Raw genomic sequence first — 42,044 nt, 5'->3', positions numbered from 1 at the left:
GGTAACTCCAGTCTCCTCGGTCCGCTCCGAATGGACAACCTCCTGAAAGCCCACAGCTAGAGCGGTTCCGCCTTTCGTGGAAACGCGCAACCGCTCTATCTATTTGTTTTGACGCATTTTCGCTTGGCGTCAGATGTTTCCATCTGACTGCGAAATGCTCCAGCGCACTGCCGCGTCGGCGACGATCAATCCGAAGCCCTGCATCAGTCGCTTGATCTCCGGTCGAACATCGCTGCTGGTGAAGATCGCGACGTCGCGGTTCACCCCCTCGATGGCGGCGGACGGTCGCTCGCCCAGAACGCGCCTGGCCTGCAGGGCAATCGCCTCCGCCGGGTTCAGCCAATCGACCGGCCAGGGCGCAAGCTTGCGGAAGCGGTTGGCAAGGAAGGGATAATGCGTGCAGGCGAGCACGACGATATCGGTACGCCGGCCTTCTTCCTCCACGAAACAGGGCGCGATCTCCGTCCACAGCGCCTCATCCGTCACTTCGCCGCCGCTGATATAGGTCTCGGCCAGCGCCGCCAGATATTTCGAGCCGACCAGCCGGGCGTGGCAATGGGTGGCGAAGCTTTCAATCAGCGCCCGCGTATAATCGCGCCTGACAGTGGCCGGCGTCGCAAGAACCGAGATCAGCTTCGAGGACGTGCGCTCGGCGGCCGGCTTGATCGCCGGAACCGTGCCGACGAAATCGGTTGCCGGAAACCGGGCCCGCAGCGCGCTTCCGGCAAGCGTGAAGGCGGTGTTGCAGGCAATGATGACGCAGGCCGGACGGATATCTTCGAGCAGGCGCTCGAACAGCGCCAGAAGATGGGCAAGCAGCGCCTCTTCGGGCCAGTCTCCATAGGGGAAAGCGGCATTGTCGGCGACATAGACGAAGCGCCGGTCCGGCATCAGCATGCGCGCCTCGCGCAGCACGGTCAGCCCGCCAATGCCGGAATCGAAGACCAGGACCGGACCTTCGGCGGCCTCAGCCATCGCTGCCCTCGCCGCCGCGCGGGTTCTTGCGGCTGTATCTGTCGAGCGAGGAGATCACCCCGCGCAGCAGGTGGATCTCCTGCATGCTCATGGCGCGGCGGGTAAAGACCGAACGCAGGTTGTCGACCATGCGCGGCTTCTTGTCGGCCGGACGGAAATAGCCGCGCGCATCGAGCGCTTCTTCCAGATGGCCGAAAAAGCCGAAGAGATCCTCTTTGGTCGCGGGCGTCTGCTCAACCGCCTGGAACGGCGTCTCGCTCTCGTCCGCCATGCCGGATTTCATCCACTCATAGGACATGAGCAGCACGGCCTGGGCGATGTTGAGCGAGGCAAAGGCCGGATTGACCGGAAAGGTCACGATCTCGTCTGCCATGCCGACCTCCTCATTGTTGAGGCCCCAGCGCTCTCGCCCGAACAGGATGCCGGTGCGCTCACCGCCGCGATGGCGCTGGCGAAGCGTGCTGGCGGCAACGCTCGGCCCCCTCACCGGCTTGAACCCGTCGCGGCTGCGCGCCGTCGTGGCGTAGACGAAGTTGAGGTCGGATATCGCATCGGCGAGGGTCCCGTGCACCGTCGCGCCGTCAATCACGTGGTCGGCCTTGGAGGCGGCGGCGCGGGCCGTGTCGCTCGGCCAGCCGTCGCGCGGGTCAACGAGACGCAGTTCGGCAAGGCCGAAATTCGCCATGGCGCGCGCCACCATGCCGATATTCTCGCCCAGTTGCGGATTTACCAGAATGATCACCGGCCCTTCGGCGATGAGCGGAAGCTCGCTGTTCGTGCCTGCCATGGCATCCTTCTTCATATCGATCGATCGCAGCGGCTTATCGCTCGCCGGACCGATGAATGCAAGACAGAGGCAATCAATCCGGCAAGGTCATGCGGCCATTCGCATCAAGCGGCGAGAAGGGGTTATAGGCGACTTCCCAGAGATGGCCCTCCGGATCGGCAAAATAGCCGCTGTATCCGCCCCAGAAAACCGCCTCGCCCGGCTTCACCACCGTGCCGCCGCACTGGGCGGCAAAGGCGATGGTCTCGTCCACCTGCGCCGCCGATCCCACATTATAGGCAAGCGCAACCCCCGAAAAGGCCGGCTTTTCGTCGGGCAAACCCGAAAGCCCCGCATCCTCCGCCAGCGCCCTGCGGCCGAAAAGCCCGAGGACGATGCCATCGAGGCCGAAAAAGGTCACGCCCTCCTGCGAGGCTGACGACCGCTTCCAGCCGAGCCGCTCGTAAAAGGCGGTCGTGCCCGCCAGATCGTCCACGCCGAGCGTGATCATGCTGATCCTGCGCTGAAAGGTCATCCCGTACTCCCGCTTCGCATTTCGTTCATGCTATGTTCCCACATTTTGACGCGAGAGGCCAGCGGATTTGCGACCGGCCGCGCGGTCAAGGCATTTCAGGTCATGTCCCCGGAACTCCAAAAAAGTGGCAAGAACCAAGCAAATCCTACGGTAATATATTACCGCATTTTTAAAGCATTGAATTATATGATTAATTCATCCATACTGACCAATATTAGAGCTTGACCTTGCGCAAGCTGCTCTCTATACAACCGCCAACATATGCGCCTGGCGTATATGGTCCGGCTTGGAACCCCAAGCAAAGCAACAAAAAACGTCCGTCCCTCGGGCCGGAATGAACTTGAGAGTATCAGAAAATGGTTACCTTCTCCCAGAAGCCTGAAGAGGTGGTGAAGAAGTGGATCGTGATCGATGCCGAAGGCCTCGTCCTCGGCCGTCTCGCTTCGCTCGTTGCCATGCGCCTTCGCGGCAAGCACAAAGCCACCTTCACCCCGCATGTCGATGATGGCGACAACGTTATCGTCATCAATGCCGAAAAGGTCGCGATGACCGGCAAGAAGTACAATGACAAGATGTACTACTGGCACACCGGTTACCCCGGCGGCATCAAGGAGCGCAATGCGCGCCAGATCATCGAGGGCCGCTTCCCCGAGCGCGTCATCGAGAAGGCTGTCGAGCGCATGATTCCGCGCGGTCCGCTTGGCCGTCGCCAGATGAAGAACCTGCGCGTTTACGCCGGCACCAACCACCCGCATGAAGCCCAGCAGCCCGAAGTTCTCGACGTTGCCAAGCTCAACAAGAAGAATGTAAGGAGCGCTTAATGGCTGACCTGTCCGATCTGAAGACGCTTGGCGATGTCGCCACGGCCTCCGAAGCCCCCGCAGCCCCTGTTCACGAACGCAAGGTTGACGATCTCGGCCGCGCCTATGCCACCGGCAAGCGCAAAGACGCCGTCGCCCGCGTGTGGGTGAAGGCCGGTTCCGGCAAGATCACCGTCAATGGCAAGGATTTCACCGAATATTTCGGTCGTCCGGTTCTGCAGATGATCCTGCAGCAGCCGATCGTGCTGACGTCGCGTGCCGGCCAGTTCGACATCGTCGCGACCGTCACCGGCGGTGGCCTTTCCGGCCAGGCAGGCGCCGTGCGTCACGGCATCTCCAAGGCTCTGACCTATTTCGAGCCAGAACTGCGCGGCATCCTGAAGAAGAACGGCTTCCTCACCCGCGACAGCCGCGTCGTCGAGCGCAAGAAGTACGGCCGCGCGAAGGCCCGCCGTTCGTTCCAGTTCTCCAAGCGCTGATTTCAAAAGCCGCTTGCACTTATCGAAAAGGGCCGCAATCGCGGCCCTTTTTGCTGTCCGGCCTCTCGGTCGGCTACGGCCTGTTCTTGTCTTCGAGCACTTGAAGCGTCACTTCCGCCGCCCGCCGCCCGGGCGCAACCGCCGTGCGCATCATCGAAAAGACCGCGTCGAACCCGTCCAGCATGGTCTTGCGCTGCGGCGTGTCCCGCGTCAGAAGCTCCATCCACCGTGCCAGCGCGCCGGCCCGCATCGTGTCATCGAAATATTCCGGCACCAGCGGCCGGTCGGCTATGAGATTCGGCAGCGAGGCCGACCAGATGGTGATCTTCTTCAGCATGAACCGGCCGATGAAATCCGCCTTGTAGGCCGAAATGACCGGAATGCCGGAAAGCGCCAGTTCCAGCACCACCGTGCCGGAAGCGGCAACGGCCGCATGCGCGGCGCCGAAGGCTTCCCATTTGGCCGCGTCGCCGACCACGACCTCGGGCTTCACCGGCCAGTCGGCAATGGCGGCGCGCACCATCTCCTGCCGGCGGGTGACCGTCGGCAGCACGAAGCGCGGCATCGCATTGCGCTCGGCATAGATCCTCGCGACATCACGGAAAACCGGCGCCAGAGCGTTGATCTCGCCCGCGCGCGAGCCCGGCAAAAGCAGGATGGTCGGCGCCTCCCCCTCCTCCGGCAAGGCTGTGTTGCCACGGGCTGCCAGCACGCCCGGCTCCTCGCTGAGGCGGTGACCGACAAATGTGGTCGGCGGCCCGCCAAGGCGCTGCATCTCCTCCGGCTCGAAGGGCAGCACCGCCAGCACGTGGTCGACATAGGCGAGCATGTCGCGCGCCCGGTATTCCTTCCAGGCCCAGACGCTGGGACAGACATAATTGACGACCGGCAGGTCCGGCAGCGCCTTTTTCACCCGTTTCGCCACGCGGTGGGTGAAATCCGGACTATCAATAATGACGAGCACGTCCGGCCGCGCGGCAATCAGCGCGTCCGCCGTCTGACGGATGCGCCGGATCAGGAGCGGCAGCCTTGCAAGCACCTGGGTAAAGCCCATGATCGACAGGTCGGAATAGTCAAACAGCGAAGAGAGCCCCTGGGCCGTGAGCGCATCACCGCCGACGCCGATGAGTTCCACCGGGCCGGAATGCATCGTCCTCAGCGCGGCAATCAGGTCGCCGCCAAGCAGATCACCGGAAACCTCGCCCGCGATCACGCCGATTTTCAAGCTCTTTGACACGAGTGTCCCTTCCCCTGATGAAATGCCGATATTCAGAGAATGCGGCCCGAGACCTCGCCCGGTTCAAGGCCGAGCAGGAAAAGCCCTGCCCTGTCGGCCTCGGCAATGGCCTCGGCACGGTCCAGCACAAGCGCCCGTCCCGCCTCCACCGTGATGCCGCCCAGCCCGGCGGCAGCGGCAGCCCGCACCGTCTCCGGCCCGATCGACGGCAGGTCGGCGCGCAGATCCTGCTGCGGTTTGCACAGTTTGACAAGAACGCCGCGACGCTTCTGTGAAATCCGGCCAGCCGCGCGCATGGCGCGCACGCGTTCAAGCATCTGGTCGGTGCCTTCCGCGCCCTCAAGCGCCACCACGCGCCCGCCGAGACTGACGGCGCCCTGGCCGATATCCATGGAGCCGATGACGCGCGCCGCGTCGGCGGCGGCCGCAATATCGGCCCGGTCCTCGCGATCCGGCGCCACAGCGCCGAGCGTGCCCGCGGTCGCCAGAAGATCGCCGGCAATATCCTGCGCGGCGATGATTTCAAAACCGTGCCGCTCGAACAGGTCGATCACCATGCGCAACACCTTGTCATCGCCGCCGCTGCGCAGTTTTTTCAGGATTGCGGGCAGAGACCAGATCAGCCGCGCCGTCGGGCGCAGGCTCGTCAGTTCGGGGCGGGAACGCACCCCGCCGGACAGCACGATCCTGCGGATCCCGCGCTTGCGCAGTGCAGCGACAACCGGCTGAAACCCGCCAAGATCGGCATCCATATGGTCGAAATCCGACCAGTCATTGCCGCCCTCGCCACGCAACTGAACGATGAAGGTCGGCGTTCCGGCGTCCCGCGCGGCTTCGGCGACATAGAGGGGCAGACGGCCGTTTCCGGCGATGATTGCGACCGGCTCCGCATCGCGGGCCGATGTGCCGCTCACGCCTGGCTGCCCCGGCGGCGCGAACCCGGTGTGGTCAGCGCCCGCTCGCTGTCACGGTCGAGAATGAAATCGATGATCTCGCGGGCAGCGCCCTCAAGCGCGTCCGGCCCGCTGCGCAGCGCCCGCGCATTATCCAGAACCGTCCCCGCCGAAAAGATCGCCTGGTAGGCCCGCCGCACGGCATGAACCTCGCCCTTGCTCATACCGGCGCGCTGCATGCCGACAACATTCAGCCCGCCCATGAAGGCCGGATTGTCGACGACCATCGCATAGGGGATGACGTCGTTGACGACCCCCGCCAGCCCGCCGATGAAAGCCTGGCGGCCGATCTGCACGAACTGGTGGATCGCCGCGCCGCCGCTCAGGATCGCCCGGTCGTGAACCACCGCATGGCCGCCGATCATGACATTGTTTGAAAGGATCACGTGGTTGCCGATGCGGCAGTCATGGCCGACATGGGAATTGGCCAGAAACAGATTGTCGTGGCCGACAATTGTCTCGCCGCCGCCATGGGAGGAACCGGTATTGACGGTGACGCCCTCGCGGAAAATGCAATTGGCGCCGATCTCGAGGCGCGTATCGCTGCCATCGTGGCGAATGCTTTGCGGCGCGCCGCCGATGACCGCCATGGGAAAGACCGCGCAGCCATCGCCGAGCCGCGTGATGCCCTCGACCACGGCATGATGGTGAAGCTTCACATTGTCGCCGAGCACGACATTCGCCCCGACATAGCAAAACGCGCCGATCTCGGCATGTTCACCAATCACGGCTCCGTCCTCGACAATGGCAGTCCTGTCGATTTTCGCGGAGCTGGAAATCCTGGTCATTCTTCGTCCTTGCGCACCATCATGGCGCCGATATCGGCTTCGGCGACGAGCTGGCCGTCGACAAGCGCTTCGCAGTGGAACTTCCACACGCGCCGGCGCTGTTTCTGTTTGACGACCTTGAACCGCACCTGATCGCCCGGCACCACGGGCTTGCGGAAGCGGGCATTGTCGATCGTCATGAAATATACGAGGTTGTCGACCTCATCGGCCTTGCGCGCGCAGATCGCGCCGGCCGTCTGGGCCATGCCCTCGACAAGCAGAACGCCCGGCATGATCGGCATTTCCGGGAAGTGGCCCTGAAAATGCGGCTCGTTGGCCGTCACATTCTTGATGCCGACCGCACCGTCGTCGCCGTCGATCTCGATAATCCGGTCTACCAGAAGAAAAGGGTAACGGTGCGGCAGGAACTTCATGATCTCCAGAAGATCCATCTTCCCCATCGATGTCTTCGTCTCGTCACTCACCTTGCTTGTCTCCCGATTTGGCGGCGCGTCGGGCGATCTCCGCCACGTCCCGCAGATAGTCCCGGATCGGCCGGGCCGGATTCCCCCCGATGCGGGCGCCGGCCGGCACGGAGGTCAGCACCCCGCTCTTGGCGGCGATCTGCGCGCCGCTGCCGATCTCGATATGGCCGTTGAGCCCGGCCTGACCGCCGATCATCACGCCATCGCCGATCCTGGTGCTGCCGGCAATGCCGACCTGGCTGACAATACCGCAATGCCGGCCGATCTGCACGTTATGGGCGATCTGCACCAGATTATCGATCTTGGTCCCCTCGCCGATCACGGTATCGTCCATCGCGCCGCGGTCGATCGTGGTATTGGCGCCGATCTCGACATCGTCCTGAATGATGACCCGGCCGATCTGCGGCAGTTTCACCATGCCGGTCGGCCCGGGCGCATAACCGAAGCCGTCCTGACCGATGCGCGCGCCGGTGTGAATGATCACATTATTGCCGATCAGCGCATTGGAGACGGAAACATGCGCTCCCAGGGTGACATTGCGGCCAATCTTGACATCCGCTCCCACGACCGTGCCGCACAGGATACGACTTCCCGCGCCGATCACGGCGCGCGCGCCGACCACGGCGAACGGCGCGATCTCCACGCTTTTCTCGATCACCGCCGTATCGTCAATAACGGCCTGCGCGGAGATGCCGCTTTGGCGCTGCATCACCGGCTGCGGCCGCATGGCAGCCGGATAGAGCTGTGCCGCCGCGCGGGCAAAGGCAAGTTGCGGCATATCGGAAACGAGCGACGGCAAGGACGCCGGAATATGCTTCTTCATCTCCGGGGAGCAGATCACCGCCGCCGCCCTGCAGCTCTTCAACTGGTCAATGCTGTTCCGGGACAGGATGTAGCAGATATCATAGGGACCGGCGCGATAGATCGGCGCAACGGATTCCACCATCCGCTCGCCGGCATCCGCGTTCGACAAAACAGATCCGATGCGCGACGCCAACTCGTCGAGACGAATCGACTGCCGCGCACCGAAAAACTGGTTCTGATCCATTCAATCTCTCCAGAACGGAAACGATATGAGCTCTGGACAGCAATATCAGAAGGTGTTGGCAATTCCGAACCGGAACCGCTGAGTTTCGTCGAAATCTTCCTTGGCGAAGGGAATGGCGTAGTCGAAGCGCAGGTCGCCGAAGGGCGAATTCCAGATGAGGCCGACGCCGCCGGATGCACGGATCGAGAAATCCGTTCCCTCGATGGCCGTATTGGCAAGCTCAACGGCATTGCCCCAGGCCGAACCGGCATCCACATAGGCCGCCCCGCGCAGATTGATATCCTCGGGGATACCCGGCAGCGGGAAGTTCGCCTCGGCCGAAATCGTGGTGTAGTACTGCGAGCCGAGCGCATCGCCCTGCTGCACCGTACGCGGACCAAGGCCGTTCTGCTTGAAGCCGCGGATTTCCTGACCGCCGATCGTGAACTGGTCGAACACGTTCAGATTGCTGTCGAACGGTGTCACGAGACCGCCGCGCGCCGTCAGCGAACCGATAATGTCGGCCTGATCGGAAATCATCTGATACCAGCGAACCTTACCCGTCAGCGCATAATAGTGAGAGTCGCCGCCAAGACCGGCCACGGTATTGGTGAGATTGGCGAGAATGCCCTCGCGCGGCTGCTGGTAATTGTCGACGCTCGAGAAGTTGAAGGCCTGCTCGACCGAGGACACCGTCCACGGGCTGCCGTCGATCAGGTTCTGGAAGATCGGAGACAGGTTGTTCGGGTTCTGCCAGTCGCCCGTGCCTTCATATTCGAACTGCTGATAGACATATTTGATCGTCGAGCTCAGCTCGTCGGTCAGCGGCGCCGTCAGGCGGATATCGCCGGCCGTCTCCGCATAGGTATAGTAGTCCTGCGAAGCCGAATAGGCGCGATAGAGATCGAAACCTGCCGCCACGCGATAGCCGAGGAAGAAAGGCTCGGTGAAGGAGAAGTTGTAGATCTGCGAATCGTTGTCGCCGAGACCGGCCGACGCGCGGATGAACTGGCCGCGGCCAAGGAAGTTGCGTTCCTGCACCGAAAGCTCGACAACCAGCGAATCGCCTTCAGCGTCGTAGCCGGCGCCGATCGAGAACGCGCCGGTCGGCTCGTCGGTCACATCGACGACGATGACGACGCGGTCCGGCGCGCTGCCGGGCTGCGTCGAGATATCGACATTGCTGAAATAGCCCAGCGCCTCGAGGCGACGCTTGGCGCGGGCGATCATTTCGCGATTATAGGCATCGCCCTCGGCGAGGTCGAACTCGCGGCGGATCACATAATCGCGAGTGCGTGTGTTGCCGACGATCTCGATGCGCTCGATATAGGCGCGCACGCCCTGGTCGATCTCGTAGTTCACCGAGAAGGTGTCGTTGCTGAAGTTGCGATCGCCGCGCGGATTGACCTGCGCGAAGGGATAGCCCTGCGAGGAAACCGATGCCGCGATCGATTCCGAGGTCTTCTGAATGTCGTCGGCATCGTAGATCTTGCCGGATCTGGTCTTGATGTCGCCCTTCAGCGTGTCGATATCGACGCCTTCCACGGTCGAGGCCACGCCGATGTCGCCGAAGCGATAGCGATCGCCCTCGGACATGGTGAAGGTGATCGAATAGGAATTGTCTTCCTCGTCATAATCGACATCGGTCGAAATCAGACGGAAATCCGGGAAGCCGTGATTGTTGTAGAACTCGCGCAGCAGGGTCTCGTCGTGACGCACCTTGTCCGGATTGTAGATATCCTTGCGGGTCAGGAAGGACAGCGGCGTCGAGCGCTTGGTCGAGATCACCGAGGCAAGGCGCGCGTCGCCGAAGGTGTTGTTGCCCTCGAAGTTGATCTTCCGCGTCTTTGTGCGGCCGCCCTCGTCGATGACGAAGGCCACGTTGATTCGGTTGTCCTGCACGGTCGCGGTCTCGATGGAGACCTCGACGTCGGCGCGCCCGATCTGCGCATAGGCGTCCTTGATGCGCTGGATGTCGACCTGGGCCTGCGCCTCGTTGTAGGGGCCGAGCGAATGCAGCTGGACAACGCCTTCGAGCTTCTTGTCGTTGACCTTGCGGTTGCCGTTGAAGACCACCTGGTTGATCAGCTGGTTCTCGGTGACATTGACCACAAGCGTCGAACCGGAAACCGAAATCTTGACATCGGAGAAATAGCCGGTGCTGTAGAGATTGCGGATGGACTGGTTGATATCGGCATCGGTGAAGCTGCGCCCCGGCTGGATGGTCAGCTTCGACCTGATCGCATCAGAACCGGCCTGGCCCGTTCCGTTGACCACGACATTGCTGACAACAGCGGCATATGCGCTTGCGGGCACAGCAACGGCGGCGACGACCCCCCCGGACACGGCGACTGCCAGCGAAAGCGCCGCACCTGAAACTGTGTTCAAAAATCTTGAACCGGCCATGCTACTATCTACCCTTTATGATCGCTCAATATCAGCGTTTTATAGGCTTCGTGGTCTTTTGTTCTAAAGACTTCACACCCCCACGCAATAGAAAGCCGTGCGACTTATGCAACTTCCGCCCCAAGCGTGGCCAAATCGCCACGATCTTTTCGACTTATGGTAAACGGAAGGCTACACCAATCGACAACCTGTCTCCTACGCGTTTCCTATCATCTCCCGCGCCAAAGGCAAGGCCACAATCTCACAACCGGCGACCTTCGACAAGATCATAGGCCCCTCCTGTTAATCAAACAGTGTCAAAGGGTTAAAATGTAAACCTCAGCCCATCCGGCCCAGCGTGTCGTTCCATGTGGCGAAAACCATCAGCGCCAGAACCAGAAACAGCCCGACCCGGAAAGCGAATTCCTGGACGCGGGCCGACAGAGGCCGGCCGCGAACCGCCTCGATCGCATAGAACAGCAGATGACCGCCGTCCAGCATCGGCACGGGAAGCAGATTGAAGAGGCCGACCGAGACGGACAGAATCGCCGCGAAATTGGCGAAAGCGACGATGCCGAGCGAGGCCATCTGCCCCGCCATCGTCGCCACGCGCACCGGGCCGCCGATCTGGTCCGCCTTCATCCGTCCGGCAAAGACGTTGGTAATATAGTCATAGGTGCTGACGACGATGTGCCAGCTCTGCAGCGCGCCCTGCCCGATCGCCTCCAGCGGCTGGTAGCGCTCCACCCTGAAATTGCCCGAGTCGCGCGTTCCGACCACGCCGATCCGGCCGAGCTCCATCGCATTGCCGAACTGGTCCTCTTCCTCGATTCGCTCCGGCACCACCGTCATTTCGATCGGCGCGCCGTCGCGTTCGACGGTCAGGTCGATCGGCACGCCCGGCCTGACGCTCACATAGCGCACCACCGCATCGAAGGTCCCGACCTTCTGGCCGTCCAGCGCCACCATGATATCGCCGGGCTTCACGCCCGCCGCCGCAGCCGGGCCGTCCGGCACCACTTCGCCGACCACGGGGTCGGAGACCCCGCGCCCGTAGACGGAGAAGATGACGGCGAAAATGGCGATCGCCAGAAGGAAATTCGCGATCGGACCGGCGGCGACGGTCAGCGTCCGCTTCCACAGCGCCGCGCCGTTGAACGTCCTTGCCCGCTCCTCCGGCGGCAGCGCCTCAACGCCGGCGAAATCCGGGCGGCTTGCGGCATCCTCGTCGCCGTAAAAGCGCACATAGCCGCCAAGCGGTATGGCGCAGACTTTCCAGCGCGTTCCATGCCTGTCCGTCCGCCCGACAATCTCCGGGCCGAAGCCGAGCGAAAAGGCCAGAATGCGGATGCCGCACCAGCGCGCCACGAGGTAGTGGCCGAGCTCGTGGAAAAAGACGAGAAAGGAGATCGCGACCAGAAAGGCAACGATCATTCCGGGCGCGTTTGTAAATCCGATACCCAAATCAGGCTCCGTGTAGAGGCGGCAAGGCCGCGAGGCCGCTCCACCGATAAAGCACGGCGCCGACACTGTCGCCTGCGCCGAAGACCATCGCAAAACAGGCCATGATGAACATCGCGCTCGCGGCGGCAACAAGCCCGTCAACGCGGTCCAGCACCCCGCCGTGACCGGGAATGAGATGGCTGGAATCCTTGGCTCCGCACCGGCGCTTGAGGGCCGATTCGAACAGGTCGCCGGCCTGGCCGACGGCGGAGAGAACGAGCGCCAGCAGGGCCAGAAGCAGGGATGGCGTGCCGCCATAGGCCAGGCACAGCCCAAGGGCGGCCGCGACGCCGAAGAACGCTCCGCCGATGGCGCCCGACCATGTCTTGCCCGGCGAGATCGACGGCGCAAGTTTGGGACCGCCAAGCGCCCGGCCGACAAAATAGGCCATGATGTCGGTCGCCCAGACAACGGCGAACACGAAGAGGATCGTGTAAAGCCCGGCCGCGCCACCGTTCCTGATCGCCGCAAGCGAAACCATGGCAAGGCCGCAATAGATGAGCGCGCCGGCAAACCAGAACGGTACCGGCCTGTTGCGGCCATAGGCATAGGCGGTGGCTGCGGCAATGGCGGCAAGCGACAGCGCCGGCAAGAAGAGTTCGAGAAAGGTCAGGATGGCGGTTGCGATCATCGCCGCCCAGCCGGCGAGCAGGACCGTCATCGTTCCTTCGCCGCGGCCGGCGGGCCGCGCCCGGCTCATCGCCAGCCATTCATGAAAGGCAAGAAGCCCGATCGCGACGGAAAGAAGCAGAAAGGCAGGACCGCCGAACCAGGTCGCCATAAGAACGACGACGGCAAGAACCGCGCCCGACATCACGCGCAGCTTGAGTTCGCGCTCCATCAGGACCCCGTCAGCGCTGCGGCCGGCTGAACGACGCCGCCGAACCGGCGCGAGCGCCGGGCATATTCGGCAAGCGCCTCGTCAAAGCTCTCCTGCGAGAACTCCGGCCACAGGCAGGGCAGGAACACGAGCTCGGAATAGGCCGACTGCCACATCAGGAAGTTCGAGAGCCGCTGCTCGCCGCTGGTGCGGATGATCAGGTCCGGGTCGGGAATGCCGGCCGTATCGAGCCGGCCGGTGATCATGGCTTCATCGATCTCGTCCGGCGATATCCGCCCCGCCACGGCCTCCCGCGCGAGAGCGGCAGCCGCCCGGGCGATCTCGGCGCGCGAGCCGTAATTGACGGCGACGACGACATGCAGCCCGGTGTTGTTCCGGGTCAGTTCCTCGGCCGTCTGAAGCGCGCCGAGAACCTTGGGGCCAAGCCCCGCGCGCTCGCCGATCATCTGGAAGCGCATGTTCTGGCGGTGATAGGTCTGCAGCTCGCGATGAATGAAGATCGCGATCAGTTCCATGATATCGCGGACCTCATCCTCGGGCCGCTTCCAGTTTTCCGAGGAGAAGGCAAAAAGCGTGAGATGCTTGATCCTTGCGTCCCGCGCCGCGTCGACGGCGCGACGCACCGCCTCGACGCCCTTGCGGTGCCCGAAAATACGCTTCAACCCCCGCCCGCTGGCCCATCGGCCGTTGCCATCCATGATAATCGCAACATGATCAGGTTTTGCAGGATCTGCGTAAGGGGTCATATCGTGGCTCAAATTCTTGAAAAAATGCAGGTTAAAAATCAGACCTGCATGATTTCTTTTTCTTTCTCTGCAAGCAAGTGGTCAATGCGAGAAATTGCGCCGTCGGTCAGCTTCTGCACGTCATCGGACAGAGAACGGCTGTCGTCCTGGCTGATATCCCCGTCTTTCTCGGCCTTCTTCAGGGCATCCATGCCGTCGCGGCGGACATGACGGATCGCAACCTTGGCCTTTTCGGCATATTCATGAGCAACTTTGACCAAAGAACGGCGGCGCTCCTCGTTCAGCTCCGGCAGCGGAATGCGCAGGTTCTGGCCGTCCATGATCGGATTGAGGCCCAGATGGCTCTCGCGGATCGCCCGGTCGACGGCGCTCACCATGCCCTTGTCCCAGACATTGACCGCCAGCATGCGCGACTCGGGCACGGTGATGTTGGCAACCTGGTTGATCGGCATCTTCGATCCATAGGCCTCGACCAGAACCGGATCGAGGATATTGGCCGACGCCCGCCCGGTGCGCAGCGAGGTAATGTCGCCGACAAAGGCGTTGATGGCGCCTTCCATGCGGCGCTCGAGGTCTTTCAGATCGGTTGCATCGCTCATCGTCATTCTCCCGTCTTGCGCCCGGCCTTCCCTTTAAGGCCTCAGGCGCCGTCATCACTCGTCGGTTACAATCGTCTTGCGACCGCCGCCGGCCATGATCTGGCCGAAACCGCCGCGCTCGTGGATTGAAAACACGATAATCGGAATATTGTTCTCCCGCGCCACCGCCACGGCGGCGACATCCATGACCTGAAGGCCGCGCTCCAGCACCTGCCGATGGGTCAGCGCCTCGAACCGGGTCGCCTGCGGATCCTTCTTCGGGTCGGCGGAATAGATGCCGTCGACCTGCGTTCCCTTGAAAATCGCCTCCGCGCCGATCTCGGCGGCGCGCAGCGCGGCGGCCGAATCCGTGGTGAAGAAAGGATTGCCCGTACCGCCCGCAAAGATCACCACCTTGCCCGCATCCATATGGGAACGCGTCGCCCGCTGCGAGAACGACTGGCAGATCTCCGGCATGGCGATCGCGGACAGGACGACCGTATCGACATCCATCTTGCGCAGCGAGGTGGCGAGCGCCAGCGCGTTGATCACCGTGCCGAGCATGCCCATGTGGTCGCCCGTCACGCGCTCGCCCCCCTTGGAGGCCACGGCGACGCCGCGGAAAATATTGCCGCCGCCGACCACGATGCCGACCTCGACGCCCATGGCGCGAACCTCGGCGATGTCGGATGCAATCCGGTCGGCAACGGCAACGTCGATGCCGAAACCCTGATTGCCCATCAGGGCCTCGCCGGAAACCTTCAGCAGAACGCGCTTGAATATCGGATTCGTCAAAGTCACAAACTCCTAAAAAGCAATGCCATCCGGATACACGAAGGGCGCCGCGTTGTCACGCGGCGCCCCTTCAAATTCCAAGCCTTTCGGGCAATCAGCCCTTGGCCGTCGCGGCGACTTCGGCAGCGAAGTCGCTCTCTTCCTTCTCCACGCCCTCGCCGAGCGCCAGACGGGCAATGGCAGCGACCTTGATCGGCGCGCCCGCTTCCTTCTCGGCTTCCTTGACGGCCTCTTCAACCGTCAGGTCGGGATTGATGACGAAGGACTGCGAGAGAAGCGCGACTTCCTCGAAGAACTTGCGCATGCGGCCTTCGACCATCTTCTCGGCGATGTTGGCCGGCTTGCCGGACTCCTTCGCCTGCTCCAGGAACACCGCGCGTTCGCGGGCGGCAATATCCTTGTCGACCTCGTCCGCGCGCACGGCGAGCGGATTGGTCGCGGCGACGTGCATGGCAACCTGGCGGCCGATCGCGGTCAGAACCGCCTTGTCGCCTTCCGATTCCAGCGCGACCAGAACGCCAAGCTTGCCGAGACCGTCGGCGACGGAATTGTGGACATAGGAAGCGACAACGCCCGAGCCGACCGAAAGCTTGGCGGCGCGGCGCAGCGTCATGTTCTCGCCGATCGTGCCGATGGCATCCTTGATGCTGTCGGCAACGCTCTTGCCGGTTGCCGGATAGGTCGCGGCGCTGATCGCGTCGACGGAACCATCGGTCGACAGCGCCACTTCCGCGATGCCGGAAACCATCGACTGGAATGCTTCGTTGCGGGCAACGAAGTCGGTCTCGGAGTTGATCTCGACAACGACGGCCTCCGTGCCCTTCTCGGCAATGCCGATCAGGCCTTCGGCAGCCGTGCGGCCGGACTTCTTGTCGGCCTTGGAGATGCCCTTGGCGCGCAGCCAGTCGATCGCCGCTTCCATGTCGCCGTCATTCTCGGCGAGCGCCTTCTTACAGTCCATCATGCCTGCGCCGCTCTTCTCGCGCAGTTCCTTCACCATTGCAGCCGTAATCGTGCTCATAACTTGCCTCTTGTCCATTCGCTCGGCGGCGCTTGTCGCATCAAAGCGCGGCCTGTTGGGCAACGAAGTGTACCCATACTGTGACAGGGTGATGAAACCCTTGCTGCCGACGGCCGATGTCCGACGGCTCAAAGTCCGATAGGCAAACGCACCGGCAATTCCGATGCGCCTGTCTGGATCCGGAGAGGGCCGCAGGCGCCTTGCGCGGCCGGCCTCCGACCGGATCGGAATGTCAGCGGGCCGCGACCAAGCCGCGGCCCAAAGCCGAATGGCCTATTCGGCCGGCTTCTCGGCGGAAGCATCCTCGGCCGGCGCCTCGTCTTCCAGCGCGGTTTCTGCCGGCGCTTCGGAAGCGGCGCCAAGGTCGATGCCCTGGGCGCCCTGCTGGCGTGCGATGCCGTCGATGGCCGCGCGCGAGATCAGGTCGCAGTAAAGGGCGATGGCGCGCGAGGCGTCGTCATTGCCGGGGATCGGGTAATCGACTTCATCCGGATCGCAGTTGGAATCGACGATGGCGACAACCGGAATGCCAAGGCGCTTCGCCTCTTCGATGGCGATCTTTTCCTTGTTGGTGTCGATGATGAAGATCAGGTCCGGAACGCCGCCCATGTCGCGGATACCGCCGAGAGCGCGGTCGAGCTTTTCACGCTCGCGGTCGAGGTTCAGGCGTTCCTTCTTGGTGAAGCCCTGGGCCTCGTTGGCGAGAATCTCGTCGAGCTTGCGCAGACGCTGGATCGAGTTCGAGATCGTGCGCCAGTTGGTCAGCATGCCGCCGAGCCAGCGGGCGTTCACGTAGTACTGCGCCGAACGCTGGGCGCTGTCGGCGATGATCTCGGACGCCTGACGCTTGGTGCCGACCATCAGCACGCGGCCGTTGCGGGCAACGGTGTCGGAAACGATCTGCAGCGCGCGCGACAGCATCGGAACCGTCTGGGCGAGGTCGATAATGTGGATGTTGTTGCGGTCGCCAAAGATGTAGGGCTTCATCTTCGGGTTCCAGCGGTGGGTCTGGTGACCAAAATGTACGCCTGCTTCCAGCAGCTGGCGCATGGTAAAGTCGGGCAATGCCATGCCTTTTCTCCTTTTCCGGTTGAACCTCCGCAGACCTGAGACCAGACGTCAATGACGCCTGACACCGGCGGAACGCACCGGATTTCTCCCGGAACATCCCATGGCCTGCGTGTGGAATGAGGGCGCGATACCCCGTTTTGCGGCAAATTGCAAGAGGCGCGGCGCGGCGAAAGCCGGGCAGCCTGCCCGTTCGGCCGGATGCGGGGCCTCAGGGTTTGGATGAGAGCGCTTCCGGCGGCGCCTCGCAGCCTGCCGGTTCAAGCGATTCGAGACGCGTGAGTTCTCCCGCCATCTTGAAGTCGCCGAAATCCATGACGATGTCGCGGCTCACGCCCTCTGCCGAAAGCAGCATGGAGACGGTGTAGTCGGGCGTTTCGTCGCCCGAGACCGCGCCCATGGGAAAATAGGCCGTGGTGATCGGCCAGCCGGCCCTGCCGCCTTCCGTCTCCTCGCGGCCGCCGATCAGGGTGATGGCGCGCATCGTCTCCTCGCCGGAGCCGTCGAAGGAAACCGCTTCATAGGCGCGCCGTCCGTTCTGGGCGGCAAGAATCACATTGGCCATGTATTCGGTCGGAAACTCGGCATCCTGAAGCTCGACCGCCCTCGCCTCGTCGCCGCCAAAGGTGACGGAGATCGCGCGCTTTTCGGTGCGCTGGGCCTCGCCGACGGTCTCCGATTGCAGGGCGTTGTCGGAAAACAGCGTGCTGGAAAAGGCGAAGGCGCCTTTCTCTTCAAAGGATGACGACACCTGGTCGGTGACGACGCCCCCGTATTCGCGGGCAATGTCGGTGACCATGCGCATCTCGGTCACGTAGCCGGCGCAATCGCTGCCGGTGAAGGAATAGACGAAGCGGCCATGAAGCCCCTCGACCCCGGACTGGGCCGAAGCCCATTCAAGCGAAAGATCGTAAACGGCGCGATGCGGCAGCAGCGACACGGCGCCGAGTGCCGGTCCCGCCGCCTGAGCGCCGGCCGCGAATATGGTCCAGAAAATCCCCGTCGCCATGACTGTCCGCATGAACATTCCCCTTGGTTTTGGGGACCAATCGTATAGAAAAGTCCCGGTTCTGCCAATGTTGTTCAGTCCCTTTCCCGAAAAGCCCGGAGCCAGATATGCCCAACGTCGTTTCAGACCGCCTGAAGGCCCTTTCCATCACCCTGCCGCAAGCCTCCGCCCCCGCCGCCAACTATCTTCCCTTCACCCGGTCGGAGAACCTGCTCTTCATATCCGGACAGTTGCCGACGGAAAACGGCAAGATGCTCGCGACCGGACGTCTTGGCGCGGATGTCTCGCTTGAAGAGGGCCGGAAGGCCGCGCGCGCCTGCGCCATCAACATCATCGCGCAGATCAATGCCGCGCTTGACGGTGACCTCGACCGGGTCAAACGCATTCTCAAGCTTTCGGGCTTTGTTGCCTCCGCGCCGGATTTCACCGAACAGCATCTCGTCATCAACGGCGCGTCGGACCTCTTCGCAGACGTCTTTGGCGAAGCCGGCAAGCATGCCCGCGCCGCCGTCGGCATGGCCGCTCTTCCTCTCAACGCCGCCGTCGAGATCGACGCGATCGTGGAGATCGACTGATGCCGCGTCCCGACTGGCTGACGGCCCGGCCGATCGCCCATCGCGGCTATCACGACATGAACGGCGCGGTCTTCGAGAACACGATGCCGGCCTTTGAGCGCGCCATCGACAATGACTTCGCCATCGAATGCGACATCCGCCTTTCCGCCGACGGCAAGGTGATCGTGTTTCACGACGATGACCTGAGCAGGCTCTGCGGTCGCCCCGACACGATCGAGACGCTTGACGCCGAAGCGATCGACGGAATCCGCGTCGGCACGGGCGAGGCCGGGATTCCGCGCCTTGAGGCACTGCTTGAGGTAACCGCCGGGCGCGTGCCGCTGATCATCGAACTGAAGTCCGGTCCGACCGATCCCGACGTCTTTGCCCGAGCCGTCATTGCCGAAACCGCGCACTATGACGGCCCTCTGGCGCTGATGAGTTTCGAGCCTGCGCTGCTTGCCGCGCTCAAACGCGCCGGCGCGGCCTGCCCGCTTGGCCTGACGGCAGACGGACACGACGGGAAATCCTTCGATGCCCATCGCGCGACGATGCGGATCGGCCTTGATTTTGTCTCCTATTCTTATGATGATCTGCCCAACGACTTCGTCGCGGGCCTGCGCGACAGCGGCGTGCCGGTCATCACCTGGACCGTCCGCAACGAGCGCGCCCGCCAGATCACATTCCAATATGCCGACCAGATGACGTTCGAGGGTTTCGACCCCGCGTAACGGTCCGAGCCTTGAGAGTTCTGTTGAGCGAAAACCTGCAAATCCGCATCGAAAAAAGCTTTTCCGCCATTGCGAAAGCGGAATGGGACACGCTTGGCGGCACGCGCCCGGGCCTTGACGGCGTGGGCTACAACCCCTTCCTGTCCCACGCCTTCCTCTCATCACTGGAGGAATCGGGATCGGCCTCGCCCGAAACCGGCTGGCTCGGTCACCACCTTCTGCTGGAGACGGAAGACGGAAAACTGATCGGCGCGCTGCCGTGCTATCTGAAGAACCACAGCCAGGGCGAATATGTGTTCGACCACGGCTGGGCCGATGCGTTCGAGCGCGCCGGCGGGCGCTATTACCCGAAACTGCAGGCCTCCCTGCCCTTCACCCCGGCAACCGCCCCGCATCTTCTCGTGCGCGAGGGCTATGACAGGGCGACGGTGCAGAAGGTTCTGGCGGATGCGCTGGTGACGGTCAGCGACCGGCTGAATGTCTCGTCCGCCCACGTCACCTTCGTGCCGGAGGAGGAAACGCCTGTTTTCGAGGCGGCAGGCTATCTTCACCGCACCGACCAGCAGTTCCATTTCCTCAACAAGGGCTATGCCCGATACGAGGATTTTCTCGACACGCTGGCCTCGCGCAAGCGCAAGGCGCTGAAGAAGGAGCGCCGCGCGGCGCTTGAGGCCGGCATCACCGTCGACTGGCTGACGGGCGATGACCTGACCGAGGATATCTGGGACCAGTTCTTCACTTTCTACATGGACACCGGCAGCCGCAAATGGGGCCGTCCCTATCTGACCCGCGCATTCTATTCGCTGATCGGCGAACGCATGGCCCGCGACATTCTTCTGGTCATGGCCAGGCGTGACGGGCGCTATATCGCCGGCGCCATCAATTTCATCGGCTCCGATGCGCTCTTCGGCCGGCACTGGGGGTGCATCGAGGACCATCGCTACCTGCATTTCGAGGTCTGCTATCACCAGGCCATCGATTTCGCCATCGCCAACAATCTCGCACGCGTCGAGGCCGGCGCCCAGGGCGAGCACAAGCTGGCGCGCGGCTATGTGCCCGTCACCACCCACTCCGCCCACTACATCACCCATGACGGCTTGCGGAACGCGGTGGCCGCGTTTCTCGTTCATGAACGGGAGGACGTCGCGCATTTCAATGATATCCTGAGCGCGCACGCGCCCTACAAGAAGGGCGACTGAAGCGCCGGCAACAAGGGAGTGAAACACCATGGCAGACGAGACCCATATCGCCGAATATGAGGACGACAACATCTTCGCAAAAATTCTGCGCGGGGAAATTCCGGCGACGAAGCTTTACGAGGATGACGACGTCATCGCCATCATGGACGTGATGCCGCAGGCGCCGGGCCATGTCCTGGTCATTCCGCGCAAACCCTCGCGCAACCTGCTCGACGCCGATCCGGTGGTTGTCGGCAAGGCCATGGCGGTGGTGCAGAAAATGGCACAGGCCGTGAAGGCCGCTTTCAAGGCTGACGGCGTCTTCATCGCCCAGTTCAACGAGCCGGCCGCCGGCCAGACCGTCTTCCACCTTCACTTCCACGTCATTCCGCGCCACGAAGGTGTGGACCTGAAGCGCCACTCGGGCGTTATGGAGGAAAGCGCGGTCCTTTCGGCCAATGCCGAAAAGATCAGGGAGCACCTCTGACATCAATACGGGAGACCGATGGAAGCCCTGATTGACGATATCACCACGACAGGCGGTAGCGATAATCTGGTCTTCTTCGTCCGTCTGATGGGCGCGGCCCTCTTCGGCGGGCTGATCGGCCTTGAGCGGGAGATGCAGAACCACGCCGCGGGGCTGCGCACCCACATTCTCGTCAGCCTCGCCGCCGCCCTCTTCGTCATCGTCTCCACGGAAGTGCCGGACCTGATGCCGGAAGATTCCGATGTGCTCAGGATCGATCCGACGCGCGTGATCCAGTCGATCACCGAGGGCGTTGCCTTCCTTGCCGCGGGCATCGTGTTTTTCCAGAAGGGCACGGTGAAGGGGCTGACCACCGGCGCCGGGCTTTGGCTGTCCGGCGCAATCGGCCTCACCATCGGCCTCGGCCTCTGGACACTGGGAATTTTTTCCTCCGTCCTCGGCATCATCGTGCTCCTCGTCCTGCACAGAATAGAGGTGCACACCAGGCTCAGCCGCCGAAAGACCAAGGACAATCGTTCCGACGAATCCTGATCAGCGTTCCAGCGTCACGATATCGGCCTTGTCGCCAAGCGCGCTTCGGGCAATGTCGACAAGGCTTTTCTCATGCGTGAACAGGATCGTCTGGATATCGCCGTCGAGCGCTGAAAGCGAGCGCAAGCCGGCCGCGCTGCGTGCGTCGTCGAAGGTCTGGAAAATGTCGTCGACGATCAGCGGCGCCGGCTCGTTGCGGCCGGCGTAATCCTCGATGAATGCGAGACGAAGCGCCAGCCAGAGCTGGTCGCGCGTGCCGTCGCTCAGGCCGTCGACCGGCACTTCGCCGCCATCCGCGCGGCGGGCCGAAAGCAGCAACTCGTCACCGGCTCCGTAATTCTGCAGCAGCCCGTCGAATCCGCCCATGGTCAGCGCCGAAAAGTGCCGGCCGGCCTTCTTGAGGATCGGGTCGGCACGGCCGGCACGATACCGTTCCATTGCGGCATCAAGCAGATTGCCCGCAAGCTTCAGCACCACCCATTCGCGGGCAAGATCGCGCGCCTCCTCCTCGGCCGAGATCCGGTCGAAGGCCGCCTGTTCTGCGCTTTCCCCGCGCCCAATCTCCTGCTTCCTGTGGCGTGTCGCGGCACGGCGCTGCAACAGGTCTTCGCGAACGGTCTCGTCCTCTGCCTCCTCGGCGGCAAGCGCCTCGCGCTCCTGCCGGCAGGCGATCACGTCGAGCCCTTCGGCAAGCTTTCGGGTCTCCGCCTCGTCGGCCCCGTCACTGCCTTCGGCAAAACGGCGTCGGGCCTCGGCAAGCGCCTTTCGCGTCGCCGCGCGCTCGGAAAGGCGTTCCGGCAAACCTTCCGGCGCAAGGCCAGGCGGCAGGGAAGCGGCAATTTCCGCGGCCTCATCCCGACACGCCGTAAGCTCGGCCAGCAGCGATTGAAGTTCGGCGGCAAGCGCCTGGGCGGCCTCGTCAAGCGTCCTGCGGCGGGCGGCCGACGAGGTGTTGTGGTCGATCCGCTCGCTCAGTATCCGCACATATTCCCGGGCATTGCCGCCGACAAGATCGGGCGCAAGCGCACCGGCGAGCCGTCCGGCAGCCTCGCGAAAGCCCTCAATCCGCGCCCGGTCGGCGGCGATCTCGCGTTCCAGCCTTTCCTTCTTCTCCAGAAGCGGCGGCACCCTGGCCCAGAGCGCCAGCGCCGCCTCGGCCGCCTGAAGACCGGTCTCGCGCGCAAGGCCGACCGCGGCAAGGCAGCGCGCATAACGTTCGGCAAAGGCAGCGCGCACGGGCTCCAGCCTGGCAAGCTCCTGCTCGCGCCGGGCGATCGTCTGGCGGGCAGCCGCGATCTCGGCCTGCTGGCGGCGCGCATCCTCCCAGCGCTCGGCAAGTCGTTCAATCCGGGTCTCGACATAGCGCGCCAGCGCCGGCGCCGGCATATCGGCCTCCGTTTCGCCGGCAAGCGGGACAAGGCTCGCATGAAGCTCGGATCTCAGCCGGGCAAGGCCCTTCTGCCGGTCGATCAGGGCGTAGAGCGCCTCGCGCCGGTCAAGCAGCAGACCGACCTGACGCAGCCAGTCGCGCATCGCCTCCGGCGTTCTCGCCTCGACGCCCGCCGACGCGAAGAGCGCCTTATGCGCCGCAGTCGCCTCGGCGCGCTGCCCGAAAAGCCGCGCGCGCTCTTCGGCGTGCCGTTCAGCCTCGACGGCGAGCGCTTCGAGACGTCGGAGGTGATCGCCGTGCCGGGCAAGCTTTTCCGCCGTGTCGAGAGCACGGTCAGCCAGGTCGTCGGCGGCTTCGACCGAAGCGATATAGGTCTCAGGTTCACCTTCATGGGCTCTGAACGCGGCAAACAGCCGGTCTCGCTCCTCCCGCGCGACGCTGATGTCAGCGCGGGTCAATACCGGCCCCTCGCCTGCCGCCTCCGCCATCAGCGCCTCGATGCGGGCGCGTTCGGATGCCGCATCGGCAATCTTTTGTTCGACCGCCGCGATCTCCCCTTCGCAGGCGGCAATGGTTTCGCGCGCCGCGTCGAGCGCGGCGTCATCCGGCAGGTCCGCGCGCGACAGCGCATGAATGTCGCGCACGGCCGGGCGAAGGGCCGCGGCGTCGTCCAGAAGCGCGCGTTGTCGCCCTTCAATGTCGGCATCAAGCGTCTCCGCCTCCTTCAACCTAGCCAGGTCCGGCCGCAGCGCGTCGAAACGGCGCCGGAGCGGCGCCGGGTCGATCAACTGTCCGCCGCCGCTTTCGCTTTCGAGCCGCTCGACGTCGCGACGACCCTCGGCGAGGCCTTTTTCGAGCGCGGCGACGTCCCGCTCGAGCCGCGCGCCTTCCCCGATCGCGTCCTCCAGATCGGACAGCAGGATGTGGTTCGGCCTGTTCTGCTCGATACCGCCGATGTCCTGAAACCCGAGATCGAGGGCAAGGCGGGTCAGCCCCGATACCGTTTCCTGATATTCGGCCTCGCGTCCCGGCAGATGCTCCACCGCCTCGGCATGCAGTCCGCTTTCGGCGTAAAGACGTCTTATCTCGTCGCGCCGCTCGAGCAGGGCATCGTCGATTTCAAGTGCCTCAAGGTCACGCCTCAGCGCGGCGAGGCGCTCCGCCTTGCCGTCATGGTCCGCCTGAAGCCGGGCGGCGCGTGCCGCAAGCGCCTCAAGGCGCGCGCCGGTCTGGTCGGAAACGGTATCGAGTGCGACAAACCCCTGCAGGACGCGTTCATGCCTGTCGACCTCGGCAATGAGGCCGCGAAGCCTTTGCAGGCGGTCGAGCGCGGCCATGCGCGTACGGCGCGCGTGCTGACGTTCGCCAAGCGCCGCAAGCTCCTCCTCGATTTCGCTTTCCTCGCGCAGCAACGCCTTCCAGTCGCTGGCGTTGAGCTCCAGCGCGCGTTCGGCCCTGCGCGCCGCCTCGTGGCGATCGAGAGCCTGGTAGAAGGACCGGTTCTGCGACCGGCGCGGGCCGTAGATGCCATCGGCATCGGCGGCAAGCGCTTCGGCAACCGAGCGGAGCCCCGTCAGCCCGGATGCGGCGGAAAACAGAATCTGCCCGATTTCGCCGCCATCGGCCAGCATTTCGTCAGCCCCTGCCCGCAGCCGCTCGCTGTCAAGCCCGAAGGCCCGTTCGAACACGGTTCGGTCGAGACTGCCGAGATAGGCGGAGAGCGCATCGTCATTGAGCGCGGCCTCGCTGTCACCGCCGGCAGCCAGCAGCGTATCCTTGCGGCCCTTGCGACGGCGGAAGGCAAGCGTCTCGCCGGAGCGCGCGCGAATTTCCGCGCCGATCCTCAGATCACGGGCCGAATGCAGGAAATCATAGCCGACATCGCGATCGGGAAAGCCGAAGAGGAGATCGGAAAAGGCCGAGAGCGCCGAGGATTTTCCCGCCTCATTCGGCCCGTAGACGATATGCACCGCGGCATCGGGCCTGAAGGTTATGGCATGGTTGGAAAAATGTCCGTAGCGCAGGAGATCGAGTGAGAGAAACCGCATCGCTCAGCCCTCGCCCGCAAGCCGCGCGCGCAGGATGTCACGCGCTTCCGCCAGAAGCTCGGACTCGCTTGCGCCAAGCGCCTGCTCGCCCGCCGCGACGCCGCCCGGCAGCCTTCGGGAGATCTCACTGACGAGTTCGCTGATGCCGGCGTCTTCGCCGGCTGCGATCGAAGCGACCAGCGCATCGATGTCGACCACAAGCTCACCCGCTGCCTTTGCCCTTTCCGTGCCCGCTGCCTCAAGCGCGATCACAAACTTTTCAAGCCAGAGATCAGCGTGAATGCGGTGGCATGCGGCCTGAACGTGATCGCGCCACTGTGACCGTTCAGCCTTGATCCGCTCGGCTAAAGCATGACGACCGGACAGCGTGACCCTGAGCGCGTGGGGCCGCTCATCCGCCGCCTCGGCAAAGGGCGAAAGCGCCGCCTCGATTGCGCCGGGAATGGCGCTTTCGGTCAGGCTTTCTTCCAGCATCACCTCCACCGTCTCGAAGCGGGCGCAGTCCAGCATCACCCGTTCATAGCGCGGACGGCCGTCCTCGACGCTGACCAGCACCGCGCCCTTCGCCCCGGTCTCGCGGATATTGCGGCCCTGCAGATTGCCCGGATAGATCGTCAGCGGATCGGCCGAAACCTCTTCAAACGCATGGACATGACCGAGCGCCCAGTAGTCATAGCCGCGCGAGGCGAGATCGACGACCGAACACGGCGCATAGACGGCATGCGGCGGACGGCCGGACAACGAGGTGTGCAGCACGCCGATGTTGAAATGGCCGGGCACCGCCGCCGGATAGGCAAGCGCAAGATTGTCGGCCGCCACGCGTTCGGCAAAGCCCTGGCCGTGCAGCGCCACTTTCAGGTGCTCAAGGACAAAGGTCTGCGGTCTGCGGGTGGAGAATTCATGGACGCCTTCCGGCATGGCGATGGTGCGGGCGACGATACTCTCGGCATCATGATTGCCGCGCAGGAAATAGACGGGGATGCCGGCGCGCGACAATCGCGCGATCTCGCGATTGAAGAACAGGCCGATATGATTGTCCTTCCAGGCGCCGTCATAGACGTCGCCGGCGATCACCAGGAAATCCACCCGCGCGGCGAGCGCATAGTCAACCAGCGCGGAAAAGGCATCGCGCCCGGCGGCGGCGAAGCGTTCCGCCATCTGCCGGTCCTTCAGCATCAGCCCGGAAAGCGGGCTGCCCAGATGCAGATCGGCGGCATGAATGAAGCGGAAGGACGTCACAAATCACCTTTCCCTGTTTTTTCTTCGGCCTTCCAGAGGTAAAAGACCTTGGATTCGCACTGCAAGCCCAACCAGGCGCCGGACCGGCGCCTTGTCCCGTCCGCCTCTTTTTGGGGGCGGGAATCAGACATTCACCGGAGGAACGCATGCATTATCACAATTTCGGACGCACCGGACGCCCCGTCTCCAATATCGGCTTCGGCGCCTGGCAGATCGGCGGCTCTTGGGGTTCCGTCAGCGAGGAGGACGGTCGCGCGGCGCTGAACGCCGCGCTCGATGCCGGCATCAATTTCATCGACACGGCCGATGTCTATGGCGACGGCCGCTCGGAAAAGATCATCGCCGACGTTCTGGCAAATCGCGGCGGCGAAAAGCCCTTCGTCGCCACCAAGGCCGGACGCCGCCTCAATCCGCATATGGCCGACGGCTACAATCGCGAAAACCTCGAGGGCTTCATCGATCGCAGCCTGAAGAACCTGAAGACGGAACGGCTCGATCTGGTGCAGCTCCACTGCCCGCCGACCGAAGCCTTCTACCGGCCGGAGGTGTTCGAGGCTCTGGATGCGATCAAGGCCAAGGGCAAGATCGCCAATTACGGCGTCAGCGTCGAAAAGGTCGAGGAAGCGCTGAAGGCGATCGAGTTTCCCGGCGTCGCCAGCGTGCAGATCATCTACAACATCTTCCGCCAGCGCCCGGCCTCGCTGTTCCTGCCGGAAGCGAAACGGAAGAACATCGCCGTGATCGTGCGCGTGCCGCTCGCCTCCGGGCTTCTCTCGGGCAAGATCACGCGGGACACCGAGTTCGACAAGGAAGACCATCGCAACTTCAACCGTTCGGGCGAAGCCTTCGATGTCGGCGAGACCTTTGCCGGCGTGCCCTTCGAGATTGCGCTCGATGCGGTGGAGGAAGTGCGCAAGCATGTGCCGGGCGGGGAAAGCATGGCGGCCTTCGCGCTGCGCTGGATCCTGATGAACGAGGCGGTCACCGTCGCCATTCCCGGTGCCCGCAACGCCGAACAGGCCAGGGGCAATGCGCGGGCCTCCGACCTTCCGGTGATCGGCGCCGACGTGATGGCGGCGATGGAGGAGATCTACCGCAGCCGCATCGCGCCCCACGTTCACCAGCGCTGGTAAAGCTGACAAAGGCGGGACCGCCAGCGGCCCCGCCTTTTATCCCCAGACCACTCTTCGAACGGCAGTCCGGAATGAGGCCTGAAAGGAGCACGATCTGCTTGGCGAACACGGTACGGTCGCCGACACGCACATAGAAAAATGGACGTCATTCGCCCCGCCTGATGAGGGTCCGGGACCAGTGGCCTCTCCGGCACCTCCGGGCGGATGCGAAAACAACTCTGCCTATCACTTCAACTGGCGCCGTTCCGGCCGGAATTATCCGGCGCCGAACCAAGGGCGCGGCGAATATAGTCTCGCAATTCGGTCGTGCCGCGCGCGGGATTGCGGGGCGTTTCCATCGAGCCGTCAAGAACGGCGGACGTCATGCAGGCATAGGATTGCGCCGTCGCCTGCGAGAAACCGGATTGCACGAAAACCTCTTCCCAGCTTTCCCGCGGAATGACGTTAACGACAACAGGCCTCCCGGTAACATCGGAAAAGGCATCTGCAACATCCCGCGGCGTATAGGCGCGCGGCCCCTCGACATAACCCATGTCGGTGTCCCCGGCCTCGTCTACAAGCCGGCGCGCGGCCGCTTCGCCGACATCCTCCGGCGCGACCATCGGTAATGAAAAACCTTCGGGGAAAAAGCTCGGCAGAACGCCTTCGGCAAGCACGGAACCGGCCATGCCGCTCCAATTGCTCATGTAATAGGCCGCGCGATTGATCACGGCCTGCACCGGCATGGCCCTCAGTTTCTCCTCGAAACCGTAAAGCACCGTCAGGTCGCCGCATGGCCCGCCCGGCCGCGCGCCATAGGTTGAGGCTGCCACGACCTTTTCCAGCCCAGAGCCTGCAAGGGCTTCGATGATCGCGTCGACATAAAGCCGCTGATGCCTGTCCGCATCGCCGGCCGGATCGCCGTTCGGAACCAGCAGGAAAGCCCGGCTTCCGGCCCGGAACACCGCGCGCAGTCCGGCCGCATCGCCGATATCCGCGACCGCGATCTCAGCGCCCGAGCGACGAAGGTCCTCAGCCTTGTAAGGATGACGGACAACCACGGTAACGGGTTCGCCGCGCCGCAAGAGCGCGCGGGCGACCGCCGATCCGACCTGCCCTGTTCCTCCGAGAATAATGTTCATGCTTGGCCTCCCGTATGTGGCAACGCACGGGAGGATATCACCGCCGGGTGACAGAAACTGTCAGCAGCCAGGGCAAGTCCCTCGCCACGGACGCATGCGGATCACCCGGCCTCGCTCACCCGCGTCAGCGCCACGGCAAGCTGTTCGCGTTGCGTCTTCAGTTCGGCAAAACGCTCGCGTTCGGTTTCGACCACTTCCGGATCGGCATTGGCGACGAATTTCTCGTTGTCGAGTTTCTTCGCCGAGCGTTCGATATCCTTGTCGACCTTGCCGATCGCCTTTTCCAGACGCGCGGTCTCGGCGGCGACGTCGATCAGGTTGCCGAGCGGAATGCAGGCCGTTGCTTCGCCGATAATCACCTGGGCCGCGCCCTTGGGCGTCGTCTTTTCGAAGTCGAGCGAATCGACCCGTGCCAGACGCTCGATTGCGGGATAGTGCCGGGCGCTGCGTTCGCGGGTCACAGAATTCGCGCCGACGAAAATGAGCGGCGCCTTGGCCGCCGGCGGCACGTTCATTTCGGCGCGGGCGGAACGGATGCCGGAAACGAGATCGACCAGCCAGTTGATCTCGTCGGCAGCCGTGTCGTCGCGATAGAGCGGCACATGCCAGTCGGCGTGGCAGAGCAGTCCCTCGCCGCCGATATGGGCCCAGAGCTCTTCCGTCATGAACGGCATGAACGGATGCAGGAGCTTGTAGGTTTCGGCCAGCACATAGGCGACGCAGGCCTGGGCCTCGGTCTTGGCGGCCTCGTCCTCGCCCATGAAAACGGGCTTCAGCAGTTCCAGATACCAGTCGCAGAGTTCGTGCCAGACGAAGTGATAAAGCGCGCCCGCCGCCTCGTTGAAGCGGTAGGTTTCGATCGCCCGCGTCACATCCTCGGCCGTCTTCGAAAGCTCGGTCAGGATCCAGCGGTTGATCGTCTGCGTCGCCTTTTCCGGGCGGAAGGATGAGTCAAGCTTCATGCCGTTCATCTCGGCAAAGCGCGTGGCATTCCACAGCTTGGTGCCGAAATTGCGGTAGCCGGCGATGCGGCTCGTATCGAGCTTCACGTCGCGCCCCTGGGCGGCCATGATCGCCAGCGTGAAGCGCAGCGCATCGGCGCCATATTCGTCGATCAGGTCGAGCGGGTTGATGACATTGCCCTTCGACTTCGACATCTTCTGCCCGTTCTTGTCGCGCACCAGGGCGTGCACATAAACGGTGTGGAACGGCTCGATCGGATTGCCGTGCTCATCCTTCATGAAATGCAGCGCATCCATCATCATGCGCGCGACCCAGAAGAAGATGATGTCGAAACCGGTGACGAGAACGCTGGTCGGATAGTAGCGCGCCAGTTCCTCCGTCTTTTCCGGCCAGCCGAGCGTGGAGAAGGGCCAGAGACCGGAGGAGAACCAGGTGTCGAGAACGTCCTCGTCCCGGGTCAGGATGTTGCCGGGCTCGTAATTCTCAAGCTGCTCCTCGACCCAGGCCTTCCACGGACCTTCGTGGGAAATATAGTGCTGGATGGCCGCCTCGAGCGCTTCTTCCTCGGTCTTCTCGACGAAGACGGAACCATCCGGGCCGTACCAGGCCGGGATCTGGTGTCCCCACCACAGCTGGCGCGAAATGCACCAGGGCTCGATATTCTCCATCCACTCGAAATAGGTCTTTTCCCAGTTCTTCGGCACGAACTTCGTGCGGCCCTCGCGAACGGAAGCGATGGCCGGCTCGGCCAGCGTCCTGGCATCGGCGAACCATTGGTCGGTCAGCATCGGCTCGATGACGACGCCAGAACGGTCGCCATGGGGCTGCATGATCTTCTTGCTCTCGACGAAGGGGATATCATTGCCCTCCTCGTCCTTCACGGTCACGGCAAGACCCTCGGCATTGATCGCATCGACGATGCGCTTGCGCGCGGCGTAGCGGTCGAGGCCGCGATATTCATCGGGCACGAGATTGATGTCGTCGACGTCAGCCTCGCCCGGCAGTTCGCCGGATTTCGCGATCTTCATGGCCTGGCCGGCACAGGTCGCGTAGGGCTCGCCGTCCGCGCGCATCGCCGCCTTCTCGTCCATCAGGCGATAGAGCGGAATGTGGTTGCGGCGGGCGACCTGGTAGTCGTTGAAATCATGCGCGCCGGTGATCTTGACCGCGCCGGAGCCGAAATCCGGGTCCGGATATTCATCGGTGATGATCGGGATCAGACGGCGATGTTCGTTCGGTCCGACCGGGATTTCACAAAATTTTCCGACAATTGGCGCATAGCGCTCGTCTGACGGATGAACCGCGACCGCGCCGTCGCCGAGCATCGTTTCCGGGCGCGTGGTGGCGATCGAGATATAGTCGCGTTCCTCTTCGAGGATGACGTTCCCGTCCTCGTCCTTCTCGACATAGGTGTAGGTCTCGCCATCGGCCAGCGGATATTTGAAATGCCACATATGGCCGTCGGTCTCGCGGTTCTCGACCTCGAGATCGGAGATGGCGGTCTCGAACTGCGGATCCCAGTTGACGAGACGCTTGCCGCGGTAGATCAGGCCCTGCTTGTAGAGCGTGACGAAGACTTCGAGAACCGCCTCGGAAAGCCCCTCATCCATGGTGAAGCGTTCGCGCGACCAGTCGCAGGAGGCGCCGAGGCGCTTCAGCTGGTTGAGGATCTGCCCGCCGGATTCATCCTTCCACTCCCAGACCTTGTCGATGAAGGCCTCGCGGCCCATTTCGCGCCGGCCGGGAAGCTGTCTTTCCATCAACTGGCGTTCTACGACCATCTGCGTGGCGATGCCCGCATGGTCCATGCCGGGCTGCCAGAGTGTATCCTTGCCGCGCATGCGCTCGAAGCGCACCAGAATGTCCTGCAGCGTGTTGTTGAGCGCGTGACCCATATGCAGCGAGCCGGTGACGTTCGGCGGCGGAATCACAATGCTGAAAGACTCCGCCCCCGGCCTGGCGTTGGCGCCCGCGCGGAAGGCGTCGGCCTCCTGCCAGCGATCCGCGATCTTCGGTTCGACGCTGTTCGCGTCATAGGTCTTGTCAAGCATTTCCGTGCCAATTCCTGTTTTGAAAGGATGGCCGGCGCGCGCGGCCGACCGTCCTCTCCGGTTTTTGACGACCCCCGGTTTTGCCAGCAGAAAGCCGGTCGAGAGCCAGATGTTGTTAAGCGTTTGGCGCGAAGCCTGTCAACAACAAAGCCGCCCCGAAAAGGGACGGCCCTACGGCCCGAAGGCCTTAAAAAACAGGCGAGCGGCGCGGCGCAATCAGCGCCGACGCATGCGCTCGAGTTCGCGCGCGACCACATTCTCGACGATCGAGGGCATGTGGGTTTCGAGCCAGTTGCTCAGGAGCGGACGGAGCTCTTCGGCAACGATTTCCTCGATGCTGCGCGCGCCCTCGCGTTCGAGCGCGAAGGAAAGTTCGCGCAACGCCTCGGAGATCCGCATCTCCGATTCCGCGGACAGCAGCGGTGCGTCGTCGCCCGCGGCTTCCGATGCGTCCTGCTCGTCGCCCGGCTCGAACTGGCCGGACGCCTCGCGCACCTGGCGGGCGACCTCGCCCATCGTGCCCGGATAGACCGCCTGGAAGGACGACTGCCGGTCGTCGGAAGCCCCTTCATGGGAAGGTTCCTGCCGATAGGACGGCTCTTCCGGCGCGGGCTGAGCCTGTTCCTCCACGCGATAGACCTGCTGTTCGGCCATCGGCGGCTCCTGCCGCACCGGCTCGGGCTGAGCCGGCTCCTCGGAGGCAGCGGCCGGCCCGTCGCCGGCGTGATGACGCGAAACGATCACCGGCTCGCTCGCGCGCTCGTCTTCGCGCTGATACCAGTCATCTTCGCGATGGCCTGAAGGCTGCTGGCGCGTCTCGTCGCTGCGGTTCTGCGCGCTTTCGCGCGTCTGCGGGGATCGGTAACCGGGCGAACGGCCGGCATCCTCGCCGCTATCGATGATCCGCCGAATGGACGCCAGAATCTCTTCCATCGTCGGCTCTTGCTGCAACTTCGGCTGCGCCATGACAAACCTTTCTGCGCGCTTATGCGAGTTTTCCGTCGACCCGAATCATACCCGAGGATAATCCCGTTCCAACAGGCCCCGCCCTGAAAACATCGTGTTTTCAGGGCTGTACACAGTTTTTTTGGGAAATGAGCTGCCTTGATGACGCTGACTCAGAACTCAAAGGCCTTTTCGCGCGTGAAGCCCGGCAGCGGCTTCACCGCGGCATTGAAGGACAGGAACTCGGAAAAGACGTCGCCATCGCGGCGATAGATCTTGGCGCGCGCGGCATTGCCGGCGCCTTCGACGCAGACCAGTCGCCCGCCGTCGCGCAGCTGTTCGAGCAGCGCGTCCGGAATGTATTCAACCGCGCCGTTGACGAAGATCACGTCATAGGGCGCTTCCGAAGGGTAGCCCGCCGTCAGGTCGCCGACGACAGCGGCGGCATTGTCATAGCCGAGCTCCAGAAAATTGTCGCTCGCCGACTGAACCAGGTCCTCGTCACTGTCGATGCCGACGACCGACTGGGCAAGCAGGGAGAGCACCGCGGCGGCGTACCCCTCACCCGTGCCGACGACGAGAACCACATCCTTTTTGGACACTTCGACCAGCTGAATCAGCTTTGCGAGCGGCGACGGCTCCATCATGTAGCGGGCGGGACTTTCGGCTGTGGCCGGCTTTACCTGGATATCCTCGTCGATATAGGCAAGCGGCTTCAGCCCGGCAGGAAGGAATGCCTCGCGCGGGACCGAGAGAAACGCGGAGATCACCGGATGCGCCGTGACATCGGTGGTGCGGATCTGGCACTCCACCATCTTTTCACGCGCCGTTTCGAAATTCATCATCGCCATCAACCTCACAGTGCATTTTCGCCAGCCATCGGGAGCCACGGGAAACCGTCACGCCGCCTGAGCATTTTTCTTAAATGCGCCGCCGCCCCGTGGCAAGACGTGAGTATGCCGCATCGCCAATTTGCGGCGTTCGCCGGCAAGACCGGTTCCGCCTTGGATGGAAGCGCGGAGCCGATCCAGACATGTGTTTTGGCGCATTTTCGCGGATGGCCGATGTTTCCACCTGACTGCGAAATGCTGACATGAAAAAGGGCGCGTCGCCCGCGCCCTTCCCGATGGTTCCCATTTCAAGATCCGATTGTCAGCGGAATTCATGCACCAGATTGCACAGACGCTGGAGACCCTGATCGTAGTTGTCAGGCGTGCGCATCACGCTGCCGCACTGGCGGCGCACCACCTGCTGTTCGTCGCCCGAGAGCTGGTCGAAGGCCGTCACCAGGCGCTGGTCGTCCCGGCCGGACGGCATTTCGCCGCCGCCGGCCGTGCCGCTGCCGCCTGTACCGCCGCCATTGCCTCCGCCGCCGCCGCCGTTGTCGCCGCCATCGCCGCCGCCTATCGGGCCGCCGGGCGCGCCGCCGTCATCCGAACCGCCGATGCCGACATCGACATCCGCGCCGATGCCCGATCCGCCGCCGACATTGGCGTCAGCCGAAGCGTTGACGCCGGACGAGCCGCCGACGCTGGCATCCACGTCCGCGCCAATCCCGGAGCCGCCGCCGACATCGGCATCTGCGCTCGCATTGACGCCACTGTCGCCGCCGACGCTGGCATCGACGCCCGCATCGACGGCCTGACCGCCCCCGACATCGGCGCCGGCATCGGCGTTGACGCCATTGTCGCCGCCGACGCTTGCGCCGACATCGGCGCCGACGCCGCCGTCCGCGTTCTGACCGACGTCGACGCTGGCATTGATGCCGTTCTCGCCGCCGATGCTGACATCGAGCGCGCTTGCCGGTCCGGCGCCCGAAAGGGCAATTGCGCCCGCAAACACGACACCGGCCAGCAGTTTCGATTTATGACTGAATGCAAACATGTTTTCCTCCTTGCGGACCGCGCGGTATTCAGGCGCACCCTGAAACGACGGCTCCCATTCCCAAGTATCATAGGCCCCAAGTATCATAGGCCCCAAGTATCATAGGCCTTTGCTGCGGCTCCTCTCGGCCGCGTGACAGTTGAACGGCCGCCAGTGGAAAAAGGTTCCTGGAAAGGCAGGTATTCGCAACAGGCATATGATTTCAGGAATATATTTCTGAAGAAAAATATCCGGGCAAAGCTGCTTCAGACCTTGCAGAATTCATGACAGCGCAATCACTTCTTGAACGATTACAGAAGAAAGGCGCTTACGGCATTGACAGGACCCCGTAGGCGAGGACGCGGATCTTGCGCCCGCCCCTTTTCACTGCCTGCGAAAACGGAACAGCCCGAAACGCCTTTCCCGTCCCTTTTCCGCGGGGCCGGAGGGGTTGTACTGCTCATCCTCGGGCGGGGCCCCTTCGGGCGGGAAGTCGAGCGTGTCCCTGAGAGCGGAAACCTCGCTCGCCGCGAGGTTCGGGAACGGAAGCTTTCCCTCGTCGCGCCAGCCTGCCACCGCCTGTTCGGCAGCCTCGCCCTTGTCGGCGTCGATGCCGCGATCACGCGCGAGATAGAGGGTGCGGGCCGGAGATGCGAATTCGCTCCCGGACTTTTCGACGATATCCATCATCCGCAGAATCACGTCTTCCTGGATGGCGAGAAAGTCAGAATAATCGACGGTGCGGATATAGGCGAAGATTTCGTATTCGATTCGGTTCTCGCTGATCCCGAGAAGGCGCACGCGCGCCGGATCCGGCAGGACCTTGGGATGCGCGATCAGCATGCGCCGGATTTCGGTCAAGAGATAGCGCAACTGGTCCCGGCCGGTCTCCGGCCTAAGGGCAAAGCGCCGGCGCATCAGCACACTGTCGCGACGGGTGAAGTTCTCGATGCTGTCGGAGATGAAATCGGAATTCGGAATGGTCAGCAGCGTGCGATCCAGCGTGCGGATGACGGTTGCCCTGAGCCCTATATGCTCGATCGTTCCGATCCGACCGTCGAAACGGCCGAGATCGTTGACGTCGACGGGCCGGTCGACGAACAGGATAAAGGCCGAGATCACGTTCTCCAGCGTCGAACGCGCGGCAAAGGCGATCACAATGCCGGAAATGCCGAGGCCCGCGACGGCCGCGCCGTAGGGAATGGACAGCGCATCGGCAAAGAGCAGGATATTGGCGCAGACCAGGAGAACCTTGACCAGGCCCACCAGAAGCGATGCAAGGATCGCCCCGCGCGAATTGATCAGGCCGGTGCGATCGACGGCATTATACAGCCGGTCGACAATCCAGAACTCGACCGGGATCGCGCCCGCGATCATCATCAGGACCGCCATCGACTTGATCGCGCTGCCGAATTCGGAGGGCAGGCCAAGAATGGCGAAGCCGAGATAGTTGATGACGCCGAAGGCGAGAAGGCGAAATCCCCAGATCGCAAAGGCACGGCTGCTCGCCGCCTTCTCCGTCGGATGGCCAAGCCGCGCGGCAACCGAAATGAGAAGTCCGACAACAAGGGCGGCGACAACGGCGACGATGAAAATGGCGACAAGACCGGCCCATTGCCAGGCCTCCAGCGGGCCGACCGGCTGCAGCGCCGCGGGCGCCGCCCCGGCGACAATCGCGCGGATCCTGAAATACGGCGCCTTCGAATGGGCGTCATAGGGCAGAACCCGGACGGATGGCGGCAGGTTTTCCGTCGCCGCATAAAGCCCGCGCACGGACCGCACGGTTTCGGGCGTGAACTTCCATTCCACACCGTCATCCGTCTCGGTCGGGGCCAGCACGATATCGCCGGCCGGGTGGGTAAAATAGACAAAAGGCTCCAGCGAACCGGGATCATTGGGAATTTCCTGGAACACGACCTCGCCGATCCGGGCGATCACCTCGTTCAGATATTCAGCGACAAGCACCGACTGGCGGTCGCGCACCACCGTCGGCATCTCGGAAAGATCGAGCGCTGCAATCGCGGTGTCCTGCATGGCCGGGCCGGCGCGCATGGCGTCAACGAAGCTCTCCATGGCGGCGCGCGGCGTCGAGCCTTCGAAACGGCCGCCGCCCTTGTAGCCGCCGCTTTGTGCGTTCGCCGCGATGTCGGAGAACAGAGCTTTGACAGAGTCGGCCGGCGGCGCCACCATGAACCAGTCCGCCCCGACGCGGCGGAACTGCAGCGGCAGCGTCCTGCCGTCAAAGCGCGTCAGCACGAGCTCGGGCTCATCGGCCTCGGGCGCCTTCGTCTCGAAAATGTCCGGATCGACGGTGAACTGGTCTAGGAGAAGCACGAGCGGCGCCAGTTCGCGGGCGTGGTTCTCGCGCCCGCCCTCCGGAAAGATCAGCATGGAGAGGAGGTCGTCCTGATATTCCAGCCGTCCACTCTCCACCGCCTCGGCGGCGATCAGGAAGGTGCGCAGCGTCTCGGAGGGCGAGGACTGAAAGGCGCGAAGGGCCTGGTCATGATCAGTGCTGATCCGCGCGCCCGTCCACCACTGCTTGTTGCCGAGCCGCCCGACAAAACTGCTGCCGTCCTCCGAGAGGATGAACTCGAACGAGCCGCTGCCCTTCGGCGTGGCCCATGTCCCGACAAGCCGCCTGCCCTCGGCCTCGCCTTCGAGCCTGCCGTTATAGGCAGGGTAGCGCCCGGTGACATGCGTGCCGTCCTGCTGCATGTAGACCCGCGCGCCGCCATCGAACCAGCGCGAATCCCAGGCGCCGGTCCATGAGGCGGGCGCAGCGCTGGCCAACGCCGAAAAGCCCGCGACAAGAACGATCAGGAGCGCGAGGACGATGGGCAAACAGGCGCGCGACGAAAAGCATCCGTCAACGCTCCCGTTTGCCTTTTCCGTTGATTTCTGCGCCAAGATCTCAGCCCCCCACCGGTTTCATAGCCGCTCCGTGCGGACCGTTGCGCAGGACAAGACAGGGCACGACCGACCAGATCACGAGAAGAGCAAAATAGACGATTTCCGGAATGAGTTGGAAATAGCCGGTCGCCAGAAGACCGGCAAACATGATGATATGGGCGATCACGCCCCAGCCGACGCTGGCAACGACCTCCCGTCGGCTGGCGATGCCGGCCTTCAGAAGCCGGTGATAGACTGCGAGCGAAAGCGGGAAGAACAGGACGATCGCCGTCAACAGGCCCGGATTGTAGCCGCCCTTCAGGATCGCCATACCGACATGGCTGACGGCGTTTATCAGGACGATCGACACCATGCACAGCGCCGGAAACAGGTGATGCCGCGCGCTCAGGATCGCAAGCGCGGCCACAAGCCAGACCAGCGATGTGTTGATGACGAAAACCCCGGCATCGGTAAGCGGCGGCGGCGTGCCGGCCGGGGCCCGTATCAGGTCGAGCAGCACCATGTTGACATAGGGTTTGAAGGCGTAGACCTGGCCGAAGAGATCGACCCAGTGTTCCTCGAACTGGTGAATGATATAGGCGATCCACAGGATCAGCGCATAGAGACCGATGTCATCGTCGGAGAACCGCAAGGGCCTGTCGGAAAAGGCAAAAGCGAAGAAGAGCAGGAACGGCGCCATGAAGGTGCCGAGCTTCATCCAGCCGGTCAGCAGAAAACCGTGCTGGCCGAGCGGCAGCCACAGCATGGCGAAGGCCATGGCCAGAAAGATGAACGCCCGATTTTCCGCCATGCCCTGCCTCCGCCGCGATTCCCCCGCTTAACCCGAGGTTAGCGATGCCTGAAATTATGGCAAGCTCCGCCGCGGCGGAAGCCGGTCAGAACCGGTAGCCGAACCTGATCGAGCCGGTATGCGACTGGTAGTCATCGGCAAACGCGCCGTCATACTGGAATTTCAGCTCCATGCCCTGCCGCTTGGCAAGGTCCAGCCCGAGCGTGACATGGCCAACCGTGTCGGCGATCGGGGTGAAGGTGGAGAAACTGTCCATCGACGAGAGACCGGCAAAGCGCGATGTCGTTTCCCAGCTATCGGCCGTCAGGAACGAAACGCCGAGATCGCCGTAGAGCCGCGCCGGCCAGTCCTCGAGGAACGGGATCCGCGCGCCGAACTCGATCCCCGGGGTGACGCCGAAAGCCGTATCCGAATTGCCGTCGACCATCAGGTTCATCGCCCCGGCCCCGGTTTCGGTATAGCCGAACTGATGCATGTTGATGACGTCGAGATCGATCTTGGGTCGCATGTAATACTCGTCGCCGAAGGCGAATTCGTAGGAGGCGCGGGCGCGGGCGAAGACCATCGCCGAATCCGGTTCGCCATGCGCCGTCGCCGTCAGCGTGTCGAGATTGATGTAGCGTTTGGAATCGCCCCAGTTGTAACCCGCACCGCCAACGAAGCCGAAGAGCCAGGGGCCGGCCTCCTTCTTCAGCGCCACCGCGCCGGTGAAGGATTGCTGCTCCATCTTTTCAGAGCCGCTGTCATTGCGGAACCAGCTGTTCTCGTAGGTCAGGCCCGAGCCGAGGAACCAGCCATCGGCAAGCGCTGCCTGCCCGCCGAACTGCAAGCCGCCGACCGACTGGGTATAGCCTGAGGAATCGCCGTTCGCCCCTTGCGTGGTCTCGCCGCCAAGCGCGCGGCTCCACACGCACGACCCCTCGTCCATCATCACGCCCGTTGTCGCAAAGGCCGGGCAGGAGAGCACGCTGTTGGCGGCCGCGATCGCCGCCGACGGCGAATCGGCCAAAGGCGCCGCCGCCGTCTGCGAGGCCAATTCCAGCAGCATGTCGTCAAATGTGTCGGGATCGGCCTGATGGAACGCGCCGAAGGCCGCGCCGAGCGAGATTTCGTCCTCGGCGAATTTCACCTCCGTGGCGCTGCCGTCCGCGATCCGGTCCCAGGCCTGCTGCATCGCCCGCGAGACGCCGCCCGCATTCCTGCCGAGCGATACGCCGTTGTCGGCAAAATGCGCATCGGCGACGGAAAACCCGTGCCAGCCCTCGGCCGATTCCGTCACATCGGTAAAATCGAAGACCAGGGAGGAAAGCGCCGTGAGTTCGGCCGTATCCATGCCCTCCGCCTTCAGGAACTCTGTGCGCGTGTTTGGCAGCAGAGCGTTGGCATTGACGTCAACGCCCCAGGTGCCGGCGAAATCGCCTTCCACCAGAAGCGTGTCGGCCGTGCCGTTCTCCATATCGACGTCAAGCCCGGTCAGGAGGCCGCCCTTGCTCGAATTTTCGGTGCGCCAGTCGATCCGGTTGCTGCGGTCGAAATAGCTGAAGGGCGAGAAGGTGGTCGAAAGGCCGAGATCGGCGACGTCATAGGCGCTGCCCGCATCTTTGGTGCCGACGCCGACAAGGTCTCCGGTCACCCGCGTCCGGACCGTGTTCCATTGACCGCCCGGACTGATGTTGCCGGCGTTCAGAATGCTGCCGGCATCGGCGATATGACCGGTCACGAACGTGCCCGTGCCCTGGTTGACGAACAGGCTGGAACCGGCGCGCGCCGTCGTCCGCACCACGCCATCGGCTGCCGATGCGGAGCTTGCGAACCTGTGTCGAACGACATTGCCGGTCACGGTGCCGTGATTATATTGCATGAGCAAGGTTCGGTCGGCTCCGGAGGCATAGACGGCACCGCCGCTATAGTCCCCATTGCTGGCCGCAGCCGTCGAGCCGGTGAGGACGCCGTCGCTGCCGACCGTCAGCGTCATCGACACACCGGTTGCCTGTCCCCAAACGCCCCAGGCGGTCGGGTCCGAAACCTTGACGCTGCCGTTGATCGTAACTTCGAGATTGCCGTTCTGCGCATTTGCGGCAACGTCTGGATCCTGCTGGTCGTTGAAATTGGCGAGCGTGCCGGCATAGGTCTTGCCATTCTGCAGGAAGATGCCGCCCGAGCCGCCGATAGCCTGGGCAAAGACGCCATGCGCGTATTTGCCGGTAGTGCTGACGCTGCCGTCGACGATCACCGAGACATAGCCGGTCTGTTCCGCGATGCCGGAATTGTTGGAATAGTAATATTGGTTGCCTGTCACCGTCTCCCCGTAATAGCGGTAGAAAGCGTTCAGCTTTTGGGCAAGGTCCGCCGAAACGCCGCCGCCGCCGGAGACCGTCTGGGCGAGGATGCCGAAGGCCCCATCGCCGGAGGTGACGATGGAGGCGTTTTCCTTGACGTTGATATCGACGTTGTGGGCGCTGGCGGGCGCCTGCTTCTGCACGAAGCCGGACTGATCGAAATTGCTGGCCGCCGCCGTCAGGAAACCGCCGCCGCCGGCGATTGACTGGCCGGCAATGCCCACGGAGCGTTTGCCTGATGTATTGATCGAGCCGGAGTGGTTGACGGTGACGTTCTGCCCATCGGCGTGACCGTTATCGCTGCCGCCGCCGAAGGTGGAGCTGATGACGCCGGAAATGCTCTCGTCATTCACCGCGTTGTAGGTGCCGAGCGCAACGCCGGCGAAACCGCCGCCGCCGCCGATCGACTGGCCGAGGATGCCGTTGGCGTTGTCGCCGGAGGTGGTGATCTTTGTGCCCGCGATCGTATCAACGAGCACATTGCCGCCATTGCGCGTGCCATCGGACTGGCCTTGCGCCCCGAACTTGATCGAGACCTTGTCCATGGCATAGCCGGTCTGGATCGCATGTCCGCCGCCGCCGCCAAGCGACTGGGCAATCACGCCGTTGGCGGCAAAGCCCTCAGTGTAGATATTCGCGGCATAGACCGTGACATGGCCGCCGTCGCCGGCCGCGCCGCCGGTTGCGCCGAAGGAGATCGTCGAGATATCGAGGTCGGCTTCCGGTCCGGACACCGTGACGCTGTTGGCGCTGGACGACGTCGAGACCGCGCCGCCGCCGCCGCCGATCGACTGCGCCAGAACCCCATGGGAAAACGAGCCATAGGTCTTGGTCGTGCCCTTTGACTGCGACGAGCCCTTCTTGTCGACGCCCACATAGACATTGCCGCCGTAACCGCCATCGCCGCCGGAAGCCCCGGTATTGGCCGATAGCGTCACGCCGACATCGAAGGAGGGATGGGCCTTGACCCAGTCGGAGAACTTGACCTTGGTTTCCTTCTCGAATTCGAAGGCGTGGCCGATGGAGCTGGTGCCGGAGCCCCCCTGCCCGCCGCCGCCGCCGATCGACTGGGCAATCAGGCCGGCCGAGGAATCGCCCTTGGTCAGGATCGTGCCGTTGTTCCAGGCATAGACGCTGCCGCCATCGCCACCCTCGCCGCCGGTGGCGCCGATGCCGACTTCGAGCTTGTTGTCAGCATCGACATTGCCGGTTCCGCCGCCGCCCTTGCCGCCGCCGCCGCCGACGGAGTGGACGAACAAGCCGGTCGAATTCGCGCCGTAGGTCCTGACCGCGCCGCCGCCGGCGACACCGCCATAGGCCGACCCGCCGTCGCTGCCGCCGCCGGCCTCGCCGCCGATGGACAGCGTAAGATTGAATGTGGAACTGCCGAAATAATCGATGCCGTCGGTCTCGCCGGTTCCGCCCTGGCCGCCGCCGCCGCCGATCGATTGCACCAGCATGCCGTCGGCGAAATCGCCGCTGGTGGTGATGGTCCCGTAATTATGCGCATAGGCCTTGCCGCCGCTTCCGGCCGCACCGCCATCGCCGCCGAGCGAGAAGGTGAGCGTCGCGGTGACGGAATCCCCTTCAAGCTTCTTCTGAAGCTCCGCTTCTCCGCCGGTCAGCTTGCCGAAGGCGCTCTGCAGCGTCGCCGTTCCCGCCGCCGCCGTCGAATCGCCGCCCTGGCCGCCGCCGCCGCCGATCGATTGCACGTGGAGGCCGAGCGAACCGTCCCCGGTCGTCGTGACGGCGCTCTTGTCCTTCAGCACCGCAGTCG

General features: G+C 63.5%; 35 protein-coding genes. 8 read left to right on the top strand and 27 right to left on the bottom strand.

Annotated elements, in window-relative coordinates; genetic code table 11:
- Positions 1-129 precede the first annotated feature (129 nt).
- The 3 genes from murI to AC5DC2_RS01365 all read right to left on the bottom strand — a co-directional run bounded on the left by murI (position 130) and on the right by AC5DC2_RS01365 (position 2,276).
- Entirely contained in the window at positions 130-975 is an 846-nt protein-coding gene (gene murI / locus AC5DC2_RS01375) for a glutamate racemase (RefSeq protein WP_491697223.1), read from the bottom strand.
- The gene (locus tag AC5DC2_RS01370) at positions 968-1,762 is read right to left on the bottom strand and encodes an RNA methyltransferase (protein WP_491697222.1); all 795 of its coding nucleotides are present in this window, start codon (positions 1,760-1,762) and stop codon (positions 968-970) included. Before AC5DC2_RS01370 ends, murI begins: the two co-directional genes overlap by 8 nt.
- Before the next feature lie 73 nt (positions 1,763-1,835).
- Positions 1,836-2,276 (bottom strand): VOC family protein, encoded by a 441-nt coding sequence (locus AC5DC2_RS01365; RefSeq protein ID WP_491697221.1) that lies wholly within the window; start codon positions 2,274-2,276, stop codon positions 1,836-1,838.
- A 356-nt stretch (positions 2,277-2,632) separates the two neighbouring features.
- Between AC5DC2_RS01365 and rplM the strand changes: the two genes are divergently transcribed.
- Together rplM and rpsI are read left to right on the top strand one after the other, a co-directional pair.
- Positions 2,633-3,097 (top strand): 50S ribosomal protein L13, encoded by a 465-nt coding sequence (gene rplM, locus AC5DC2_RS01360; RefSeq protein ID WP_024707948.1) that lies wholly within the window; start codon positions 2,633-2,635, stop codon positions 3,095-3,097.
- Positions 3,097-3,576 (top strand): 30S ribosomal protein S9, encoded by a 480-nt coding sequence (gene rpsI, locus AC5DC2_RS01355; protein ID WP_024707949.1) that lies wholly within the window; start codon positions 3,097-3,099, stop codon positions 3,574-3,576. The genes rplM and rpsI overlap by 1 nt, the downstream gene beginning before the upstream one ends.
- Positions 3,577-3,649: 73 nt before the next feature.
- Here rpsI and lpxB read toward each other — a convergent pair whose 3' ends face one another.
- The 14 genes from lpxB to AC5DC2_RS01285 all read right to left on the bottom strand — a co-directional run bounded on the left by lpxB (position 3,650) and on the right by AC5DC2_RS01285 (position 18,003).
- Entirely contained in the window at positions 3,650-4,813 is a 1,164-nt protein-coding gene (gene lpxB / locus AC5DC2_RS01350) for a lipid-A-disaccharide synthase (RefSeq protein ID WP_491697220.1), read from the bottom strand.
- A 32-nt stretch (positions 4,814-4,845) separates the two neighbouring features.
- Entirely contained in the window at positions 4,846-5,727 is an 882-nt protein-coding gene (locus AC5DC2_RS01345; protein ID WP_491697219.1) for an LpxI family protein, read from the bottom strand.
- Positions 5,724-6,554: an acyl-ACP--UDP-N-acetylglucosamine O-acyltransferase gene (gene lpxA, locus AC5DC2_RS01340; RefSeq protein ID WP_491697218.1), complete on the bottom strand. Its 831-nt coding sequence runs from the start codon at positions 6,552-6,554 to the stop codon at positions 5,724-5,726. Before lpxA ends, AC5DC2_RS01345 begins: the two co-directional genes overlap by 4 nt.
- On the bottom strand, positions 6,551-7,018 hold the full coding sequence (gene fabZ, locus AC5DC2_RS01335) for a 3-hydroxyacyl-ACP dehydratase FabZ (protein WP_024707953.1): 468 nt from the start codon (positions 7,016-7,018) through the stop codon (positions 6,551-6,553). Before fabZ ends, lpxA begins: the two co-directional genes overlap by 4 nt.
- Positions 7,011-8,066: a UDP-3-O-(3-hydroxymyristoyl)glucosamine N-acyltransferase gene (gene lpxD / locus AC5DC2_RS01330; protein WP_491697217.1), complete on the bottom strand. Its 1,056-nt coding sequence runs from the start codon at positions 8,064-8,066 to the stop codon at positions 7,011-7,013. The genes fabZ and lpxD overlap by 8 nt, the downstream gene beginning before the upstream one ends.
- 45 nt (positions 8,067-8,111) lie before the next feature.
- On the bottom strand, positions 8,112-10,451 hold the full coding sequence (bamA, locus tag AC5DC2_RS01325; RefSeq protein WP_491697216.1) for an outer membrane protein assembly factor BamA: 2,340 nt from the start codon (positions 10,449-10,451) through the stop codon (positions 8,112-8,114).
- Between the two features lie 318 nt (positions 10,452-10,769).
- A complete protein-coding gene (gene rseP / locus AC5DC2_RS01320) occupies positions 10,770-11,864 on the bottom strand; it encodes an RIP metalloprotease RseP (RefSeq protein WP_200338073.1) in 1,095 nt (364 codons plus the stop codon).
- A 31-nt stretch (positions 11,865-11,895) separates the two neighbouring features.
- Complete coding sequence (locus tag AC5DC2_RS01315) at positions 11,896-12,774, bottom strand: phosphatidate cytidylyltransferase (RefSeq protein ID WP_491697215.1); 879 nt, start codon at positions 12,772-12,774, stop codon at positions 11,896-11,898.
- A complete protein-coding gene (locus tag AC5DC2_RS01310) occupies positions 12,774-13,520 on the bottom strand; it encodes an isoprenyl transferase (RefSeq protein ID WP_024707958.1) in 747 nt (248 codons plus the stop codon). The genes AC5DC2_RS01315 and AC5DC2_RS01310 overlap by 1 nt, the downstream gene beginning before the upstream one ends.
- 38 nt (positions 13,521-13,558) lie before the next feature.
- Positions 13,559-14,119 (bottom strand): ribosome recycling factor, encoded by a 561-nt coding sequence (gene frr / locus AC5DC2_RS01305; protein WP_024707959.1) that lies wholly within the window; start codon positions 14,117-14,119, stop codon positions 13,559-13,561.
- A 54-nt stretch (positions 14,120-14,173) separates the two neighbouring features.
- A complete protein-coding gene (gene pyrH, locus AC5DC2_RS01300) occupies positions 14,174-14,893 on the bottom strand; it encodes a UMP kinase (protein ID WP_024707960.1) in 720 nt (239 codons plus the stop codon).
- Positions 14,894-14,987: 94 nt separating this feature from the next.
- Positions 14,988-15,914 (bottom strand): translation elongation factor Ts, encoded by a 927-nt coding sequence (gene tsf, locus AC5DC2_RS01295; RefSeq protein ID WP_491697214.1) that lies wholly within the window; start codon positions 15,912-15,914, stop codon positions 14,988-14,990.
- Positions 15,915-16,187: 273 nt separating this feature from the next.
- Positions 16,188-16,985 (bottom strand): 30S ribosomal protein S2, encoded by a 798-nt coding sequence (gene rpsB, locus AC5DC2_RS01290; protein ID WP_036236970.1) that lies wholly within the window; start codon positions 16,983-16,985, stop codon positions 16,188-16,190.
- A gap of 208 nt (positions 16,986-17,193) precedes the next feature.
- Positions 17,194-18,003: an EipB family protein gene (locus AC5DC2_RS01285; RefSeq protein WP_491697213.1), complete on the bottom strand. Its 810-nt coding sequence runs from the start codon at positions 18,001-18,003 to the stop codon at positions 17,194-17,196.
- Positions 18,004-18,098: 95 nt separating this feature from the next.
- Between AC5DC2_RS01285 and AC5DC2_RS01280 the strand changes: the two genes are divergently transcribed.
- The 5 genes from AC5DC2_RS01280 to AC5DC2_RS01260 are packed head-to-tail and all read left to right on the top strand — an operon-like array spanning position 18,099 to position 21,472.
- Complete coding sequence (locus AC5DC2_RS01280) at positions 18,099-18,566, top strand: RidA family protein (RefSeq protein WP_024707964.1); 468 nt, start codon at positions 18,099-18,101, stop codon at positions 18,564-18,566.
- Positions 18,566-19,276 carry a glycerophosphodiester phosphodiesterase family protein gene (locus tag AC5DC2_RS01275; RefSeq protein WP_491697212.1) on the top strand — a complete coding sequence of 237 codons (711 nt, stop codon included), beginning with the start codon at positions 18,566-18,568 and terminating at the stop codon, positions 19,274-19,276. The genes AC5DC2_RS01280 and AC5DC2_RS01275 overlap by 1 nt, the downstream gene beginning before the upstream one ends.
- Positions 19,277-19,299: 23 nt before the next feature.
- A complete protein-coding gene (locus AC5DC2_RS01270; RefSeq protein ID WP_491697211.1) occupies positions 19,300-20,475 on the top strand; it encodes a GNAT family N-acetyltransferase in 1,176 nt (391 codons plus the stop codon).
- Between the two features lie 28 nt (positions 20,476-20,503).
- Positions 20,504-20,941, top strand: coding sequence for an HIT family protein (locus tag AC5DC2_RS01265; protein WP_036236974.1), 438 nt, complete (start codon positions 20,504-20,506; stop codon positions 20,939-20,941).
- Between the two features lie 18 nt (positions 20,942-20,959).
- Entirely contained in the window at positions 20,960-21,472 is a 513-nt protein-coding gene (locus tag AC5DC2_RS01260; protein WP_491697210.1) for an MgtC/SapB family protein, read from the top strand.
- Here the strand turns inward: AC5DC2_RS01260 and AC5DC2_RS01255 are convergent, their stop codons facing one another.
- Together AC5DC2_RS01255 and AC5DC2_RS01250 are read right to left on the bottom strand one after the other, a co-directional pair.
- Positions 21,473-24,910 carry an ATP-binding protein gene (locus tag AC5DC2_RS01255; protein ID WP_491697209.1) on the bottom strand — a complete coding sequence of 1,146 codons (3,438 nt, stop codon included), beginning with the start codon at positions 24,908-24,910 and terminating at the stop codon, positions 21,473-21,475. It abuts the gene before it with no gap.
- A 3-nt stretch (positions 24,911-24,913) separates the two neighbouring features.
- Entirely contained in the window at positions 24,914-26,149 is a 1,236-nt protein-coding gene (locus AC5DC2_RS01250; RefSeq protein WP_491697208.1) for a metallophosphoesterase family protein, read from the bottom strand.
- A gap of 146 nt (positions 26,150-26,295) precedes the next feature.
- Between AC5DC2_RS01250 and AC5DC2_RS01245 the strand changes: the two genes are divergently transcribed.
- Positions 26,296-27,282: an aldo/keto reductase gene (locus tag AC5DC2_RS01245; RefSeq protein ID WP_491697207.1), complete on the top strand. Its 987-nt coding sequence runs from the start codon at positions 26,296-26,298 to the stop codon at positions 27,280-27,282.
- A 230-nt stretch (positions 27,283-27,512) separates the two neighbouring features.
- Here AC5DC2_RS01245 and AC5DC2_RS01240 read toward each other — a convergent pair whose 3' ends face one another.
- The 8 genes from AC5DC2_RS01240 to AC5DC2_RS01205 form a co-directional block, all read right to left on the bottom strand.
- A complete protein-coding gene (locus tag AC5DC2_RS01240) occupies positions 27,513-28,403 on the bottom strand; it encodes an NmrA family NAD(P)-binding protein (RefSeq protein WP_491697206.1) in 891 nt (296 codons plus the stop codon).
- A 101-nt stretch (positions 28,404-28,504) separates the two neighbouring features.
- Complete coding sequence (locus AC5DC2_RS01235) at positions 28,505-31,417, bottom strand: valine--tRNA ligase (protein ID WP_491697205.1); 2,913 nt, start codon at positions 31,415-31,417, stop codon at positions 28,505-28,507.
- A gap of 216 nt (positions 31,418-31,633) precedes the next feature.
- Entirely contained in the window at positions 31,634-32,383 is a 750-nt protein-coding gene (locus AC5DC2_RS01230) for a PopZ family protein (RefSeq protein ID WP_024707973.1), read from the bottom strand.
- A gap of 152 nt (positions 32,384-32,535) precedes the next feature.
- Entirely contained in the window at positions 32,536-33,204 is a 669-nt protein-coding gene (locus AC5DC2_RS01225) for a protein-L-isoaspartate O-methyltransferase family protein (RefSeq protein WP_491697224.1), read from the bottom strand.
- Between the two features lie 310 nt (positions 33,205-33,514).
- A complete protein-coding gene (locus AC5DC2_RS01220) occupies positions 33,515-34,246 on the bottom strand; it encodes a hypothetical protein (RefSeq protein ID WP_491697204.1) in 732 nt (243 codons plus the stop codon).
- Between the two features lie 363 nt (positions 34,247-34,609).
- Positions 34,610-37,135, bottom strand: a complete 2,526-nt coding sequence (locus tag AC5DC2_RS01215; RefSeq protein ID WP_491697203.1) for a mechanosensitive ion channel family protein — start codon at positions 37,133-37,135, stop codon at positions 34,610-34,612.
- Between the two features lie 4 nt (positions 37,136-37,139).
- The gene (locus AC5DC2_RS01210) at positions 37,140-37,928 is read right to left on the bottom strand and encodes an HXXEE domain-containing protein (RefSeq protein ID WP_491697202.1); all 789 of its coding nucleotides are present in this window, start codon (positions 37,926-37,928) and stop codon (positions 37,140-37,142) included.
- Between the two features lie 85 nt (positions 37,929-38,013).
- The coding region (locus tag AC5DC2_RS01205; RefSeq protein WP_491697201.1) for an autotransporter outer membrane beta-barrel domain-containing protein at positions 38,014-42,044 on the bottom strand (4,031 nt) is incomplete at its 5' end.

The sequence above is a fragment of the Martelella sp. genome, assembly GCF_984369615.1.
Note: the sequence above shows the minus strand (reverse complement) of the source record. Positions and strands in the feature narration are given on the sequence as shown.

Coding starts and splice junctions, on each gene's coding strand:
- AC5DC2_RS01260 (WP_491697210.1), top strand. CDS start 20,960: ATGGAAGCCCTGATTGACGATATCACCACGACAGGCGGTAGCGATAAT.
- tsf (WP_491697214.1), bottom strand. CDS start 15,914: ATGAGCACGATTACGGCTGCAATGGTGAAGGAACTGCGCGAGAAGAGC.
- rpsI (WP_024707949.1), top strand. CDS start 3,097: ATGGCTGACCTGTCCGATCTGAAGACGCTTGGCGATGTCGCCACGGCC.
- AC5DC2_RS01255 (WP_491697209.1), bottom strand. CDS start 24,910: ATGCGGTTTCTCTCACTCGATCTCCTGCGCTACGGACATTTTTCCAAC.
- AC5DC2_RS01225 (WP_491697224.1), bottom strand. CDS start 33,204: ATGAATTTCGAAACGGCGCGTGAAAAGATGGTGGAGTGCCAGATCCGC.
- AC5DC2_RS01275 (WP_491697212.1), top strand. CDS start 18,566: ATGCCGCGTCCCGACTGGCTGACGGCCCGGCCGATCGCCCATCGCGGC.
- AC5DC2_RS01240 (WP_491697206.1), bottom strand. CDS start 28,403: ATGAACATTATTCTCGGAGGAACAGGGCAGGTCGGATCGGCGGTCGCC.
- murI (WP_491697223.1), bottom strand. CDS start 975: ATGGCTGAGGCCGCCGAAGGTCCGGTCCTGGTCTTCGATTCCGGCATT.
- frr (WP_024707959.1), bottom strand. CDS start 14,119: ATGAGCGATGCAACCGATCTGAAAGACCTCGAGCGCCGCATGGAAGGC.
- AC5DC2_RS01280 (WP_024707964.1), top strand. CDS start 18,099: ATGCCCAACGTCGTTTCAGACCGCCTGAAGGCCCTTTCCATCACCCTG.
- AC5DC2_RS01220 (WP_491697204.1), bottom strand. CDS start 34,246: ATGTTTGCATTCAGTCATAAATCGAAACTGCTGGCCGGTGTCGTGTTT.
- rpsB (WP_036236970.1), bottom strand. CDS start 16,985: ATGGCATTGCCCGACTTTACCATGCGCCAGCTGCTGGAAGCAGGCGTA.
- lpxA (WP_491697218.1), bottom strand. CDS start 6,554: ATGACCAGGATTTCCAGCTCCGCGAAAATCGACAGGACTGCCATTGTC.
- AC5DC2_RS01230 (WP_024707973.1), bottom strand. CDS start 32,383: ATGGCGCAGCCGAAGTTGCAGCAAGAGCCGACGATGGAAGAGATTCTG.
- AC5DC2_RS01285 (WP_491697213.1), bottom strand. CDS start 18,003: ATGCGGACAGTCATGGCGACGGGGATTTTCTGGACCATATTCGCGGCC.
- AC5DC2_RS01265 (WP_036236974.1), top strand. CDS start 20,504: ATGGCAGACGAGACCCATATCGCCGAATATGAGGACGACAACATCTTC.
- bamA (WP_491697216.1), bottom strand. CDS start 10,451: ATGGCCGGTTCAAGATTTTTGAACACAGTTTCAGGTGCGGCGCTTTCG.
- AC5DC2_RS01310 (WP_024707958.1), bottom strand. CDS start 13,520: ATGACCCCTTACGCAGATCCTGCAAAACCTGATCATGTTGCGATTATC.
- AC5DC2_RS01235 (WP_491697205.1), bottom strand. CDS start 31,417: ATGCTTGACAAGACCTATGACGCGAACAGCGTCGAACCGAAGATCGCG.
- AC5DC2_RS01210 (WP_491697202.1), bottom strand. CDS start 37,928: ATGGCGGAAAATCGGGCGTTCATCTTTCTGGCCATGGCCTTCGCCATG.
- AC5DC2_RS01365 (WP_491697221.1), bottom strand. CDS start 2,276: ATGACCTTTCAGCGCAGGATCAGCATGATCACGCTCGGCGTGGACGAT.
- rseP (WP_200338073.1), bottom strand. CDS start 11,864: ATGATCGTTGCCTTTCTGGTCGCGATCTCCTTTCTCGTCTTTTTCCAC.
- AC5DC2_RS01245 (WP_491697207.1), top strand. CDS start 26,296: ATGCATTATCACAATTTCGGACGCACCGGACGCCCCGTCTCCAATATC.
- AC5DC2_RS01370 (WP_491697222.1), bottom strand. CDS start 1,762: ATGGCAGGCACGAACAGCGAGCTTCCGCTCATCGCCGAAGGGCCGGTG.
- lpxD (WP_491697217.1), bottom strand. CDS start 8,066: ATGGATCAGAACCAGTTTTTCGGTGCGCGGCAGTCGATTCGTCTCGAC.
- AC5DC2_RS01315 (WP_491697215.1), bottom strand. CDS start 12,774: ATGGAGCGCGAACTCAAGCTGCGCGTGATGTCGGGCGCGGTTCTTGCC.
- rplM (WP_024707948.1), top strand. CDS start 2,633: ATGGTTACCTTCTCCCAGAAGCCTGAAGAGGTGGTGAAGAAGTGGATC.